The sequence below is a fragment of the Microbacterium sp. genome, from assembly GCF_041641055.1.
Lineage (GTDB): Bacteria > Actinomycetota > Actinomycetes > Actinomycetales > Microbacteriaceae > Microbacterium.
The window spans coordinates 1-47,398 of the sequence record NZ_JBEPZB010000023.1; the positions used below are offsets into that span (position 1 = coordinate 1).

At 69.0% G+C, this 47,398-nt stretch carries 51 protein-coding genes, 3 tRNA genes and 1 riboswitch; of the genes, 24 read left to right on the forward strand and 30 right to left on the reverse strand.

From position 1 onward, the window contains the following. Positions 1-266 precede the first annotated feature (266 nt). The 4 genes from ACESK8_RS13430 to ACESK8_RS13445 all read left to right on the forward strand — a co-directional run bounded on the left by ACESK8_RS13430 (position 267) and on the right by ACESK8_RS13445 (position 2,877). On the forward strand, positions 267-1,217 hold the full coding sequence (locus ACESK8_RS13430; RefSeq protein WP_372969069.1) for a DsbA family protein: 951 nt from the start codon (positions 267-269) through the stop codon (positions 1,215-1,217). Positions 1,218-1,259: 42 nt separating this feature from the next. Continuing rightward, positions 1,260-1,332 (forward strand) — tRNA-Thr (locus ACESK8_RS13435). Between the two features lie 60 nt (positions 1,333-1,392). After that, positions 1,393-1,854, forward strand: a complete 462-nt coding sequence (locus tag ACESK8_RS13440; RefSeq protein WP_372969070.1) for a hypothetical protein — start codon at positions 1,393-1,395, stop codon at positions 1,852-1,854. 69 nt (positions 1,855-1,923) lie between these two features. Beyond that, on the forward strand, positions 1,924-2,877 hold the full coding sequence (locus ACESK8_RS13445) for an aldo/keto reductase (protein ID WP_372969071.1): 954 nt from the start codon (positions 1,924-1,926) through the stop codon (positions 2,875-2,877). Positions 2,878-2,904: 27 nt separating this feature from the next. On the opposite strand, the gene ACESK8_RS13450 is transcribed toward ACESK8_RS13445, so the two are convergent. The 6 genes from ACESK8_RS13450 to ACESK8_RS13475 all read right to left on the reverse strand — a co-directional run bounded on the left by ACESK8_RS13450 (position 2,905) and on the right by ACESK8_RS13475 (position 7,782). After that, a complete protein-coding gene (locus ACESK8_RS13450) occupies positions 2,905-3,600 on the reverse strand; it encodes a response regulator (protein WP_372969072.1) in 696 nt (231 codons plus the stop codon). Beyond that, entirely contained in the window at positions 3,597-4,859 is a 1,263-nt protein-coding gene (locus ACESK8_RS13455) for a sensor histidine kinase (protein ID WP_372969073.1), read from the reverse strand. Before ACESK8_RS13455 ends, ACESK8_RS13450 begins: the two co-directional genes overlap by 4 nt. Before the next feature lie 37 nt (positions 4,860-4,896). After that, positions 4,897-5,706 carry an ABC transporter permease subunit gene (locus ACESK8_RS13460; protein ID WP_372969074.1) on the reverse strand — a complete coding sequence of 270 codons (810 nt, stop codon included), beginning with the start codon at positions 5,704-5,706 and terminating at the stop codon, positions 4,897-4,899. Then, positions 5,703-6,614 (reverse strand): ABC transporter ATP-binding protein, encoded by a 912-nt coding sequence (locus ACESK8_RS13465; RefSeq protein WP_372969075.1) that lies wholly within the window; start codon positions 6,612-6,614, stop codon positions 5,703-5,705. The genes ACESK8_RS13460 and ACESK8_RS13465 overlap by 4 nt, the downstream gene beginning before the upstream one ends. A 109-nt stretch (positions 6,615-6,723) precedes the next feature. Beyond that, entirely contained in the window at positions 6,724-7,125 is a 402-nt protein-coding gene (locus tag ACESK8_RS13470) for an MmcQ/YjbR family DNA-binding protein (protein ID WP_372969076.1), read from the reverse strand. Positions 7,126-7,128: 3 nt separating this feature from the next. Continuing rightward, the gene (locus ACESK8_RS13475; protein ID WP_372969077.1) at positions 7,129-7,782 is read right to left on the reverse strand and encodes an SOS response-associated peptidase family protein; all 654 of its coding nucleotides are present in this window, start codon (positions 7,780-7,782) and stop codon (positions 7,129-7,131) included. A gap of 104 nt (positions 7,783-7,886) precedes the next feature. Between ACESK8_RS13475 and ACESK8_RS13480 the strand changes: the two genes are divergently transcribed. Continuing rightward, on the forward strand, positions 7,887-8,792 hold the full coding sequence (locus ACESK8_RS13480; RefSeq protein WP_372969111.1) for a DMT family transporter: 906 nt from the start codon (positions 7,887-7,889) through the stop codon (positions 8,790-8,792). Position 8,793: 1 nt separating this feature from the next. On the opposite strand, the gene ACESK8_RS13485 is transcribed toward ACESK8_RS13480, so the two are convergent. Continuing rightward, positions 8,794-9,429, reverse strand: coding sequence for a nitroreductase family protein (locus ACESK8_RS13485; RefSeq protein ID WP_372969078.1), 636 nt, complete (start codon positions 9,427-9,429; stop codon positions 8,794-8,796). Continuing rightward, the gene (gene msrB / locus ACESK8_RS13490) at positions 9,426-9,830 is read right to left on the reverse strand and encodes a peptide-methionine (R)-S-oxide reductase MsrB (protein WP_060926613.1); all 405 of its coding nucleotides are present in this window, start codon (positions 9,828-9,830) and stop codon (positions 9,426-9,428) included. The genes ACESK8_RS13485 and msrB overlap by 4 nt, the downstream gene beginning before the upstream one ends. A gap of 70 nt (positions 9,831-9,900) precedes the next feature. Between msrB and ACESK8_RS13495 the strand changes: the two genes are divergently transcribed. From ACESK8_RS13495 to groL, 4 genes are all read left to right on the forward strand, one after another. Then, positions 9,901-10,893 carry a DUF2332 family protein gene (locus ACESK8_RS13495; RefSeq protein ID WP_372969079.1) on the forward strand — a complete coding sequence of 331 codons (993 nt, stop codon included), beginning with the start codon at positions 9,901-9,903 and terminating at the stop codon, positions 10,891-10,893. A 9-nt stretch (positions 10,894-10,902) separates the two neighbouring features. Then, the gene (locus ACESK8_RS13500; RefSeq protein ID WP_060926615.1) at positions 10,903-11,160 is read left to right on the forward strand and encodes a DUF3263 domain-containing protein; all 258 of its coding nucleotides are present in this window, start codon (positions 10,903-10,905) and stop codon (positions 11,158-11,160) included. Positions 11,161-11,228: 68 nt separating this feature from the next. Next, on the forward strand, positions 11,229-11,795 hold the full coding sequence (locus ACESK8_RS13505; protein ID WP_372969080.1) for a LytR C-terminal domain-containing protein: 567 nt from the start codon (positions 11,229-11,231) through the stop codon (positions 11,793-11,795). Between the two features lie 122 nt (positions 11,796-11,917). Next, positions 11,918-13,537: a chaperonin GroEL gene (gene groL, locus ACESK8_RS13510; protein ID WP_060926617.1), complete on the forward strand. Its 1,620-nt coding sequence runs from the start codon at positions 11,918-11,920 to the stop codon at positions 13,535-13,537. 88 nt (positions 13,538-13,625) lie between these two features. On the opposite strand, the gene ACESK8_RS13515 is transcribed toward groL, so the two are convergent. The 6 genes from ACESK8_RS13515 to ACESK8_RS13540 all read right to left on the reverse strand — a co-directional run bounded on the left by ACESK8_RS13515 (position 13,626) and on the right by ACESK8_RS13540 (position 20,230). Further along, complete coding sequence (locus ACESK8_RS13515) at positions 13,626-13,913, reverse strand: WXG100 family type VII secretion target (RefSeq protein WP_372969081.1); 288 nt, start codon at positions 13,911-13,913, stop codon at positions 13,626-13,628. Positions 13,914-14,040: 127 nt separating this feature from the next. Continuing rightward, positions 14,041-15,735, reverse strand: a complete 1,695-nt coding sequence (locus tag ACESK8_RS13520; protein ID WP_372969082.1) for a sensor histidine kinase — start codon at positions 15,733-15,735, stop codon at positions 14,041-14,043. 56 nt (positions 15,736-15,791) lie between these two features. Then, positions 15,792-16,478, reverse strand: coding sequence for a response regulator transcription factor (locus ACESK8_RS13525; RefSeq protein ID WP_042539813.1), 687 nt, complete (start codon positions 16,476-16,478; stop codon positions 15,792-15,794). Between the two features lie 101 nt (positions 16,479-16,579). After that, positions 16,580-18,220, reverse strand: a complete 1,641-nt coding sequence (locus ACESK8_RS13530) for a DNA repair helicase XPB (RefSeq protein ID WP_372969083.1) — start codon at positions 18,218-18,220, stop codon at positions 16,580-16,582. An 11-nt stretch (positions 18,221-18,231) separates the two neighbouring features. Further along, the gene (locus ACESK8_RS13535; RefSeq protein ID WP_372969084.1) at positions 18,232-19,944 is read right to left on the reverse strand and encodes a helicase-associated domain-containing protein; all 1,713 of its coding nucleotides are present in this window, start codon (positions 19,942-19,944) and stop codon (positions 18,232-18,234) included. A gap of 10 nt (positions 19,945-19,954) precedes the next feature. After that, positions 19,955-20,230 carry a multidrug ABC transporter ATPase gene (locus ACESK8_RS13540; RefSeq protein ID WP_372969085.1) on the reverse strand — a complete coding sequence of 92 codons (276 nt, stop codon included), beginning with the start codon at positions 20,228-20,230 and terminating at the stop codon, positions 19,955-19,957. A gap of 139 nt (positions 20,231-20,369) precedes the next feature. Here ACESK8_RS13540 and ACESK8_RS13545 point away from each other — a divergent pair, with 139 nt between their 5' ends. Both ACESK8_RS13545 and ACESK8_RS13550 read left to right on the forward strand, forming a co-directional pair. After that, positions 20,370-20,750, forward strand: a complete 381-nt coding sequence (locus ACESK8_RS13545; protein ID WP_060926622.1) for a cold-shock protein — start codon at positions 20,370-20,372, stop codon at positions 20,748-20,750. After that, positions 20,734-21,426, forward strand: a complete 693-nt coding sequence (locus ACESK8_RS13550) for a DUF3027 domain-containing protein (protein WP_372969086.1) — start codon at positions 20,734-20,736, stop codon at positions 21,424-21,426. Before ACESK8_RS13545 ends, ACESK8_RS13550 begins: the two co-directional genes overlap by 17 nt. 96 nt (positions 21,427-21,522) lie before the next feature. Here ACESK8_RS13550 and serC read toward each other — a convergent pair whose 3' ends face one another. Next, positions 21,523-22,632: a phosphoserine transaminase gene (gene serC / locus ACESK8_RS13555; RefSeq protein ID WP_372969087.1), complete on the reverse strand. Its 1,110-nt coding sequence runs from the start codon at positions 22,630-22,632 to the stop codon at positions 21,523-21,525. A gap of 99 nt (positions 22,633-22,731) precedes the next feature. On the opposite strand from serC, the gene ACESK8_RS13560 reads away from it, so the two are divergent. The 4 genes from ACESK8_RS13560 (at position 22,732) to ACESK8_RS13575 (ending at position 25,505) form a co-directional block, all read left to right on the forward strand. After that, on the forward strand, positions 22,732-23,433 hold the full coding sequence (locus tag ACESK8_RS13560) for a metal-dependent transcriptional regulator (protein WP_372969088.1): 702 nt from the start codon (positions 22,732-22,734) through the stop codon (positions 23,431-23,433). A 336-nt stretch (positions 23,434-23,769) separates the two neighbouring features. After that, positions 23,770-24,516 (forward strand): M23 family metallopeptidase, encoded by a 747-nt coding sequence (locus ACESK8_RS13565; RefSeq protein ID WP_372969089.1) that lies wholly within the window; start codon positions 23,770-23,772, stop codon positions 24,514-24,516. A gap of 376 nt (positions 24,517-24,892) precedes the next feature. Beyond that, entirely contained in the window at positions 24,893-25,390 is a 498-nt protein-coding gene (locus ACESK8_RS13570) for an HNH endonuclease (RefSeq protein WP_372969090.1), read from the forward strand. 41 nt (positions 25,391-25,431) lie between these two features. After that, positions 25,432-25,505: transfer RNA gene (locus tag ACESK8_RS13575), tRNA-Arg, on the forward strand. A 5-nt stretch (positions 25,506-25,510) separates the two neighbouring features. On the opposite strand, the gene ACESK8_RS13580 is transcribed toward ACESK8_RS13575, so the two are convergent. Genes ACESK8_RS13580 through idi form a run of 8 tightly spaced genes read right to left on the reverse strand, consistent with a single transcriptional unit; the run spans position 25,511 to position 33,411 of the window. Further along, positions 25,511-27,697, reverse strand: coding sequence for an MMPL family transporter (locus tag ACESK8_RS13580; RefSeq protein ID WP_372969091.1), 2,187 nt, complete (start codon positions 27,695-27,697; stop codon positions 25,511-25,513). A gap of 44 nt (positions 27,698-27,741) precedes the next feature. Next, a complete protein-coding gene (locus tag ACESK8_RS13585) occupies positions 27,742-28,629 on the reverse strand; it encodes a prenyltransferase (protein ID WP_372969092.1) in 888 nt (295 codons plus the stop codon). Next, complete coding sequence (locus ACESK8_RS13590) at positions 28,626-28,967, reverse strand: lycopene cyclase domain-containing protein (RefSeq protein ID WP_372969093.1); 342 nt, start codon at positions 28,965-28,967, stop codon at positions 28,626-28,628. The genes ACESK8_RS13585 and ACESK8_RS13590 overlap by 4 nt, the downstream gene beginning before the upstream one ends. Beyond that, positions 28,964-29,308 carry a lycopene cyclase domain-containing protein gene (locus tag ACESK8_RS13595; protein ID WP_372969112.1) on the reverse strand — a complete coding sequence of 115 codons (345 nt, stop codon included), beginning with the start codon at positions 29,306-29,308 and terminating at the stop codon, positions 28,964-28,966. Before ACESK8_RS13595 ends, ACESK8_RS13590 begins: the two co-directional genes overlap by 4 nt. Next, entirely contained in the window at positions 29,308-30,909 is a 1,602-nt protein-coding gene (gene crtI / locus ACESK8_RS13600) for a phytoene desaturase family protein (RefSeq protein ID WP_372969094.1), read from the reverse strand. The genes ACESK8_RS13595 and crtI overlap by 1 nt, the downstream gene beginning before the upstream one ends. After that, positions 30,906-31,811: a phytoene/squalene synthase family protein gene (locus ACESK8_RS13605; RefSeq protein ID WP_372969095.1), complete on the reverse strand. Its 906-nt coding sequence runs from the start codon at positions 31,809-31,811 to the stop codon at positions 30,906-30,908. The genes crtI and ACESK8_RS13605 overlap by 4 nt, the downstream gene beginning before the upstream one ends. After that, positions 31,808-32,887 carry a polyprenyl synthetase family protein gene (locus ACESK8_RS13610; RefSeq protein WP_372969096.1) on the reverse strand — a complete coding sequence of 360 codons (1,080 nt, stop codon included), beginning with the start codon at positions 32,885-32,887 and terminating at the stop codon, positions 31,808-31,810. Before ACESK8_RS13610 ends, ACESK8_RS13605 begins: the two co-directional genes overlap by 4 nt. Positions 32,888-32,889: 2 nt before the next feature. Further along, positions 32,890-33,411, reverse strand: coding sequence for an isopentenyl-diphosphate Delta-isomerase (gene idi / locus ACESK8_RS13615; protein ID WP_372969097.1), 522 nt, complete (start codon positions 33,409-33,411; stop codon positions 32,890-32,892). Positions 33,412-33,488: 77 nt separating this feature from the next. Between idi and ACESK8_RS13620 the strand changes: the two genes are divergently transcribed. Next, entirely contained in the window at positions 33,489-34,133 is a 645-nt protein-coding gene (locus tag ACESK8_RS13620) for a MarR family winged helix-turn-helix transcriptional regulator (RefSeq protein WP_372969098.1), read from the forward strand. Positions 34,134-34,187: 54 nt separating this feature from the next. Here ACESK8_RS13620 and ACESK8_RS13625 read toward each other — a convergent pair whose 3' ends face one another. The 3 genes from ACESK8_RS13625 to ACESK8_RS13635 all read right to left on the reverse strand — a co-directional run bounded on the left by ACESK8_RS13625 (position 34,188) and on the right by ACESK8_RS13635 (position 35,903). Beyond that, complete coding sequence (locus ACESK8_RS13625; RefSeq protein WP_372969099.1) at positions 34,188-34,532, reverse strand: Lsr2 family protein; 345 nt, start codon at positions 34,530-34,532, stop codon at positions 34,188-34,190. A 39-nt stretch (positions 34,533-34,571) separates the two neighbouring features. Continuing rightward, positions 34,572-34,898, reverse strand: a complete 327-nt coding sequence (locus ACESK8_RS13630; protein ID WP_372969100.1) for a multidrug efflux SMR transporter — start codon at positions 34,896-34,898, stop codon at positions 34,572-34,574. A gap of 10 nt (positions 34,899-34,908) precedes the next feature. Then, positions 34,909-34,976, reverse strand: a riboswitch (guanidine-III (ykkC-III) riboswitch). Between the two features lie 69 nt (positions 34,977-35,045). Further along, positions 35,046-35,903: a LuxR C-terminal-related transcriptional regulator gene (locus ACESK8_RS13635; RefSeq protein ID WP_372969101.1), complete on the reverse strand. Its 858-nt coding sequence runs from the start codon at positions 35,901-35,903 to the stop codon at positions 35,046-35,048. Between the two features lie 109 nt (positions 35,904-36,012). Here ACESK8_RS13635 and ACESK8_RS13640 point away from each other — a divergent pair, with 109 nt between their 5' ends. Both ACESK8_RS13640 and ACESK8_RS13645 read left to right on the forward strand, forming a co-directional pair. Continuing rightward, positions 36,013-36,360 (forward strand): DUF485 domain-containing protein, encoded by a 348-nt coding sequence (locus tag ACESK8_RS13640; RefSeq protein WP_372969102.1) that lies wholly within the window; start codon positions 36,013-36,015, stop codon positions 36,358-36,360. Further along, positions 36,357-37,994, forward strand: coding sequence for a cation acetate symporter (locus tag ACESK8_RS13645; protein ID WP_372969103.1), 1,638 nt, complete (start codon positions 36,357-36,359; stop codon positions 37,992-37,994). The genes ACESK8_RS13640 and ACESK8_RS13645 overlap by 4 nt, the downstream gene beginning before the upstream one ends. Positions 37,995-38,132: 138 nt before the next feature. Here ACESK8_RS13645 and ACESK8_RS13650 read toward each other — a convergent pair whose 3' ends face one another. Beyond that, complete coding sequence (locus ACESK8_RS13650; RefSeq protein WP_372969104.1) at positions 38,133-38,648, reverse strand: methylated-DNA--[protein]-cysteine S-methyltransferase; 516 nt, start codon at positions 38,646-38,648, stop codon at positions 38,133-38,135. A gap of 188 nt (positions 38,649-38,836) precedes the next feature. On the opposite strand from ACESK8_RS13650, the gene ACESK8_RS13655 reads away from it, so the two are divergent. Next, positions 38,837-42,556, forward strand: a complete 3,720-nt coding sequence (locus ACESK8_RS13655; RefSeq protein ID WP_372969105.1) for an AAA family ATPase — start codon at positions 38,837-38,839, stop codon at positions 42,554-42,556. Continuing rightward, on the forward strand, positions 42,549-42,797 hold the full coding sequence (locus ACESK8_RS13660; RefSeq protein ID WP_372969106.1) for a hypothetical protein: 249 nt from the start codon (positions 42,549-42,551) through the stop codon (positions 42,795-42,797). Before ACESK8_RS13655 ends, ACESK8_RS13660 begins: the two co-directional genes overlap by 8 nt. Positions 42,798-42,861: 64 nt before the next feature. On the opposite strand, the gene mscL is transcribed toward ACESK8_RS13660, so the two are convergent. The 3 genes from mscL to ACESK8_RS13675 are packed head-to-tail and all read right to left on the reverse strand — an operon-like array spanning position 42,862 to position 44,202. Then, a complete protein-coding gene (gene mscL / locus ACESK8_RS13665) occupies positions 42,862-43,284 on the reverse strand; it encodes a large conductance mechanosensitive channel protein MscL (protein ID WP_372969107.1) in 423 nt (140 codons plus the stop codon). Positions 43,285-43,313: 29 nt separating this feature from the next. Beyond that, on the reverse strand, positions 43,314-43,586 hold the full coding sequence (locus ACESK8_RS13670) for an FmdB family zinc ribbon protein (protein WP_372969108.1): 273 nt from the start codon (positions 43,584-43,586) through the stop codon (positions 43,314-43,316). 16 nt (positions 43,587-43,602) lie between these two features. Continuing rightward, complete coding sequence (locus ACESK8_RS13675; protein ID WP_372969109.1) at positions 43,603-44,202, reverse strand: 5-formyltetrahydrofolate cyclo-ligase; 600 nt, start codon at positions 44,200-44,202, stop codon at positions 43,603-43,605. Positions 44,203-44,242: 40 nt separating this feature from the next. Here ACESK8_RS13675 and galU point away from each other — a divergent pair, with 40 nt between their 5' ends. The 4 genes from galU to ACESK8_RS13695 all read left to right on the forward strand — a co-directional run bounded on the left by galU (position 44,243) and on the right by ACESK8_RS13695 (position 46,868). Beyond that, the gene (galU, locus tag ACESK8_RS13680; RefSeq protein ID WP_060926644.1) at positions 44,243-45,130 is read left to right on the forward strand and encodes a UTP--glucose-1-phosphate uridylyltransferase GalU; all 888 of its coding nucleotides are present in this window, start codon (positions 44,243-44,245) and stop codon (positions 45,128-45,130) included. A gap of 45 nt (positions 45,131-45,175) precedes the next feature. Next, positions 45,176-45,787 (forward strand): GNAT family N-acetyltransferase, encoded by a 612-nt coding sequence (locus ACESK8_RS13685; protein WP_372969113.1) that lies wholly within the window; start codon positions 45,176-45,178, stop codon positions 45,785-45,787. Between the two features lie 84 nt (positions 45,788-45,871). After that, positions 45,872-46,747: a hypothetical protein gene (locus ACESK8_RS13690; protein ID WP_372969110.1), complete on the forward strand. Its 876-nt coding sequence runs from the start codon at positions 45,872-45,874 to the stop codon at positions 46,745-46,747. Positions 46,748-46,795: 48 nt separating this feature from the next. Beyond that, positions 46,796-46,868 (forward strand) — tRNA-Ala (locus ACESK8_RS13695). Positions 46,869-47,398 lie beyond the last annotated feature (530 nt).

The window sequence follows — 47,398 nt, forward strand, 5'->3', positions numbered from 1 at the left end:
AGAGGCGGGTGGCCTCGTCGAAAGTCACAGATGCCATTGTGTTTCTCCTTCACCGGCAGGTACGTGCCGGACGATCCGTAGTGATAGAGCGGCGGAGCGATCCGCCGTGACCCCTCATCGGGTCGGGTTCAGTATGGCAGATGGCGGTCCATCTGGGTATTTCTCAGCCAGGCTGGTTAACATCGATCTCGGCCGCTTTTCGCGGCGTTCGCCACCCGAGTGGCGTCCGGGGCCACCCTGCCCCCCTGAGACTGTCTAGAGGAACGATGTCGAGCGACGAGACGCCGAACGTCCCCACCCCTCGCAATTCGCGTGAGGCCGTGCGGGAGAAGGCACAGAAGGTGCACGCCCAGCAGTCGAGGGCGCGCCTGATGCGACGAATCATCCTCGGCGCCGTCGCCATCGTCGCGGTCGGCGCCATCGGCACCGCCATCACCCTCGCCGTCACGGCGCAGGTCTCCAAGCCGCAGCTGACGCCCGCCGGCATGGACCACGACGGCATCCTCGTCTCCGACATCAGTGCAGCGGCCGTCTCCGATGAGGCGATCGCCACCCCGAGCCCCGGCGAGACCGAGGCCGGCGGCGAGGCGACGCCGACCCCCGAGCCCACGACGTCGAGCACCGTCGACATCCACATCTACGTCGACTACCTGTCGCCCGACGCCGGCGAGTTCGAGCGCGCGAATGCCCGCCAGCTCGTGAACTGGATCTCCGAGGGCGCGGCGACCGTGACCTACCACCCCGTCGCGCTCCTGACCGCGAGCTCGAACGGCACCAAGTACTCGCTGCGCTCCGCCGCTGCGGCCGCGTGCGTCGCCACGCACTCGCCCGAGCAGTTCTACGCCTTCAACCACGACCTGCTCGACGACCAGCCCGAGGTGAACACGGACGGCTTCTCGGACGAGCAGCTCGCCGACATCGCCGGCGCCGTCGGGTCGGACAACGTCAAGAGCGTCCGGTCGTGCATCGAGGACCAGGACTACGTGACCTGGGCGAAGGATGCCACGTCTCGCGCACTCGAGGGGCCGCTCGTCGGCTCCGACGACCTCGTTCTGACCGCTGCTCCGATGATCGTCGTCAATGGCGAGGCTTACGTCGGCGCGCTGGACGACCCGAGCGAGTTCTCGCAGTTCGTGCTGACGGTCGCCAGCGACGCGTACTACGCCACGGAGTCGCCCACGCCCACTCCTGCGCCGTCCCCCAGCACCACGCCGTAGTTTCTCGGTGCCTGCCGCCCGTCGCTAAGCTGGGTGGCGTCCGCCGACTTGGCGCAATTGGTAGCGCACCGTACTTGTAATACGGGGGTTGCAGGTTCGAGTCCTGTAGTCGGCACTCAGATCCAGCGGACCGCAGCGGAGCGCGGAGCGTCGTGATGGCGTCAGCGTCGTAACGATGGGGTACCGACTCCTCCCGGATGACGCCGATCCCCGTAGCGTCATGCCCATGCGCAAAGGCAGGAGCAGGCTCATCCCGCTGGCCGCGGTAACGGTCGGCCTGGTGGCCGTGCTCGCGGGCTGCTCGGCGACCCACCCCGCGGCCGTCCGGGTCAATGCCGACGGCTCGGTGGACTACGTGACGTGCGTGTCCGACGCCGACGACTGGTACACGGCCGTCTACGAGTCGGAGGATCAGGAAGAGGGCGTCGAGTTGATGCCCGAAGGACAGCTCGCCTCATCAGCCGAGGGCGTGGTCGTCCACTTCGCGCCACCTGAAGCCGAGTGGCACTCGATGACGATCGGTGCGTCGTACTTCTCTTCGGTACGGATCTACGCCGACAGTTTCACAACGGACGAGTGGAAGTGGAACAACGATGGCTGGTTCCAGGGCGGCGAGAGATGCTCCATCGGGGAGTGAGCGCGATCCCCGTCCGACATTCCCCGTCACGTACGAAATACTGTGCGGAGGTGCCGGGTTGTCCCTGGCATGACCCGTATCGGACACAGTGACCTCGACGTCTTCCCCCTCGCACTCGGCGGCAACGTCTTCGGCTGGACGGCCGACCGCGACGAATCCTTCGCGGTGCTCGACGCGTTCGTCGACGGAGGCGGTGACTTCATCGACACCGCCGACTCGTACAGCTCCTGGGTGCCGGGCAACTCCGGCGGCGAGAGCGAGACCATCATCGGCGAGTGGCTCGCCTCCCGTAAACCCGCGGATCTGACCGTCGCCACGAAGGTGAGCCAGCATCCCGAGTTCTCCGGGCTCGCGGCATCGAACGTCCGCAAGGCCGCCGAGGCGTCGCTCGCGCGGCTGGGCGTCGACACGATCGATCTCTACTACGCGCACTTCGACGATGAGAGCGTTCCCCTCGAGGAGACCGTGACCGCATTCGGGCAGCTCGTGAGCGACGGCCTGGTGCGCAACGTGGCCGTGTCGAACTACAGCGCCGAGCGCATCCGCGAGTGGATCGAGATCGCTCGTCGCACCGGTGTCGCCCTGCCCGTCGCCGTGCAGCCGCACTACAACCTCGTGCACCGCAACGTCGTCGAGGAGACGATCATCCCGGTCGCCCAGGAGTTCGACCTCGGTCTCGTGCCGTACTACTCGCTCGCCAGCGGCTTCCTCACCGGCAAGTACCGCAGCGCGGACACCGCGGGCCAGACCTCTCCCCGCGCCGCCGGAGCGGCGAAGTACGCCACCGAGGCGGGGCTTCGCATCATCGACGAACTGGAGCGGATCGGCGACGCGCACGGAGCGACGATCGCCGCGACCGCACTGGCCTGGCTGCGAGCGAAGCCGACCGTGGTCGCCCCGATCGCCAGCGCCCGCACGGTCGCCCAGGTGCCCGACCTGCTCGCCGGTGCACGCCTGGAACTCGCCGCCGATGAGGTCGAGGCCCTCGATCGCGTCTCCGAGTGGACTCCGGCCACGGCCTGACGCCGGTTCGCTGCCCTTCGGTTCCGCTCAGGAGCCGGCGGGCAGCTCGTCGTCGCTGACGAGCCCCAGGCGGTGCGCCAGGATCACCAGATGGATGCGGTCGCGAGCACCGAGCTTCGACAGGACGCGCCCCACATGCGTCTTCACCGTGGACTCGCTGACGAACAGCGCAGTGGCGATCTCGGCGTTCGTGAGACCCCGGGCGATCTCGAGGAAGACGTCGCGCTCGCGGTCCGTCAGCTCCGAGGTCGGATCCTCGACGGCGGACCGACCAGCTGTGGCGGTGGCACCCAGCTGAGGGGTCACGTGCTCCAGGAGCATCCGCGTCACACGTGGAGCGAGCGCCGCGTCGCCGCGATGCACGGCCCGGATGGCGGAGATCATCTCGTGGCGCTGCGCATCCTTCAGGAGGAAGCCGCTCGCGCCCGCGCGGATCGCGCCGAACGCGTACTCGTCGAGGTCGAACGTGGTCAGCACGAGGACACGGGTCTCGGGGTGCGCGCGCACGATCGCCTCGGTCGCGGCGATGCCGTCGAGTCCCGGCATCCGGATGTCCATCAGCACGACGTCGGGACGCAGAGCCGTCGCCTGGGCGATCGCGGCATGACCGTCGGCGGCCTCGCCGATGACGACCAGGTCGTCCTCGGCTTCGAGCACCATCCGGAAGCCGAACCGGATGAGCTCCTGGTCGTCCACCAGGAGGAGGGTGATCGGGTCGGTCATGGCCGTTCCTTCGATTCGTCTGCGGGATCAGGGGTGCGTGTGGGAAGCTCGGCGCGGAGCATCCACCGGCCTCCCTCGATCGGCTGGGAGGTGATCGTGCCACCGGCATGGGCGGCGCGCTCCGCGAGGCCGCGGAGCCCGAATCCCGAGCTGCCGACGGTCGGTCGGGCGCCGTCGTTGACGATCTCGACCGTCACCGACTCCTCCGAGTAGGCGAGTTGCACAGCGATCGACGTGGCCGAGGGTGCGTGACGCATGGCATTCGTGACGCCCTCCTGCACGATGCGACCGACCGCGTGCGCGACCGTCGGTGCGAGGACTTCGCCTCCGACGACCGACAGCGTCACCGGGTAGCCGGCGCGCTGCGCATGAGCGACCGTCTCCTGAGGGGGCGTCGGCTCCAGGGGCGCGAGAGGGAGAGGCGAGTCGTCGGCGCGGAGCACTCCGAGCATCGCGCGCATCTCGGTGAGAGCGTTGCGCGCCGTCTCCGCGGCGGACGAGGCGGCGGCGCGCGCCTGCTCCCGGTCCGGCGTCGCGGCAGCGCCTTCGGACAGGGCCACGATCACGGTGAGGGAGTGGGAGACGATGTCGTGCATCTCGCGGGCGATGCGCGCCCGCTCATCGGCCGCGGCGAGCTGAGCCTGCTGATCGCGTTCGATGAGCAGCTGACGCGACCGGTCGATCACCGCTGCGAGGTAGCGTTTGCGCCCACCGACGTTGACGCCGATCAGCGTGCCGATCAGGCCGAGGACGACCGACATCAGCACGGCGTTCGCAGCGATCTGCAGGGTGATCACTCCGGTGAGGGTGAGCAGACCGCCGAACGCCGCGAGCGAGGCGACGCCGATGCCGAATCCGGTCCACGCCGCTCGCGACGAGCGGTACACGGCCAGCGAGTAGCAGGTGACCAGCATCAGCGGTGAGCCGATCGGTGCCAGCGCGAACAGGAAGCCCGCCTCGAGCAGGAAGGCCGCCACGAACGGCACCAGGGGACGCGTCCGCCGCCAGAACAGCGTGGCGCAGGCTGCGAGGACCGCTGCGGGGGTCAGGATCGACAGGCCGATCGCGATCGGAGCCGGCAGGTCGCGGGTGATGGCCCCCGCAGGCACCAGCGAGAGGAGCAGGCACACCAGTGCGATCAGCACATCGGCGACCACCGGATGCCGCGCCCAGAACCGGCGCAGCACACCCGGGGGACGCGGCAGCCGCAGCCCCTCGTCCTCTCGGACCGAGGTGCTGCGGCTGCGCGTTCTGCTCACCGGCCGACTCTACGCGGCTGTGCGGTCGGGGGAGTGGTCACGCGTCGCGGGTGCGCAGGACCGCCCACGCCGCGAGCAGGCCACCGGCGACCCAGCCGGCCAGCGTCAGATAGGCGACAGGTCCCTCGAGGGCTGCGCCCTCGGGGAGGATCGCGCTCTGCGCGGCGGCGACGGGCAGGTAGTTCGCGGCATCCATCACCCAGGTCCAGGCCTCGCCGGCGACCGCGAAGAAGCTCGCGACGATGGGCAGCACGAACAGGAGGCCCACGGTCGCGGCGATCGCTCCGGCGCCCGAGCGCAGGATGAACCCGAAGGCGACGCCGATGAGTGCGAACACCGCCATGGCGAGCGACGACACCACGATCGGCAACAGCGAGGCCGAGGGGTCGGACCAGTCGATGCTCTGATCGCGCGGCGCGACGACGGCCGAGACGGCGACGGCCGCGAGAGTGAAGATGACCAGCGACGACACGAACAGGAAGAGCCCGACGACCACGGCCTTGGCGGCCAGCACCGAACCGCGCTTCGGGTTCGCGGCGAGGGTCGAGCGGATCATGCCCGTCGAGTACTCGCCGGTGACCGAGATCGCTCCGAGGATGCCCGCGAGCAGCATCGTGAACTGGATCGGCATGACCACGGCCTGGATGGGCTCGAACCCGGGCAGGTCGATCGCCTGTGCGATGAGCACGGCGATGCCGATCGTGAGGATCGCGGCGATGCCGATCGACCACCACGTGGAGCGCAGGGTGGACAGCTTGATCCACTCTCCGCGCACTGCGCGCACGAAGGTGAGGTGGCGTCCCGTGTCGACGCGCTGACGGGTGAGGGGCGGAGCCTGGACGGTCATGAGATCTCCTTCGTCCGGTATTCGACGGAGTCGCCGGTGAGGGCGAGGTAGGCGTCTTCGAGCGACCCCGTGGTCGGGGTGAGCTCATGCAGAGGGATGCCGCGTTCCGCGGCGAGGTCGCCGATGCGGGAGGCGGGGAGCCCGACGATGTCGAGCAGGTCTGGGGCGGAGCTCACGACCTCGACCGAGGGCCCGCCGACTGCCGCCACGAGGTCGGCCGGCCGCGGCGTGCGCACCCTGACCGTGTTCGTGGTCCAGGCACGGACGAGCTCATCGATCGGCGCGTCGGCGAGGACGCGCCCCCGGCCCATCACGATGACGTGGTCGGCGGTCTGCGCCATCTCGCTCATCAGGTGGCTGGAGAGGAGGACGGTGCGTCCCTCGGAGGCGGCGTGGCGCACGAACTGGCGCACCCAGCGCACGCCCTCGGGGTCGAGGCCGTTGACGGGCTCGTCGAGGATCAGGGTGTGCGGGTCGCCCAGCAGTGCCGACGCGATTCCCAGTCGCTGCCCCATGCCGAGGGAGAACTTGCCGGCGCGCTTGCGGGCGACCGGACCGATGCCCGCGAGGTCGATGACCTCGTCGACGCGGGAGGCGGGGATGCCGTGCGTCGCCGCCATGGCCCGCAGGTGATTGCGCGCCGTGCGGCCCGTGTGCACGGCCTTCGCGTCGAGGAGGACCCCGACCTCGGTGAGCGGCGCCCGGAGTCTGCGGTACTCGCGGCCGGCGACGGTGGCCGTGCCGGACGTCGGCCGGTCGAGCCCGACGATCATCCGCATCGTGGTCGACTTGCCGGCGCCGTTCGGGCCGAGGAAGCCGGTGACGCTTCCCGGCTGGACGGTGAACGACACGTCCTGGACGGCCGTCTTGTCTCCGAATCTCTTCGTGAGGCCTTCTGCTGTGATCATGGGGTCGACGCTACCGAGCATGGTCGGGGCGGCGCGTCCTCCCCGGGTACCGTTCCCCGTTCCGCGGGGGTCCTCCGCACGGAGGATGCCGCGGGACTGCCGTGCCGGCCTATTGTGCTCCGGTCTGTTCCGGTGCCGGCCGCGCGAACAGCTGCGGATCCACCGGCCGCTGGGCTCGCGGGAGTTTCTCGACCACCAGCAGGTACGACTCCGTCACGAGCTCGGTCACCAGCTCGTCCTCCAGCGAGGAACCCGGCAGCAGCGTGATCCAGTGCTTCTTGTTCATGTGGTAGCCGGGCACGATGTCGGCGAAGGTCTCGCGCAGCGCCACCGAGTCATCGGGGTGCGACTTCAGCGTCACGCGTCCGGTGCCGTCCAGCGGCACGAGGAGGAAGACGCGTCCTCGGACCTTGTAGACGTCCCACTCCGGTCCGAACGGGTTCTCCCGGGTCGCGCCGGGGAGCTCCTCGGCGCGCGATGTCGCCGTGGCGATCAGCTGTGTCGGATCCATGCGTCAGAAGAGCCGATCCGCGCCCTTGTCGTCCGCTCTCGGAGCGGCACGCACCCGCTCGTCGAGGGCTGCGGCTGCGGCCAGGGCCTCGTCGATGATCTCCCTGCCGGGCTCGGCGGTCAGCCAGTCGTCGCTCAGGGATGCGGGGATCAGAAGCGGCATCCGGTCGTGGATGCCGGCGAGGTGCTCGGGTGCCGGGCGCATCACGATCGAGTAGCAGGTGAACGACTGTCCGTCGGCGGTGCGCCCGCGCTGGGTGACCGCGGCCATGCCGAACAGCGCGCCCTCATCGACCACGAACTCGTGCCACACCCGCTCGGGCTTCTTCATCTCGTACCAGCTCGTCGCCGGCACCAGGGCCCGGCTCTTCAGCCCGCCCGGCCGGTCTTGCAGCCGCTCCGAGCGGGTGTTGATCGACGGGAACTTCGACGGCTCCCCGCCGACGAGGAATCCCCACCAGGCGGGCTCCAGCTCCGGCGTGCTCTCGGGCTGCACGACGATGGGGTTGAGATTGCGGAGGTTCTTGCCGGTCGGACGCACCGTCTCGCGGGCGTTCTGCTCCGCCCAGTCGCGCAGCCCGTCGAGCACCGCCTCATCGGCGGCAGCGAGGAGCTCGGTGTCGGTGAACCGGGGATCCAGACCATAACTCGCGCACATGCCGCCAGGGTACGCCCCACCCCCCGACATCCGCGCGGGCAGGGCGCCCCGACCCGCTCGGCTAGGGTCGATGGGTGACCCCGACGCGCAGACTCTCCCCGCCGGTGGCGCTCGGAGGAGCGGTCGCGATCGGCATCATGACGGCCGTTCAGGCGCGCATCAACGGCGTGCTCGGCGTGCGTGTCGACAACGGCATCGTCGCCGGACTCATCTCCTTCACCGTCGGACTCCTCGCGCTCGCCGCCGTGATCGTCTGCATCCCGTCGGCCCGTCGAGGGGTCGTGCGCCTGGCAGGCGGGATCCGACAGCGCACGATCCCGTTCTGGATGCTGTTGGGCGGCGCGTGCGGCGCCCTCACCGTCTCGACCCAGGGCATCACCGCCGGGGTGCTCGGCGTCTCGCTGTTCACGGTCGGGGTCGTCGCGGGGCAGACGCTGCACGGCCTCGTGCTCGACCGCATCGGCTTCGGCCCGGCCGGTGTCGTGGCCGTCACGCCAGGACGCGTGCTCGGCGGCGCCCTCGCGCTCGCCGCCGTGGGCATCTCGCTCAGCGGCGACGTGCTGGCCACTGCGCCACTGTGGATGCTGCTGCTGCCGTTCGCGGCGGGCGTCGGCATCGCGTGGCAGGCGGGCACCAACGGACGGCTGGCGCAGCGGGTGCAGTCGCCGATCGCCGCGACCTTCATGAGCTTCATCGCCGGCACGATCGCGCTGCTCGCCGCGGCGGGGCTCAGCATCGTCCTGCGCGGTATGCCTGCGCAGCCGCCCGCTGAGCCGTGGCTCTATGTCGGCGGTCTGCTCGGCGCGGCCTACATCCTGCTCGGCGCGTTCATCGTGGCCCACACCGGCGTCCTGCTGATGGGGCTCGGGTCGGTGCTCGGCCAGCTCACGGCATCCGTCGTCATCGATCTCATCTGGCCGGCGGCGGCGGGTCCTGCGCCGTGGCAGCTGCTCGGGATGGTGGTCGTCGCGGTGGCCTCGGTCGTCGTGGCCCTGCCTCGGCGCCGCTGACCTACTTCTTCTTCGGCTTGGCCTTCTTCTTCTTCGACTTCTTCGACGTGTCCGGCTTCGGTGCCTTCTCCGCCGTCGAGTCGTCCTCCGGATTCGCCTGCGGCGCCGGCATCCGCCGGACGAACGCCGCGGCGTCGACGGCCTTGCGCCGACCGGGGCCTCGGCCCGCAGGCTTCCCGCCGATGTAGAGCCATCCGAGCAGCTCCTCGTCCGTGCCGAGGCCGTGCGCCTTCGCGACGGCCTTCGAGCGGGTGTAGCGCCCGGTGCGCCACAGCACGCCCCATCCGGCCTCGTCGAGCAGCAGGCTCAGCGTGTGGGCGACGCCGGAGGCGACCGCCTCCTGCTCCCAGCGCGGCACCTTGTCGCTTTTGCGGTAGCTGGCGACCACGGCGATCAGCAGCGGCGCCCGGAGCGGCTTCGACGAGGGCGACCGGTCGCCCTCGGCCTTCGCGATCGCCGCTCCCAGCACCTCACGGTCCGCACCGCGCAGTTCGATGAGACGCCAGGGACGCAGCGACGAGTGGTCGGCGACCCGGCCCGCTGCCGCGACGAGCGTGAGCAGCTCCTCGTGCGAGGGGGCGTCGCCGGTGACCTTCGACCAGGACTGTCGTGCTCGGACGGCGTCGAGCGCGCTCACGACTCTTCGGGCGTGAAGTTCAGGGCGAGGGAGTTCATGCAGTAGCGGTCGCCGGTGGGGGTGCCGAACCCGTCGGGGAAGACATGGCCAAGGTGCGAGCCGCAGTTCGCGCAGCGCACCTCGGTGCGCACCATGCCCAGGGTGGTGTCCTCGATCAGCTCCACGGCATCGGGGCGCACCGACTCGTAGAAGCTCGGCCAGCCGCATCCGGAGTCGAACTTCGTGCCGCTCTGGAACAGCTCGGCACCGCAGGCACCGCACGTGTAGAGCCCCGCGCGCTCCTCGTCGAGCAGCTCGCCGGTCCAGGCGCGCTCGGTCGCCGCCTGGCGCAGCACCGCGTACTGCTCCTCGCCGAGCTCGGCACGCCATTCTTCTTCTGTCTTGTCCACGCTGTACGACATCGGTCCTCCTGAGGGTCTGCATCCATTCTCTCGCGTTCGCAGCGCGGCGGCGCCACGAGAGAATGGACGGATGACGGATGCCGTGCAGCTGCGCTACGCCCGCTTCGCCGAGGAGGAGGCGCCCGGTCGCAGCGACCTGTACGCCGAATGGGCGGCAGGTGTCGCCGGTGATCAGGACGTGCAGCGCATCCTCGCCCGCATCCCCGAGAACCGGAGGCAGCCCCCGCTGGTGTTCGCCGTGACGCGAATGCTGGGCATGGGCCTCGAGGGATACCGGAGTCTGCGGTCCTTCCTCATCGCGCACGCCGACGAGGTCGTCGCGGAGTGCACGGCGCGGCGCCTGCAGACGAACGAGCCGCTGCGCCTCGCCCCGCTGCTGCCGGTGCTGTCGGAGATCGAGTGCCCGATCGCCCTTCTCGAGATCGGGGCGTCGGCCGGCCTCTGCCTGTACCCCGACCGCTATTCGTACCGCGTCGTCGGGGCGGACGGAGCGGTGCGGCGTGAGCTCGATCCGGCGGACGGGCCGTCGTCCGTCGTGCTGGAGAGCCGCGTCGACGGCGAGCTCCCCGCCTGGCGGATGCCGGAGGTGGTGTGGCGGGCCGGCATCGATCTCGCACCGCTCGATGCCGCGGACGAGCGGGATCGGCGCTGGCTGCAGGGGCTGGTGTGGCCGGGGGAGGAGGGGCGCGAGCAGCGCGTCACCGCAGCCCTCGACATCGCCGCAGCCGATCCTCCGCTGCTGGTCGCGGGCGACGCCCTCGACCGTCTCGATGCGCTGGCCGCGCAGGCGCCCGTGCACGCGACCCTCGTGATCACGACGCCCGGCGTGCTCGTGCACATCCCCCGCGATGCACGCACGGCGCTGGTGGAGCGCATCCGGAGCCTTCCTGCCCGGTGGATCACCATCGATCCGCCCGCGGTGCTGGACATCTGGGAGCCGCCGATCGACCAGGGCGACTGGACGGGATTCGTCGTGGCGCTCGACGGACGTGTGCGGGCGTCGGCGGATCCTCTCGGGCGTCGGTGGGAGTGGCGCACGGGCGAGAGCCCTGAGTCGACCTAATCTGGTCCCATGCTGGGAGAGCTGACCGAGCGCGATCGCGCGATCCTCGCGCTGGAGACCGCCTGGCCGCGGCACGGCGGCGCGAAGGAGGAGGTCATCCGCGCCCAGCTCGGCATGAGCGCGGCGCGCTATTACCAGCTCCTCGGCCGTCTGATCGATTCAGAGGCGGCGCTGCAGTACGACCCGATGCTGGTGCGGCGACTGCGCCGCATCCGTGATGCGCGGTCGTTCCAGCGGGCCGCACGCACCCCGGGATTCGTCGGCTGAGACGCCACTCGCCACGCGCTGGGGCCGCAGGGAGCGGATACCGAGGTCGGTGCCGTTAGCATCGAGGGGTGTCAAAGCCCACCCGAGATCGATTCGACGACGTCCCCCGCTCGTCCGGACGCGTCGGAGCGCACCGCGCCGAAGCCCCGGGGATGAACGGATGGGTCGTCCTGCTGTGGTCGTTCGTGGCCGCGCTGATCCTGATCATCGGCGGGATCTTCGCAGCGCTCGTGGTCATGGAGCGCATCACGCTGTTCCCCGAGGCGGCGCCGAGCGCGACCCCGACCCCTGTGGAGACCGGCGTCGTGGACGTCACCTACTCGGTGATGATCCTGAACGCCTCCCCGGATGCCGGTCTGGACGAGCAGATGCGCGACGACCTGATCAACAGCGGATGGGCGGCAGGCTCGGTCTTCGCCACCGACAGCGACAGGCAGGACTTCACCACGACCACCGTGTACTACATCGCGGACGAGGACGAGCTGGCCGCCATCGGTCTCGCCCGGCTCATCGGCGGAGCCGAGGTCGAGCAGAGCGATGCCTACGCGAGCCTGAACGACACGGGCGCCAAGCAGCTCACGGTCGTCATCGGGGTCGACCGCACGACGACGGCACCCGAGACGCCGGCTCCCTAGTCCGCCGGGCCGTCCCTCCACGCGGCTTGCACTCGATGGGGTCGAGTGCCAGAATGGCGTTAGCACTCTCTCACTCTGAGTGCTAAACCCAACGTCTACGTCCAGGAGGGACGACAAAACTCATGGCAAAGATCATCGCTTTCGATGAGGAGGCCCGCCGCGGCCTCGAGCGCGGCCTCAACATCCTCGCCGACGCCGTCAAGGTGACGCTCGGCCCGCGCGGTCGCAACGTCGTGCTCGAGAAGAAGTGGGGCGCTCCCACGATCACGAACGACGGTGTGTCCATCGCCAAGGAGATCGAGCTCGACGACCCGTACGAGAAGATCGGCGCGGAGCTCGTCAAGGAGGTCGCCAAGAAGACCGACGACGTCGCCGGCGACGGAACCACCACCGCCACCGTGCTCGCTCAGGCACTCGTCCGCGAGGGTCTGCGCAACGTCGCAGCCGGCGCCGACCCGATCTCGCTCAAGCGCGGCATCGAGAAGGCCGTCGCCGCGATCACCGAGGAGCTCCTCGCCAGCGCGAAGGAGATCGACTCCAAGGAGCAGATCGCCGCGACCGCATCGATCTCCGCCGCTGACCCGGCCATCGGCGAGCTCATCGCCGAGGCGATCGACAAGGTCGGCAAGGAGGGCGTGGTCACGGTCGAGGAGTCGCAGACCTTCGGCACCGAGCTCGAGCTCACCGAGGGCATGCGCTTCGACAAGGGCTACCTGAACCCGTACTTCGTCACCGACCCCGAGCGCCAGGAGGCCGTCTTCGAAGACGCCTACATCCTGATCGCGAACCAGAAGATCTCGAACATCAAGGACCTTCTGCCGATCGTCGACAAGGTGATCCAGGACGGCAAGGAGCTCGTCATCATCGCCGAGGACGTCGAGGGCGAGGCTCTCGCGACTCTCGTGCTCAACAAGCTCAAGGGCATCTTCAAGTCGGTCGCCGTCAAGGCTCCCGGCTTCGGCGACCGTCGCAAGGCGCAGCTGCAGGACATCGCGATCCTCACCGGTGGTCAGGTCATCACCGAAGAGGTCGGTCTGAAGCTCGAGAACGCCACGCTCGACCTGCTGGGTCGTGCGCGCAAGGTCATCGTCACGAAGGACGAGACCACGATCGTCGAGGGTGCCGGTGAGGCCGACCAGATCGAGGGTCGCGTCACGCAGATCCGTCGTGAGATCGAGAACACCGACAGCGACTACGACCGTGAGAAGCTCCAGGAGCGTCTCGCCAAGCTCGCCGGTGGCGTCGCCGTCATCAAGGCGGGCGCGGCCACGGAGGTCGAGCTCAAGGAGCGCAAGCACCGCATCGAGGACGCCGTCCGCAACGCGAAGGCAGCCGTCGAAGAGGGCATCGTCCCCGGTGGTGGCGTCGCGCTGATCCAGTCCGGCACGAAGGCTCTCGACTCGCTGTCCCTCACGGGCGACGAGGCGACCGGTGCGAACATCGTTCGCGTCGCGATCGAGGCTCCGCTCAAGCAGATCGCGCTCAACGCCGGTCTCGAGCCCGGTGTCGTCGCGAACAAGGTCGCCGAGCTCCCCTCGGGCCAGGGCCTGAACGCGGCATCCGGCGAGTACGTCGACATGTTCGCAGCAGGCATCATCGACCCGGCGAAGGTGACCCGCTCGGCACTGCAGAACGCAGCGTCGATCGCGGCCCTCTTCCTCACCACCGAGGTCGTCGTCGCCGACAAGCCCGAGAAGGCCGCCGCTCCCATGGGCGACCCGTCGGGTGGCATGGACTTCTGATCCATCCGCACTGACAGAAACGCCCCGACCTTCCGGTCGGGGCGTTTCTGCGTTCAGGCACTGGGCTGTGCTGCGGTGCCGTCCCGGTTCAATGGAACAGGCTGGCCGAGAACTGGTCGGCCTCTGCGTACTGCGTGGCCGCGCTGCCCAGCGAGTGGCCGATCGATTCGAGCACCTGCTCGACGTGCAGCTGCGCTCCTCGCCACTGGTCGGCGCACGACTGGAAGGCGGTCGATGCGGTGCCGACCCACGACGACTGCAGCTGGGTGAGCTGCGACATGAGCGTCGCGGCATCGGCATGCACTCGTTCCATGGTGGCCAGGGCGGCGGCTTGCGCCGCACCTACGGCTTCGGTGTCGACGGTGAAGGCGGACATGGGAACTCCTCTCGGTTGAGTCTCCGACGATAGGAGCCGAGCTCGCGCGCAGACGGCTCCTGCGGTGCGCGATCCCGAGCGATGTTCAGAACCCGCAGCAGTGCGGCGCCGTGCAGGAGGACCCGCGTCAGAGGTCGAGCGGCTCCAGCGGCTGCGTGTCCTCGAGCAGGTGGGCAGGTGTCGCGCGGGAGGGCGCGAGCGGGAACGTCACCGTGAAGGTCGCTCCGCCGCCCGGAGTCTCGGAGACGGCCACACTGCCGTGCAGCGCCTTCACGATCGACGACACGATGGCGAGCCCCAGGCCCGAGCCGCCGGTCTCACGTGCGCGGGAGGTGTCGGCGCGCCAGAAGCGCTCGAAGATCTGCTCGCGGATCTGCGGCGGGATGCCTTCGCCGTGGTCGACGATCGAGATGCTGCCCGTGCCGCGCACGCGATCGGCGTCCACGACGAGCTCGATCGGGCTCTCCTCCGGCGAGAAGCGGCGTGCATTGCCCAGCAGGTTCGTGACGACCTGACGCACCTTGTTCTCCTCGCCCAGCACGATCGGGGGCGTGCGGACGGGGATGTCGGAGGCCTCGGTGAAGTCGATGGCAGGGACGTCAGCCGCGGAGGTGCGCGGGCGTCGGCGCAGGCGAGCGAGCGTCCCGCGGGACAGCCCGCGCGGAGCCGGGGCCTGCGGGGCCGGCACCACCGGATTCGACCGCGTCGTCACGTCGATCAGCGGCGCCTCGACCGTGCGGTCGATGACGGTGACCGTGCGTGCGGGAGCGGCTGCACGCAGATCGAGTGCGGCATCGCGGGCGATCGGGCGGAGGTCGAGCGCCTCGATCTCCGGCTCGCGCTCCTCGTCGAGACGGGCGAGAGCCAGAAGGTCCTCGACGAGCACGCCCATCCTGATCGCCTCCTTCTCGATGCGCTCCATGGCGCGGGCGGTGTCCTCTTCGCCCTTGATGGCGCCCATGCGATACAGCTCCGCGTACCCCCGCACGCTCACCAGCGGCGTGCGCAGCTCGTGACTCGCGTCGCCGATGAACCGGCGCATGTGCTGCACGGTGCGGTCGCGCTGAGCGAGTGACCCGTCGACCCGGTCGAGCATGGTGTTGATCGCGCTGTTCAGACGGCCGACCTCGGTCGTCGGCTCGAGGTCCGTGAGGCGCTGGGTGAAGTCTCCGGCGGCGATCGACATGGCGGTCGACTCGACCTGGCCGAGCCGACGGAACGTCAGGGTGACGAGCCCACGGGTGAGCAGGGCCGCGATCAGAATGGTGATCAGGGCGACCGTGATGTAGATCCCGAAGTACTGACCGATGATGCGGTCCGCGTACTCGAGCGGCATCGCGACGATCTGGATCCGCAGCGAGCCGTCGCCCTCTCCGGGGACCCTTGCCACAGCCGCACGGAAGCTCGACCCGTCGGTGCCTTCCATCGTGAAGCGCTGATCCTCGTTGTTCTGCGCCTCCAACAGCGAGTACGTCGAGGGGAACAGCGGCGCGCCGTTCGCCGAGCTGCCGGTGGTCGTCTGCAGCTCGCCTTCGGCGTCGTAGATCGCGACGAAGAAGTCGCGCGGCGAATCCGTCGGGGTGTAGGTCGTCTTGCCGTCCTCGACGGTCACATCGAAGTAGCGGTCCGCGAGATCGGCGGAGACGAGCGCGGGCAGCTGCGAGTCGATGTTGTCGATCAGGGAGTTGCGGAGGATCGGCGCGGTGCCGATCCCTGCCGCCAGCAGGCCCAGCGCGAGCACGGCGACGGTGACGCCGGTCACCTTCGCGCGCAGGCTGATCGAGCGCCACCAGCGGGTGACCGCGTCAGGCTTGTGCGCCATGCGGTCCTCCCTGGAGACGGATGCGGTGCGGCGTCAGCGACCGGCGGTGAGCCGGACTACTTGCCGACCTTGAGCATGTAGCCGAAGCCACGCTTGGTCTGGATGACCGACTCCTCCGTGTGCGGATCGATCTTGCGGCGGAGGTACGAGATGTAGCTCTCCACGATGCCGGCATCCCCGTTGAAGTCGTACTCCCACACGTGGTCGAGGATCTGCGCCTTGGACAGCACGCGGTTGGGGTTGAGCATGAGGTAGCGCAGGAGCTTGAACTCGGTCGGGCTGAGCTCGATCGACTCCTTGCCGACGTGGACGTCGTGGGTGTCCTGATCCATCGACAGCTCGCCGGCGCGGATGATCGACTCCTCGTCGGCCTGCATCGTACGGCGCAGGATGGCCTGGGCGCGGGCGACGATCTCGTCGAGGCTGAACGGCTTGGTGACATAGTCGTCGCCACCCGCGTTGAGGCCTTCGATCTTGTCGTCGGTGCCGTCCTTGGCGGTCAGGAACAGGATCGGCGCGGTGAAACCCGCGCCCCGGAGTCGCTTGGTCACGCTGAACCCGTTCATGTCGGGGAGCATGACGTCGAGGATGATGAGGTCCGGCTCCTCCTCGAGGACGGCGGAGATCGTGGCGGCGCCGTTGGCGACGGTCTTCACCTGGAACCCGGCGAAGCTGAGACCCGTGGAGAGCAGGTCGCGGATGTTGGGCTCGTCGTCGACGACCAGGATGCGCGCATCAGTCATGTCCCCATTATGGTGACTTCGGCCATGGGGATGCTGATTATCCGTCGGAGCGGCGCTTTCGCCCTCCGCGTAGCCGCCGACGCTGCGCACCGTCTCGCCGCTCAGGCGGCGATGGCGTCGGCATCCATGATCGTGTAGCTGTACCCCTGCTCGGCGAGGAATCGCTGGCGGTTCTGCGCGTAGTCCTGGTCGATCGTGTCGCGGGCGACCAGGGTGTAGAAGCTCGCCGTGCGGCCGGACTGCTTGGGACGCAGGAGCCGGCCCAGTCGCTGTGCCTCTTCCTGCCGAGATCCGAACGAGCCGGACACCTGGATCGCGACGGATGCCTCGGGGAGGTCGATCGAGAAGTTCGCGACCTTCGAGACCACGAGCAGCGAGATCTCGCCCTCGCGGAAGGCGCGGTACAGCTCTTCGCGCTCGTCGACGGGCGTGGCGCCCGTGATCTGCGGTGCGTTCAGCGACTGCGAGAGGGAGTCGAGCTGGTCGAGGTACTGCCCGATCACGAGGATCCGCTCGTCCTTGTGCTTCGCGATGAGCTCGCGCACGGCGTCGATCTTCGCCGGAGCGGATGCCGCGAGCCGGTACCGCTCGTCGTCGGTCGCCGCCGCGTACTCCAGCCGGTCGTCCGGCGGCAGGTCCACGCGCACCTCGTAGCAGGCGGCGGGGGAGATGAAGCCCTGCGCCTCGATCTGCTTCCACGGGGCGTCGAACCGCTTGGGTCCGATCAGGCTGAACACGTCGCCCTCCCGACCGTCCTCGCGCACGAGGGTGGCAGTGAGGCCGATGCGACGCCGGGCCTGCAGGTCGGCGGTGAGCTTGAAGACGGGGGCGGGCAGCAGGTGCACCTCGTCATAGACGATGAGGCCCCAGTCGAGGGCGTCCAGCAGCGCGAGGTGCGCGTACTCGCCTTTCCGCTTCGCCGTGAGGATCTGGTAGGTCGCGATCGTGACCGGCTTGACCTCCTTGGCCTGGCCGGAGTACTCGCCGATCTCCTCGGCGGTGAGACTCGTGCGCTTGAGCAGCTCGTCTCGCCACTGCCGCGCCGAGACGGTGTTCGTGACGAGGATCAGCGTCGTCGTCTTGGTCGCCGCCATCGCCCCCGCGCCGACGATCGTCTTCCCGGCACCGCAGGGCAGCACGACGACACCCGATCCGTCCTTCGAGAAAGCGTCGACCGCATCCTGCTGATACGGACGGATCTGCCACCCGTCCTCGGCGAGCTCGATCTCGTGCGGGGTTCCGGGAGTGTAGCCGGCGAGATCCTCGGCGGGCCAGCCGATCTTCAGCAGCTCCTGCTTGATCTGCCCTCGGGCCCAGGCATCGACGACGAACGTGTCGGGAGCGGGATGACCGATCAGCAGTGGCTGGATGCGCTTGTTGTTGGCGACCTGGGCGAGCACTGCGGGATCGCTCGAGCGGAGGATGAGAGTTCCTTCGTCGTCGCGCTCGATCACGAGGCGTCCGTAGCGATTCACGGTCTCACGCAGGTCGACCGACACAGACGGCGGCACAGGGAAGCGCGACCAGCGGTCGAGGGTCTCGAGCATGTCCTCGGCGGTGTGCCCGGCAGCGCGGGCGTTCCACAGCCCCAGCCGGGTGATCCGGTAGGTGTGGATGTGCTCGGGGGCGCGTTCGAGCTCGGCGAAGATCGCCAGCTCGTGGCGGGCGCTCTCGGCATCCGAATGGGCGACTTCGAGCAGCACGGTGCGATCGCTCTGGACGATCAGGGGGCCATCAGACATAGCTGTCCAGTTTACTGCGGGATCACGGATGCGGCGCGGATGCTCGACACCGGAAGGGTGCGCTCGACGTCCGCCGCACGATCGCGGCCGCGCAGCCGTCCGCCGCCGAGTCCCGTCGCCTCGAGGATCAGCTCTCTGGTGGATCCGTCCGGCATGCCCACGGTGACGCGCAGCACCGCCTTGGCCCGCACCGCCGCGTCGAGCTCGCGGTCGAGCCAGGCGGCGTCGGCGTCGGGTCCCTGGTGCGAGCGCAGCGCGGCGATGAGCGGGCCGTGGTCGACGGCGGAAGGCGCGGAGGTCGTCGTGATCGGGTTCCGTTCGCCGGTGATCGCGGTGCCGTCGTGGTCGACGAGGGTCGCCGGGTACCGCGCGTCCGTCAGCGCCCAGTACACGGTGTCGCGCCCGACGCGCGTCGAGAGGGAATCGACGTGCTTCGTCAGCGCGAGGGAGCGGAGGCTCTGGTCGACGGACATCGCCTCGATCAGATTCTGATCGGTGCTCTCGATGCGGGTGCGACCTGTCTCGGCATCCGTCGACACTCTGACGAGCCCGTGGCGCTGCGCGGTCTGGGTCACCAGGTAGCGCAGCGGCTGCGGGATGCCGGTGAGCGAGAGAGCCTCGAGGAATTCGAGGATCGATTCCTCGGTTTCGCCGACGACCAGGCCGTGCGCGATCGACTCGGGGGTGAACCGGTAGGACGATGCCTGGGCAGCCGATTCCCGCGCGGCGATCGTGCGCAGCCGGACGTCCAGGGCGGGGGAGAGCGGTCCCGGCGCGATGGCGCTCAGGTCGTTCTGGAGGAAGATGCGGTCGACCTCGGTCGGCAGCAGAGCGGTGAGCGCGGTCGCATCCACTGCAGCACCGCGTCGCAATGGCGCCGCCCATGCGGGCTCCCTGCCGTCATCCGCGATGAGGCCGAGAAGGCGTGCGCGTTCGAGGAGGGCGGCGCTGCGCTCGGGCCACCCGGCGTCCCAGGGGTGCATCTGGGGCCAGGCGGTCGTGGCGACCCATCCGCCGTCGTCCGTGCGGATGCCGCGGGGGAGTGCGTCGCGGAAGCCGTCGACGAGCACACGCCATCGGTCGCCGACGGACGAGCGCAGCCAGTCCTCGGTGTGGTCGGTGGCGCGCAGCCGACGGTCCGTCGGAGCCACGAGGCGGGCGTCGAGGGCGACGGTCACGAGGGCGTCGATCGACTCTGCGAGGATGCCGGCCTCGGCCAGCATCCGCTTCTCGCCCGCGCTGACGGTGCCGCCGGTGAGGAGCGCGAACGGCCTCTCGCGGGCGAGCAGGAGCAGGTCGGCGACGGCGGCGACGGTCGTGAGCGCCCGCTCGGCGGCATGCGCGGCATCCGCCTCGTCGGCGGGTTCCGGTTCGGCCTCGCGCAGCGGTTCCGGGGCGTCGCGCTCGGCCACGGCAGTCTGCACCGGAGGGAACGGTGTGCCATCCGGCCGGAGCAGCGCGAGTCGGGTCAGCGCCTCGCGCTCGGGCGATTCCTTCGCGGGGGCGGTGCCGGACGCCGCGGCGTGCAGGGCCGTTGCCTCGGAATGGGTGAGCATCGGCAGGATGCGCGCGATCGACGCCGGGTCGAGCAGAGCCTCGGCGGCATCGAAGAAGTCCTGCCACCCGGCATCCGGTCGTACTCGACGGGCCGCGAAGAGCGCGGCGAGGTCGGCATCGCTCGCCTCCGACAGCCATTCGGCCAGCGGGCGGGCGTGCGTGCTCATGACGTGTGCCTCAGGGTCGCGATGCCGCGCGACCCTTTCTGACGAAGCTCATCACGAGCAGGACGATGATCATCAGGAAGGCGACCGGGAGGCCCCAGTACGGTATCGCGGCGACCAGCGGCCACGCGCCTCCGCCGAAGTCCTTCTGGTCCATGCCGACGGCGGTGCCGATGATGATGGCGAAGAAGCAGAGGATGGATGCAGCGGCGATCCCCAGTGCCGAGAACGCGAGGATGCGATCCACCCGGCGAACGGGAATCTCGGGCTCAGGGCTCTTGGTGCTCATCCCTCTCAGCCTAGTCGCTGCGCGCAGGCTCGGTTCCGCACCGTGACCTTCGGATTCCGTGTCCGGCGACCGGTAGGCTGGAGGTGGCCGCACACGTGCGTCCGATCCCGTTCCACACCGACTCAGCGAGGTTTCTCCCATGCCCACCGGCAAGGTCAGGTTCTACGACGAAGACAAGGGTTTCGGCTTCATCGCCTCCGATGACGGCCAGGACGTCTTCCTGCACGCTTCCGCCATGCCCGCGGGCACGGCGGTGAAGGCCGGTGCGCGCGTGGAGTTCGGCGTGGCCGACGGCAAGCGCGGGCTGCAGGCGCTGTCGGTGCGGGTGCTCGAAGCCCCGCCCAGCCTCGCGAAGGCCAAGCGCAAGCCCGCTGACGACATGGCGATCATCGTCGAAGACCTCGTCAAGCTCCTCGACGGCATGGGCGGCGACCTGCGTCGCGGCCGGTATCCGTCGTCCGCCCACGGCCGCAAGATCGCGGCCGTCCTGCGCAAGGTAGCCGATGACCTCGAAGCCTGATGCCGACCAGCGCCTGATCGAGGCGCACGATCTCGCGCTCGCCGCGCTGCACGAGATCACTCCGGCGAGCACCGTGGGGCCCGCTGCGGGCTACCTCCCCGAGGACGACGGCTCCGTCTCGCTGCGCTTCGAGAACCGGCTTCCCGGGTACCCGGGCTGGTACTGGACCGTCACCGTGGATCGGGTCGACGACGAGGACCCGACGGTGCTCGAGGTCGAGCTGCTGCCGGGCGACGGCGCGCTGCTCGCGCCGGAGTGGGTGCCGTGGGCCGAGCGTCTCGCCGAATACCGCGCGCATCAGGTCGAGCTCGCCGAGCAGGCGGCGGCCGCTGCGGCGGACGCGGCGGAGGTGTCCGAGGACGACGACGACCTCGAGGACGACGCCGACGACGACGAGATCGATGACGACGAGCTCGAGGATGACGACCTCGACGACGACGACGACGATGACGACGATGACGATGACGACGGTGACGATCTCGACGATGACGAGCTCGCTTCGGAGCCGCGCGAACTGCACGCCGGCGACCTCGACGGCGTCGACATCGATGAGCTCGATGACTCGGTCGCCCACGATGACGACGACGTGGACGAGGACGACGCGTCCGAAGACCTGGACGACGACGACTCGGACGACGACGACTCGGACGCCGACGACTCGGACGACGAGGAGTAGGTCCACTCGGGGCTGTGGGCTGCTCGCCGCAGCCCGCGGTGGCTGGCGCCTCTGCGCGCGCGCCGCGTCAGCCCCCGCGAGCGGGAGCGCTCGGCGTCAGACGCCCTGTGCGAGCACGTAGTCGAGCGACCGCGTGAGCTGACGCACGTCGTCCGGGTCGATCGAGACGAACGTCGCGACGCGCAGCTGGTTGCGGCCGAGCTTGCGATACGGCTCGGTGTCGACGATGCCGTTCGCCCGGAGTGTCTTCGCGATGGCTGCGGCGTCGATGCTGTCGTCGAAGTCGATCGTGACGACCACAGGCGAGCGATGCGAGGCGTCGCCGACGAACGGCGTCGCGACGGCGGACGCGGTGGCCCAGTCGTAGAGGATCCCCGAGGACTCGGCGGTGCGCGCTCCGGCCCACGCGAGTCCGCCGTTCGAGAGGATCCATCGGAGCTGGCTGTCGAGCAGGTGCAGGGTCGTGAGGGCCGGAGTGTTCAGCGTCTGGTTGAGGCGCGAGTTGTCGACCGCGTTCTTGAGGCTCAGGAACTCGGGGATGTACCGGTCGGATGCCGCGATGCGCTCGATGCGATCGACGGCTGCCGGGGAGACGGCGGCGAACCAGAGGCCGCCGTCGGAGCCGAGGTTCTTCTGCGGGGCGAAGTAGTAGACGTCAGCCTGCGCGGCGTCGAAGTCGATGCCTCCGGCTGCGCTCGTGGCGTCGATGACGGTCAGCGCGCCATCGACCGCCACCCGCTCGATGGGAGCGGCCACGCCCGTGGACGTCTCGTTGTGCGGCCAGGCATAGACGTCGACGCCCTCGACGATCTCGGATGCTCCGCGCGAACCGGGCTCGGCCTTGCGGACATCCGGGGCCTCGAGCCACGGCGCCGCTGCCGCAGCGGCGAACTTGCCGCCGAACTCGCCGAACACCAGGTTCTGGCTGCGGCGCTCGATGAGGCCGAATGCGGCGGCATCCCAGAACGCGGTGGAGCCGCCGTTGCCGACGATGATCTCGTAGCCCTCGGGCAGGCGGAAGAGCGCAGCGAGCTGCTCGCGGACGCTGCCGACGAGGTTCTTGACCGGCGCCTGACGGTGCGAGGTGCCCAGCAGGGTCGGTGCGTCCGCGAGCAGCGCGTCGAGCTGCTCGGTGCGCACCTTCGAGGGGCCGCACCCGAAGCGGCCGTCAGCGGGCAGGAGGTTGCGGGGGATCTCGATCGCCATGGGTCGATTCTAGGGCGTGCGGCCGGACGGCCCCTGCCCTGTGACGCCCCGATGTCCCCGCGGGAATGTAGGCTTGCCTAAGAAGACCCGGAGGCCCACATGACGGACTTGATCGACACCACGGAGATGTACCTCCGCACCATCCTCGAGCTCGAGGAGGAGAACATCGTGCCGCTGCGTGCGCGCATCTCCGAGCGCCTCGGTCACTCGGGTCCGACGGTCTCGCAGACGGTCGGTCGCATGGAGCGCGACGGGCTCGTGGTGGTGTCTGAGGACCGCACTCTCGAGCTGACGGATGCCGGCCGCAGCAAGGCCGTCAACGTGATGCGCAAGCACCGCCTCGCCGAGCGTCTGCTGTCCGACGTGATCGGCCTCGACTGGGCGTTCGTGCACGAAGAGGCCTGCCGCTGGGAGCACGTCATGAGCGAGCAGGTCGAGCGCCGCCTCGTCGAGCTGCTCGGCCACCCGACGGAGTCCCCGTACGGCAACCCCATCCCCGGTCTCGACCAGCTCGGCGACGCCCCGGCGCGCACGTTCGACGAAGGCGTCATCGGACTGGTGCAGAAGCTGAACGCCGCCGGTGCCCCGATCGACGGCACCGTGCGTCGTCTGGCCGAGCCTGCGCAGGTCGACCCGGAGCTGCTCGAGCAGCTCCGCGATGCCGGTGTCCTGCCCGGCGCGAAGGGCGACTACCGCTTCAACGAGGGCTACGTCCTGATCCAGATGGAGGGCAAGGAAGACGGACTCGAGCTTCCGGTCGAGCTCGCCTCGCACATCTTCCTCGTCGGCGAACCCGTCTGATCGCCGCCGCCAGAGGCCGTCGAGCCGCGGAATTCCGCCTCTCCGAGGATTGCCAGGTTCGCAGGGTGACAGGACCGTTATCTTCCGGTAACCTCGGACGAGTCGTCGAAGAAGCCCGCTGACGACACCCGAGAGGATCCGCCTTCCAGGCTCGTCGACCTCCCGGTCAGACCGCACAACGTACCCGAGCTACATACGTGCCACGAGAGCAGAGTGCCGACGAGCCAGCGCTACCCGAGCGTGCAGGCGCAGGAGGACTAAGTTTTGGCCACAGACATCGAGAAGCCCGCGAAGACAACTGAAGATCGAGCAGTCGCCCGCACCTCCCGTGCGCGGGTGGATGCACGCAAGGTCGTCAAGCCTCTGCGTTCGATCGCCATCTTCGGGGCCGTCGGTGCCCTGGTCGCCGCCGTCGCGCTGCCCGCCTACGCAGCCACGAAGCCGGCCGAGTCGGCCACGACGGTTCAGCAGATGGCCGCCGTCGACGCCCAGTCGCTCGTCGTCGCCTCGGATGCCGCGGCCGCTCCGCTCAGCCGCGGCACGTTCACCGCAACCACGCCGGACGAGATCGAGAAGAAGAAGGCCGAAGAGGCCGCCGCAGCCCGTGCCAAGGCCGCTGCCTCCTCGACCACCGCGACCGCATCCAGCAACTTCGACATGGGCAGCTACGCCCTCGTGTCTCCCGGTTCTGGCGAGGTCCGCTATCCGCTGCCGCAGGGTTCCTACAACGTCAGCCGCACCGTCGGCGGAGCCCACCAGGGAGCAGACATGCTCGCCCCTGCCGGCACGCCGATCTATGCCGCCGCCGCCGGAGTCGTCCGCGCCTCCGCCGAGAACATCGGCGGCTACGGCGTCTGCGTCATGCTCGACAGCGTTGTGGGCGGTCAGCGCGTGCAGACCACCTACGGTCACATGACCTACGGCTCCCGCCAGGTCGAGGCCGGCGAGACCGTCGCAGCCGGTCAGCTGATCGGCTTCGTCGGCAGCACCGGTCGCTCGACCGCGAACCACCTGCACTTCGAGGTCTGGGTCAACGGCGGCCTGATGGAGCCCATCGCCTGGCTCGGTGCCAACGCGGGCTGATCGCTCGGTGCCAACCGCGGGCTGATCGCTCGATGTTCGACGCGGGCTGATCGCTCGCCCCTCGTCGTTCCCCGCGGACACGCCTTCGTGCGTTCACCCGCAGTTTGACCCCGCTGTGCTGCTGATGGGTTAGCCTGAACCCGTCGTCGTACAGACGGGAGAAGCAGATGGAGCGAATATCGAGCATCCGAACCATGGATGCCCTCGGTCGTCATGTCCTTCTGCATCGTCCGCAGGGAGTGCACGGTTCCGCCGTGCGCATGAGGCGCTGTCTGTAGACAGCGCCTTTTTCGTCCCCGCGAGCGCTTCTGCTCTGCGCGGCGTCGTGTGAGTCGAGAGTGCCGGGAAGCCGTCCTGGCGGATCGAGAGGATGACGATGCGCACACTTGTACTGAACGCAGGATACGAACCGCTCGCGATCGTGTCGTTCAAGAGAGCCCTGGTCCTGGTCATGAATGACAAGGCGACCGTGATCGAGCGCATCGAGGATGACCCCGTCTGGGGGAGCCATGGGGTCTACGACCGTCCGGCCGTCATCGTCCTCTCCCGCTATGTGCGCATTCCTGCGAGTCGTCGCGTGCCGGTGACCCGGCGAGGGGTGCTGCGTCGGGACAACCACCGTTGCGGCTACTGCGGCAAGGCGGCATCGACCATCGATCATGTGATGCCCCGCTCGCGCGGCGGTGCCGACTCCTGGGAGAACCTGGTCGCGTGCTGCCTGCGCTGCAACAACACCAAGAGCGATCGCACCCCGCAGGAGATGCGGTGGGAGCTGCGCTTCTCGCCCCGCCCGCCGCACGGCACCGCCTGGACGGTGCGAGGGACCGAGCGCAGCGATCCACGCTGGGAGCCCTACCTCGCCCTCGCCGCCTGAGCAGAAGGAGGGGGCGCAGGGTCCTCTAGAATGGAACCCGCGCCCCCGTAGCTCAGCAGGATAGAGCAGCCCTCTCCTAAAGGGCAGGTCGCTGGTTCGAATCCAGTCGAGGGCACCCCCTCAGTCGCGACCGCTGCGCCACAGCTTCGACGGCCACCAGATCACGCGGCCCAGATCGTAGGCGAGCGCCGGCACGAGCAGCGACCGCACGACGAAGGTGTCGAGCAGGACTCCGAAGGCGACGATGAACGCCAGCTGCGCCAGGAACAGGATCGGGATGACCGAGAGCGCGGCGAACGTCGCCGCGAGGACGAGACCGGCAGAGGTGATCACGCCGCCGGTGATGGAGAGTCCGCGCAGCACACCCTCCCTGGTGCCGTGCTCGAGCGATTCCTCGCGCACCCTGGTCATCAGGAAGATGTTGTAGTCGATGCCGAGCGCCACGAGGAAGACGAACCCGTAGAGCGGGACGGCCGGATCAGCGCCGGGGAAGTCGAACACGCCGTTGAAGACCAGCGCCGAGACGCCCATCGCGGTGCCGAACGACAGCACGGTGGTGAGGATCAGCAGCACCGGTGCGAGGATCGAGCGCAGCAGCATCATCAGGATCAGCATGATGACGACGAGGACCACGGGGATGATCAGGTTGCGATCGTGGATCGACGCGTCGTTCGTGTCGATCGCGGTCGCCGTGACACCGCCGACCACGGCATCGACCTCGTCGAGCTGGGTGCGCAGGTCACGGACGGTCGCCGCTGCGGCGTCGGAGTCGGCGGCATCCGTCAGGGTCCCCTGAAGCAGTACCTCGCCGTCGACCACGGTGGGCTCCGGTGCCGGGGTTCCGGGGGGCCCGACTGCGGTGATCCCGTCCTCGGTGACGGGCGCCGATCCGCTCGGTGAATCCGAGGCGGTGACCGAGACGCCGTCGATCCCGTCGTCGGCGAGCAGCACGTCGACTGCATCCTGCATCCGGTCCTCCGCGACGACGACGTAGACCGGGCTTCCCGAGCCGCCGGGGAAGTGCTCGCCCAGCGCCACCTGTCCGTCGCGTGCCTCGGAGGCGCCGAGCACGAGATCGGACTGGGGAACGCCGACGGCGTTGAGCTGCAGGACTCCGGCCGCGCCGGCGAGCAGCACGAGTGTGGTGACGATCCAAATGATGCGCGGACGCTTGGTGATGAGGCCGGCCAGACGGGCCCACAGACCCGTCGTGCGCATGCCGTGCTCCTCGGCGACGACAGCGGGCTCGAACTTCGGACGTCGCGGCCAGAACACCGCGCGACCGAAGAGCAGCAGCAGGGCCGGCAGCAGGGTGAGGGCCGCGAGCATGGCGAAGACGATGCCGATCGCGGCCACCGGGCCCAGCGTGCTGTTCGACTTGAGGTCGCTGAGCAGCAGACACAGCAGTCCGGCGATCACGGTGCCGCCGGAGGCGACGATCGGCTCGAACGAGCCCTTCCACGCGGCGAGCACGGCCGTGCCCTTGTCCTGGACGACACGGAGCTCTTCGCGGAACCGTGCCACGAACAGCAGCGCGTAGTCGGTGGCCGCTCCGATCACGAGGATGAACAGGATGCCCTGGGTCTGCCCGCTGAGCAGCAGCACCTCGAACTTCGCCAGCCACCACACCACGAGCAGGGCGACGCAGAGCGCGAAGAGGCTCGTGGACAGGACGACGAGCGGCAGGAGGAAGGAGCGGTACACGAGTACGAGGATCACGAGGACGGCGAGCAGTGCCACCCCCAGGAGCAGCCCGTCGATGCCGGCGAAACCGGCGACGAGGTCGGCGCTGAATCCGGCGGGACCGGTGATGTACACCGTCACGCCGTCGGGGGCGGCGTCGCGCAGCTGAGTGCCGAGAGCCTCGATGGCGTCGGCGAGTTCGGCATCTCCCTCGATCGGGATGAACGCCTGCACGGCCTGACCGTCCTCCGAGGTGAGGGCCGGGGAGACGTCGGGGCTCACGCCCTCCACGTCAGGGGAGTCGGCGACGGCATCCGTGATCGCCTGGAGATCCGATTCGGACAGCTCGTCGTCGGCCACGAAGACGGCGATCGCCGGGATCGCATCGCTGTCATTGAACTCCCCGAGGAGCTTCTGCACCTGGGTCGCGTCGGCCGACTCCGGCAGGTAGCTGGTCTGATCGTTCGAGGACACCTCGTCGACCTTGCCGAAGAGCGGACCGCCGAGTCCCGCGCCGACCAGCCAGACGAGGATCAGCGCCACCGGGATGAGGACTCGGACCCAGGAGTGTCGACGCGTCCGCTCGCGGGTCGGCGGGATGGGCGCGTGCTCAGGGCTGGACATCGGGTTCCTCTCGGGAATGACGGGGGGTCGGGTGACGCGGATGCTCAGGAGATCCAGGCGACGATGAGGATCATCGTCGCGAGGAATCCGGCGAAGTAGTTGAGCGCGATGAAGCGCCGCCAGGCGCGATTGGTGCCGGGGGACGTCTCGTCGGTGACGTTCCACCAGGGGGCGGCGTTCACGATGTAGGGGATGGCCAGTACCGCGCCGAGAGGCGCCGGCCAGCTGGTGAACAGCATGGCGATGCCCGCGAGGGTCCAGAGGCCGATCGACAGCCGGACGGTGGCGCGCGCTCCGATGACGGTGGCGATCGACCCGATGCCACCCTCCCGGTCCGGCGCGATGTCCTGCACGGCGCCGAAGGCGTGGGCGGCCATGCCCCAGAGGAAGAACGCGACCAGCACGACGACCGCAGTGACGGACACCTCCGTCTGCGTGAGTGCGAGGCCGACGATCGCCGGCGTCACGAAATGCAGACTCGACGTGGTCGAATCGAGGAAGGGGCGCTCCTTGAAGCGCAGGCCGGGGGCCGAGTACGCGATCACGGCGAAGACGCTGACAGCGAGCCAGATCCAGGATGCGGGATTCCCGACGATCACGAGGTAGACCAGGAACGGGACGTTCGTGATCGCCGCAGCCCACAGGGTCGCGCGGTGGATGCGCGGGGACAGCAGCGCCCCCTCGATCCCGCCCTTGCGAGGGTTCGCGAGGTCGGAGGCGTAGTCGAAGACGTCGTTGATGCCGTACATCGCGAGGTTGTACGGGATGAGGAAGTACAGGGTTCCGATGATGAGCGTCGGATCGATCTCGCGGGTGGCCAGCAGGTACGCGGCGGCGAACGGGAAAGCGGTGTTGATCCAGCTGATCGGCCGTGACGACAGCACGATCTGAGCGAGGTCCTGTCCGAGCGTGCCGCGGGGGGAGGAGGTCACGAGGCACCTCCGTCGTCGGGGGCGGCGCTCTCGCGGCCACGGCGGCGGCCACGCAGAGCGACCCACAGCGCCGGCAGCAGGATGGCGCCGGCGAGCGGGTAGGCGAAGTCCTCCAGGGGCGCGAGGCCGATGTGCACGCCGAGCAGGTGGTCGGGGGAGTAGTGGAAGAGGCCCGTCGCGATCATGATCGTGTCGAAGACGGCGGTCAGGAGGAACAGCACGACGATCGTCACGCTCATGGCGGCGAGGCGAGGGCGGTGGCGGGTGGCGATCGAGAGCACGATCGCGACGACCGCGGCGGCCCCGACGAACCAGGCGGAGAGCTCGATGTACGTCACGGGCGCACCTCTGCGGAGGATCGCCCGCGGAGGCGGGACAGCACGCGCACCGCACCCGTGTAGACGATCATGGTGCAGACGACCAGGAACAGCAGGAACACCGGTTCCTCGATCGGAAGCTCGGGGGCGAGCACGATCCCGGTGGCGACGGCAGCCTCGCCACGGAAGAAGATCCCGCCGGCGATCCCGGCGATGTCCCAGACCAGGAAGAAGGCCAGACCGACGAGAGTGACGACGGTCGCCGTCACCGCGTCGCGCCAGAAGAACAGACGGAACCGCCGGTCGAGGAGCAGCATGCAGCCGAGAGTCGCGAGCAGGAGCGCCAGGTATACGAAACCCATCACGCCGCCCCGCTCGTCGTCGGCGTCTTCGCGGGGACGTCGAGCGGTCCGCTCGAGTGGTCGCCTCGGATCCGCTTCAGCACGATCTCGGCGCTGATCAGGCACATCGGCACACCGACGCCGGGCGCGGTGGTGGCACCGGCGTAGTACAGGCCGGACACCCGACGCGACTGGTTCTGCGCCCGGAACATGGCGCTCTGCGACAGGATGTGGGCGGGGCCCAGCATCCCGCCCCGCCACGAGTTGTAGTCGTCGAGGAAGTCGGCCGGCCCCTTGGTCTCGCGCACGACGATCCGCTCCCGCAGATCGTGGATGCCTGCCCAGCTCGCGATCTGATCGATCGCGGCATCCGCGGCGCGCTCGATCGTCGGGGATCCCGCGCCCTCGGAGCCGCCGGAGCCGAGCGAGGTGTCAGCCGGGATCGGCACGAGCACGAACAGGTTCTCGTGTCCCTCCGGCGCCACGGTCGCGTCGGTCGCGCTCGGTCGGCAGACGTAGATCGACGCGGGTGAGGGGATGCGGGGCGAGGCTCCGAAGATGTCATCGAAGTTCGCATCCCAGTCCTCGGTGAAGAACAGCGAGTGATGGGGCAGCTCGGGAAGGGAGCCGCGCACGCCGAGCATGACCAGCACCGCACCCGGTCCGCTCGTACGCCGCTGCCACCAGGACTCGGGGTACGTGCGCAGATCGGCCGGCAGCAGACTCGTCTCGGTGTGGTGCAGATCGGCACCGGAGACGACGATGTCCGCCTCCTCCGAATGCGCGACGCCCTGCGGATCGCGCCACTGGATGCCGGTGGCTGTCGCGGTGCCCGAGGCCGTGCTCGTGCGGATCGCGGTGACGTCGGCGCCCGTGACGATCGTGACTCCCGCCTCCTGAGCGATCGCGGCGATGCGCTCGACGACCCGCCAGAACCCGCCCTGCGGGTAGCTGACTCCCTCGTCCAGGTCGAGCGCGCTCATCAGGTGGTACATCGCCGGAGCGGTGCGCGGATCGGTGCCGAGGAAGACCGCTGGATACCCGAGGAGCTGACGGATGACGGGATCGCGGAAGCGTCGGGCGGCGAACGACTGCAGGCGCGTGCCGAGCAGCGTGAAGAGTCGGGGGAGTGCCCGCAGGACCTCCGGGGTCATCAGCGTGCGCAGGCGCGTGAACGGGTTGTACAGGAAGTACCGCTCGGCCATGACTCGCGCGTCGTGCGCCGAGTCGAGGTAGGTGTCCAGAGCCGCCGCAGCGCCGGGCTCGCGTGATTCGAACAGCTGCGCGACCGCAGCGCGTCCGGTGGGCACCGTCACGGAGGGAGAGGCGTCGCCGTCAGCGCCAGGAGCCTGGAAGACGCGGTAACCGGGATCCAGGAGCGTGAGGTCGAGTTGCTCCTCGGTCGAGGTCCCCATCATCGCGAAGAAGTGGTCGAACACCTCGGGCATCAGGTACCACGAGGGGCCGGAGTCGAAGCGGAAGCCGTCGCGCTCGATCGTGCCGGCGCGCCCGCCCACCCTGTCGTTCTTCTCGTACACCGTCACGTCATGTCCGTCGCGCGCGAGGAGGCCGGCGACGGCGAGTCCGGCGACGCCGGCGCCGATCACCACGACGCGACTCATCGGTCCCGCTCCAGGGACGTCACCAGCACCGAGCGTGCCGCCAGGAGGGCCTTCACCGGATCCGGCACGCGGACGCGCCGCTGGTAGAGGGCCGCGGCCGGAGTCTTCGCGATCCGTCTCGTGAGCGCGCCGAACAGCGCGTGCGCACTGCGGACGGCAGCTCGAGCATCCTTGGGCAGCAGGGGGATCGATCGGGCCGCATCGTCGAGCTGTGTCGTGATGGTGCGCACCCAGGCGTCACGGTCGGCATCCGTGAGTCGGTCGGCACCGCCGAGGTAGCCGCGCTGCAGGCGGTCGGTGTCGTCGGCGAGATCGCGCAGGAAGTTCACGTTCTGGAAGGCAGCTCCCAGCTGCCTGGCTCCGTGGGTCAGGATCTCCTGTTCTCGGGCGGTGCGCTGCTCGTCCCTGAGGAAGACCCGCAGGCACATGAGCCCCACGACTTCAGCCGACCCGTAGACGTACCGCTCGTGCGCATCGGCGTCGTACGCGGTGAAGTCCGTCGAGTCCGCGATGTCGGCGCCCATCGAGTCGAAGAACGGCTGCGTGAGGTCCTCTCCGATGCCGCATTCCCTGGCGGTGCGGGCGAACGCGTGCAGCACCAGGTCCGTGCTGTATCCCGCCTGCATCGCCCGGTGCGTCGCCGACACGTACGATGCGAGCGACGCCTCCTGGGCCGAGGGGTCGAGGCCGGCCTGCGCGGCGACGCCGTCGACGATCTCGTCGGCGATGCGCACCATCGCGTAGATGTTGCGGATGTGCTGGCGATGCCGCTCGCCGAGCAGGCGCGTCGCGAGCCCGAACGAGGTGGAGTAGGTGCGGATGACCTCCGTGGAGGCGGTGTCGGCGGCTCTGCTGAATCGACCGAGGCTCTCCTCCGGCGTGTCAGAGGGGGTCGGGGTCATGCCTGACGTCCTTCCAGACGGGACGCGGAGACGAGGATCGAGCGTGCGGCATCGGAGCTGATCTCGCCCGCGAGCTCCGCCTCCGTCAGCAGCGCGTAGACGGCGTCGAGCTGGTCGCCGATCAGGCCCACGACGAACCGCTCGGCCCCGCATTCGCGGAGCTGATCCCGGATGCCGGCGGCGTCGGCGAGGCTGAGATCGGGCGCACCGAAACGGGCCTCGATCCGCGTCCAGGCGCTCGTCGATCGGGCGAACGCGATGATCGCCGTCTCCTTGCCCTCTCGCAGATCGGAGTACGCGTCCTTGCCGTGGGTGCGGTGGTCGCCGAAGACGCAGAGCAGATCGTCCTGCAGCTGATAGGCGAGACCGAGGTGTCGGCCGACGGTCTGGAGGGTCTCCTCGGCCGATCGCGAGGAGCCTGCGAGCAGTGCGGCCGCGCGCAGCGGGAGCGAGAACGAGTAGGTGGCGGTCTTGTAGACGCTCATGCTGAGCACGGTCTCGACATCGGAGGCGATGATCCCGTGGCTGAGGGCCACGTCCGTGTGCTCCCCCGCGACCGTCTCGACGATCGTCTGCTCGACCAGCTCGAGCAGACGCAGTCGGGTCTCCTGCGGCACGTCGGCTCTGGCGAAGCCCAGGATCGCGGCGGACAGGATGAGGTCGCCCATGAGGATGGCGCTCGATCGGCCCCAGTGCAGGGAGTCCTGCTGCGAGACGCCGGGGGTCCCGGCCGCCAGCGCGCCGATCAGGTTGGGTCGCTGGCGGCGGGTGAGGTCTCCGTCGATCACGTCGTCGTGGAGGAGGAAGGCGTAGTGCAGGAGCTCGATCTGGGTGGCGATGTCGACGGCGGCGGTGAGCGTGGCGTCGCCGGCATCCGGATCGAGTGCGCGATGGATGTCGAGGAGCAGCCGCGGACGCACCAGTTTGCCGCCCAGGGCAAGGTCGGCGCCGGCGCGCCAGAGCGCGGCGAACTCGGGGCCGTACGCCTCGGCATTCGTGCAGTGGAGTGCGAACCGCTCGCGGAGCACCTCTTCGACGCGAGTGCTCAGGTCCTGACGGAGCGCGGTCTGCGTCACGATCAGACCGCCCCGAGCTCCCGCAGATGCGGAAGCTGCTCGACGAGCCAGGGGCTGAAGACGAAAGGGGCCCCGGTGACGGAGTCGGCGAACTCGGTCGGATCGACCCAGGCCCATTCGGCGACCTCGTCGGGATCGGGGGAGAGGGGCCCTGCCGCTCTGGCGACGTGGACGGGGCAGATCTCGTTCTCGACGATGCCGCTCGCGTCGACGGCGCGGTATCGATAGTCGGGGAGCACGAGAGTCACATCGGCGATCTGCAGTCCGAGTTCGAATCGCGCCCTGCGGTGCACGGCCTCGATCATGTCCTCGCCCGGGCGAGGGTGACCGCAGAAGCTGTTGGTCCAGACGCCCGGCCAGGTGCGCTTCGACAGCGCACGGCGGGTGACGAGGAGCCGACCGTCCTGGTCGAGCACGTGGCAGGAGAACGCCAGGTGAAGAGGGGTGTCGGTCGTGTGCACGGCGTCTTTCGCCTGCACGCCGATGGCGACTCCGTCCGGAGAAAGGAGGGTGACCTCGTCCATCGGGGGAACCTCCTTGATTTCGCTAGCTTAGCTAATAATCAACATAACATGAATCCAATGGTGTGTAGCATGATGGCATGGACAACGGATCTGACGCCAGCCCCCGGGCTCATGGCGCGTCGGATGTGCTCTCACGGCGAGGCGAGCTGTCGCCCGACGGTCTCGCTCACTCGGCGATCTACGACGTCGAGTCGAGCGACCCTCGCAGTACCCTGATCGACCGCTCGGGCGTCGCGCCCGAGGATCTCCGCCAGATCGCGAGGGTGATGAGCGCGCTCGGTGACCTGCGCGACGCGGAGCAGAAGCTCTCACTCGCCTCACGTCGATACATGCGATTGAACGAGAGCGACATGAAGGCGCTGCACTATCTGATCGTGTGCGCCAACAAGGGGGCGACGGCGACTCCCGGAGGGATCGCCACGCACCTCGGCATCTCCACCGCCTCGACCACCAAGCTCCTGGACCGCCTCGAGAAGGGCGGACACATCCGGCGGGCGCCGCATCCGACCGACCGACGCGCGCTCGCAATCAGCATCACGACGGAGACCCGGCAGGCGGCGATGGACACGGTCGGCAGGCAGCAGGCCAAGCGCTTCTATTCGGCTGCGCGGCTCACTCCCGAAGAGCGCGACATCGTCATCCGCTTCCTGTCGGACATGACCGAGGAGATCACGCTGCGCGACGAGCCGTGGGCGCAGGCCGGAGTCACCGCACCCGAATGATCCCGCAGCGCGCGAAGCTCAGCGTGTGTGAGCCCGTGCGGCGTGCGTGAAGAATCAGTGTGCGGCGTTGTACGCCTCGACGACGGGAGCCGGGATGCGGCCCCGCTCGGAGAGCGAGTAGCCGTTGTCGTTCGCCCACGCCCGGATCGCGGCGACCTCGGGGTTGCGGCCAGGACGCTTGCGCGGAGACGCGGAGCGTGCTGCTCCCGAGGAGCCGGCGCGACGACCTGCGGAGATATAGGGCTCGAGTGCCGCGCGCAGTTCTTCGGCGTGCTCCGTGTTGAGGTCGATCTCGTAGGATGCGCCATTCAGCGAGAAATGCACGGTCTCGCCTTCACCCACTTCGAGGATGCTGCCGTCGATGTCGTCTACCAGCTGGTGCACAATTCGTCTCGCCATATGACTGACATTACCCCGACAAAGGCGAATAGTGACAATTTATTCGTGACCGGGGTCGATGAGTTTCAGTCCCACGATGCATCCGACCAGTCCGAGCAGCAGCAGAATTCGCGGCCAGGAGATATCGCTGTCGCCGGTGACCATCGCCCAGACGACCGTCAATGTCGCTCCGATACCCACCCAGACCGCGTAGGCGGTCCCGGTGGAGATCTCGCGCATGGCGAAGGCCAGGCCGATCATCGACAGCACGAGTCCGCCGACGAAGACGACGCTCGGCCAGAGCTTGGTGAGTCCGTCCGACTTGCCGAGGGCGGTGGCCCACACGGCTTCGAGGACTCCGGATGCGATCAGCACGATCCACGACATGATGGTCCTTTCGGACCAGTCTTTGCGCTCACCGGGTACTGGTCTGCCTCGTCCGGGGTCGGGGTTCGCCGACCGGTACCCATGCTAGCGATCCGCGCTGAGCAGGGCCTGTGCAATAGGGCCCTGTGCAGCAGGGGGCCTGGTCGGTCAGGGAAGGATGCCGGCGCGTCGCGCCTTCGCCACTGCGGCGTGGCGGGTGGAGGCGTCCAGCTTCGACATGGCGGTGCCGAGATACGCCTTCACCGTTCCCTCACGCAGCCCCAGCTGCCCGGCGATCTCGGCATTCGTCGCGCCCAGAGCCGCACAGGCCAGCACGTCGGTCTCACGGCGCGAGAGATGGACCGTCGGGATGGGTGCGGTCGTCGGGCCGGCGGTGTGCTCGGCGAGAGTCACGAGGCGGCGTTCGACCTGGGCGATGCGGGATCTCAGCTCGACGTCGTCCACTGACGCCGCGATGCTGCGGAGTTCGGCGAAGCTCTCGCGCAGGTCCTCACGGTGCCGGGGAGCGACGGACTCCGTCCCGGGCGAAGCCGCCCGCAGGCGCCGATCGACCTCGTCGCGGATGCGCAGTTCGTCGGCGACCGACTGCGCCACCTGCATCGCGGGAGCGGTCGTGACTCCGCCGACCGGCGTCTGCTCCCACGTGCCGGCGTAGAGCACTCCCCTCGGGCGTCCGCCCACCACGATCGGCAGGGCGAGCAGCGTGCGGATGCCTTCGCCCAGGATGTACACGTCGTAGTCGTGGGTGATCTGCTGCGACGAGCCGTAGTCGTTCGTCATCCGCGGGCGGAGTTCCATGATCGCGCGTCCGCCGAGACCGCGCTCCGGCTTCACTCGCAGGCCGTCGAGGCTGTGCGTGCGATTGCCGACGATGCTCGTGACGTTGACGACGCCCTCGTCGATCAGTCCTCCGAAGGCGATGGGGAAGCGCGTGCGCTGAGCGAGCTCGCGCACCGCACGGGTGACGAGCTCGGTCTCGGATTCCATCTCGGTCGGTGCGCTCACGACTACCTACTTTCGGGGGTGACGGCACTGTTCCCCGTTTCGTAGCGTCGACCCTATCATTCGCCCGGCAGGTGCGGGCGAGCCGTAGACCATGAGGCAAGGAGGCCCCATGACCGACCATTCAACGGCGGACTCGACGGGAGCGATCGACTACATCGCCGTCGAGGAATCGCCACGATTCCGAGAATTGAAGAAGACACAGCGCTCCTTCATCTTCCCGCTCGCCGCATTCTTCCTGATCTGGTATTTCGTCTATGTGCTGTTGGCCGCATTTGCGACCGAGTTCATGTCGCAGCGTGTCTGGGGCGACATCACTGTCGGGCTGCTGATGGGACTCGGACAATTCGTGACCACATTCGCGATCACGATGGGATACGTCGCTTTCGCCAATCGGAAGCTCGACCCCATCGCCACCGAGATCCGCGAAGAGCTCGAGAAGGGGCAGGCAGACGCATGAACATCCTGCACGCGGCGACGGAGCAGCCGGCCGTCGAGAGCAATCCCGTCCTGAACATCTCGATCTTCGCGGCGTTCGTCGCTGTGACGCTCTTCATCGTGATCCGAGCCAGCCGGAACAACAAGACGGCGGCCGACTACTACGCCGCCGGACGCTCGTTCACGGGCCCTCAGAACGGGTTCGCGATCGCCGGCGACTATCTCTCCGCCGCATCGTTCCTCGGCATCTGCGGGGCGATCGCCATCAACGGATATGACGGATTCCTCTACTCGATCGGGTTCCTGGTCGCCTGGCTCGTCGCCCTTCTCCTCGTTGCCGAGCTGATGCGCAACACCGGCAAGTTCACGATGGCCGATGTGCTGTCGTTCCGACTGAAGCAGCGTCCGGTGCGGATGGCGGCGGCGATCACGACCCTGGCCGTTTGCTTCTTCTATCTGCTCGCGCAGATGGCCGGTGCGGGCGGTCTGGTCTCGCTGCTGCTCGGCATCGAGGGCAGGATCGGTCAGTCGATCGTGATCGCCGTGGTGGGCGTGCTCATGATCGTCTACGTGCTGATCGGTGGGATGAAGGGCACGACCTGGGTGCAGATCGTGAAGGCCTTCCTGCTCATCGGCGGTGCCATCGCGATGACCATCTGGGTGCTCGCGATCAACGGATTCAGCCTCAACACGCTTCTCGAGGCAGCGGTGGCGAACTCCGACAAGGGCGAGGCGATCCTCGGACCCGGTCTGCAGTACGGGGCCAATCCGTGGGACTTCCTGTCGCTCGGCATGGCGCTCGTGCTCGGGACGGCAGGTCTGCCGCACGTGCTGATGCGCTTCTACACGGTGCCGACCGCCAAAGAGGCCCGGCGTTCGGTCGTGTGGGCCATCTGGCTCATCGGCGGTTTCTATCTGCTGACGCTCGTGCTGGGATACGGCGCGGGTGCGCTCGTCGGCGCCGACGTCATCGCGGCGGCACCCGGTGGTCCGAACTCGGCGGCTCCGCTGCTCGCCCTCTACCTGGGCGGACCGGTGCTGCTCGGCTTCATCTCGGCCGTCGCGTTCGCGACGATCCTCGCGGTCGTCGCAGGACTCACGATCACGGCCGCCGCGTCGTTCGCGCACGACATCTACGCGAACGTGATCCAGAAGGGGCGCAGGGATGCGGCGGGCAACGCGGTCGAGCCCGACCCCAACGGCGAGGTCAGGGTCGCACGACGCACGGTCGTCGTCATCGGGATCCTGGCGATCGTCGGCGGCATCGGCGCCCAGGGGCAGAACATCGCCTTCCTGGTCGCACTCGCCTTCGCCGTCGCGGCGTCGGCGAATCTCCCGACGATCCTGTACTCGCTGTTCTGGCGTCGATTCAACACACGCGGAGCGGTGTGGAGCATGTACGGCGGGCTGGCGGCCGCGATCATCCTGATCGTGCTGTCGCCGGTGTTCTCGGGGTCGCCGACCTCGATGATCCCCGGGATCGACATCGTCCTCTGGCCGATGAACAACCCGGGCATCGTCTCGATACCGCTCGGATTCTTCCTCGGCTGGCTCGGCACCATCACGAGTCGGACGAAGGAATCCCCGCAGCTCGCGGCCGAGATGGAGGTGCGTTCGCTCACCGGATTCGGTGCAGAGAAGGCAGTGGATCACTGATCCGCATCGCGCCCGCTCCCCGCAGGGGAACGTGACGCCGCGTGGACCCCGACGGCCTACTCGTCGGGGTCCACGTCGTCGTGGTGCAGCCGCACCACATCACGATCGCGTCCGCCGCCCGGACGGGCGCGGCCGCGGTCAGCGGCCCGACTCGAGGTCGAGCAGGAACCGCTTGCGTTCCGGGTGCGCCCCGTAGTGCCCGGCTGAGCCGTCCGAGCGCACGACGCGATGCACGGGCACGATGATCGAGAACGGCGTCAGCCGACAGGCCGTGCCGACCGCCCTGGCCGCGCCGGGGTGCCCTGCGAGTGCGGCGACCTCGCCGTAGCTGAGCGTCTCCCCCCAGGCGATCGTGGTGATGGTCTGCAGCGCGGTGCGGGAGAAGCCCTCGCTCAGGCGCCAATCCAGGGCGAGGTGCTCGTGGAAGCGGACGGGCTCTCCGTCGAAGTACTCGTCGAGCAGGGCGACGAGGTCGTCCGCGGCTCCCGGGTCGGGCTCGGGGACGGCGTGCAGCTGGCGGGAGACGTTCTCGAGAAGCCAGGGGACCGATGGGTCGTCCGATTCCGAGAGGTCGAAGCGGACGATGCCCTCGTCCGAGAAGACGGCGAGGGCGTCTCCGAAGGGAGTCGGAGCGAAGTCGTAGCGGAACGTCATGCCTCCATACTGACCGGCCTCGAGCAGCCGCGAGGACGGCGATCGCGGCAACGGGGGAGAGGGCGTCGCTCCGTCCCCCGCGTGCAGGAGCAGTGGGATGCGTCGGGATCGTCGCGTCGACGGGCGGAAATACGGTGAAACCCGCCCGGGATACCGTCGCCGGCGCGAGGCGCGCTTAGTGTGTGAGGGTGTGGCGACGTGAAGGAAAGGCTGCGGACGAGGCAGCGACCGATGCCTCGGTGACCCTGGGCGACCTGCACGATCCGGCCTCCGGTGTCGGGATGGGCCATGCGGCCGAAGCCGAGCGGACCCGGCTGCGCGCGGAAGCAGCCGATCTCGGCGGATCCTCGCCTCTGGTGACCTTCCGGGACACCGTCGAGTCCGGAATCGACATCTCCAAGGCGCACCCGGGCAGCCTGCCCCAGTTCATCACCGGCAAGTCGACGCTGCTGTCGAACCTCTTCCGCGACGAGGTGGGCCTGCGAACCGCGCGCCTCGCGGCCGAGCGCATCACCGCCAAGAACACCGAGCTGCGCACGGTCCGCGGCATCGAGGCCGTGCACCTCGCGGTCGGCGTGGCGGGCTGGCGTATCGGCGGTGCGGACTTCGCCGCCCCCGTGCTGCTGCGGCCGCTCGCCATCCGCCGTCATCATTCCGACTTCGAGCTCAAGCTGCAGGGGGCCTTCGAGGTCAACCCCGAGCTGGTGCGCATCGCGCGCGAGCACTTCGGCATCACGATCGACGCGACGGCGCTCGCCGCACTCGCGTACGACGGAGGCGTCTTCAAGCCGCAGCCCGTGATCGACAGCCTGCGGGCGACGACCCGCTCCATCGACACGTTCACTGTGCTGCCGCGTCTGGTGGTCTCGACCTTCGCCGACGTCGGCGGTGCGATGGCTCGCGACACACGCAACCTCGACCACGTCGTCCTGAACGCCCTCGCCGGCCACGTCGGCGATCGTGAAGAGGTCTCCCGCCGACGCCCCGAGCCGCATCACACCGGACCAGACGACCGAGCACCGGCATCCGACAACCTCCTCCTCGATGCGGATGCCGAGCAGGAGGCCGTCCTCGCGAGGATCGCCGCAGGGCATTCGCTCACGGTCGCGACGCTGCCCGGTACGGGCGGAACGCAGACCGTGATCAACGCGCTGGGCGAGCTGGTGCGCAACGGACGACGAGTGCTCGTGGTCTCCGCGCGTCGCTCGACCCTCGACGGCGTGCGTCACCGTCTGGCGGGCATCGGCCTCGACAGCCTGGCCGTGTCGCCGGCGAGTGCCCGACGCGACCTCGTACGCGCGATCGGTCGCAACGAGAAGGCCACCGCACCCAAGGTGAGCGACGTCGACGACGCGCTGGTGCGGCTGCGCACCGTGCTGCGCGACTACCGTCAGGCGCTGACCGCGCCCGTCGCCGGGACCACGGCATCCGTGCTGGATGCGACCCGTCACCTCACCAGGCTCGCGTCGCTGCCGAATCCTCCGTCGACCACCGCGCGCCTGAGCCCCGAGACCCTCCGGCGGCTCGCCGATGATCGCTCGTCGGCGGCTTCGGCGCTCGCGCAGGCCGCACGGCTCGGGGAGTTCCGCTTCGGCCCCGACGACTCGCCCTGGTACGGCGTCACGTTCTCGAGCACGGAGGCGGCGAAGGCCGCGCACCAGCTGGCGGGCCGACTGCATTCGGACTCGGTGCCCGCGCTCCTCGAGCGGGGATACGCGCTGATCGCGCAGACCCACATGCGGCCCTTCTCGACGATCGACGAGCTCGGGGAGTACCTGCGTCTCCTGCAGGGCATCCGCGACTCCCTCGACCGCTTCAGCCCGACCGTGTTCGAACGCCCGCTGGGCGAGCTGATCCAGGCGCACGGCTCGCGTCGGGACGCGCCGGGCCTCTCCGGTGCGAACAGGCGGCGTCTGCGCCGCCTCGCCAAGGAATACGTCCGCCCCGGCGTGCACGTCACCGAGATGCACGAGGCGCTGCTGCGCATCCAGACCCAGCGCACCCAGTGGCAGCGGTACGTGGATGCCGGCGTCGCGCCCGAGGTGCCGCTCGGCCTCGCCGACGTCTACTCGTCGTGGCAGCGCGTGTCGGCGGAACTGGCGGAGCTCGATGCCGCGCTGGGCCGCCGCGAGCCGCTGTCGACCCTTCCCGTCGCGCGCCTCGTGCGCACTCTCGCGGGTCTCGCGGCGAAGTCCGATGTCTTCGACAACCTCGTCGAGCGCGCGCAGCTGCGCGACCGCCTCGCCGACCTCGGCCTCGAGCCGCTGCTCGCCGAGCTCTCGGTGCGCCACGTCGCGGAGAACCGAGTGGGCGACGAGCTGGAGTTCGCGTGGTGGCAGACGCTGCTCGAGCGTGCGCTGCAGGACGACCGCGCGCTGCTCGGCGCGAACACGGCCGTCGTCGACCGCCTCGAGCGGGACTTCCGCCTCGTCGACGAAGCGCACGCGGCCATGGCGGGCCCGCTGCTGGCCTGGCAGCTGGCGAACCAGTGGAAGATCGCGATCGTCGATGAACCGCAGGAGTCCCAGCACCTCCGCCGAGCTCTGAAGCAGCCGACGACGTCCACCGCCGAGATCGTGAGTTCGGCGCCCACCCTCGTCGGCGTGCTCGCGCCGGTGTGGATCTCCTCCCCGTACCTGGTGCCCGACATCCCCGAGTCCGTCGAGTTCGACACGGTGCTGCTCGTGGACGCCGCGGCGATCAATCTCGCCGAGGCCGCGCCCGCGATCCGTCGCGCGCGCCAGGTGGTCGCCTTCGGCGATCCGGTCACCCAGCGTCCGACGCCGTTCCACGTCGCCGTCGATCCCGGTGAGACGTGGGAGCACGAGGTGCCCTTCGACGACACCTCGGTGTTCGAGCGGCTGTCCGAGCTCCTGCCGGTGATGACGCTGACCCGCAGCTACCGCGCGGGTGGCGAGGATCTCGCCGAGCTCATCAACGACGCCTTCTACGGCGGCGAGATCGTGTCCCTGCCGTGGGCCGGTTCGTACCTCGGCCGCGGAAGCCTCACCGTCGACTACGTCGAGGGCGGCACCGGTGCACCGGATCCGATCTCCGGCGCCGTCGAGAGCCCGGAGGCGGAGGTCGCGCGCGTCGTCACGCTCGTGGTCGAGCACGCCATCCACCGGCCGGACGAATCGCTGATGGTGGTGACCGCCAGCAGGCGGCACGCCGAGCGGGTGCGTGCCGCCGTCACCTCTGCGTTCGCCGGGCGGTCCGACGTCGCGGACTTCGTCGGGCGGGACACCGCCGAGCCCTTCGCCGTGCTCACGCTCGAGGAGTCCGTCGCCGAGAGCCGCGACCGCGTCATCTTCTCGCTCGGCTACGGCCTCACCAAGCACGGACGCGTGCTCAGCGACTTCGGCGATCTCTCCACACCCGATGGCGAACGCCTGCTCACGGTCGGGATGACGCGTGCGCGCCGCTCCATGGTGATCGTCTCGTCGATCCGCCCGTCCGCCTTCGACGACGGGCGCCTCGAGCACGGTGCCGCCACCCTCATGTCGATCCTCGGGGGTCTCGCCGCACGAGGACGCGACGCGCGTCTCGAGGACCTCGCCGACCCGCTGACGCTCGCGCTCGCGCGGGAGCTGCGGCGACTGGGTGCGGCGGTCGATGTGGACTACCGCGGCCTGCTGCCGCTCGTGGCGCAGCACGGCGGCAAGGCGGTCGTGATCGAGTCCGACCCCGAGTCGCGGGGCGAGTCGCTGCGGGAGACCCTGCGTCTTCGGCCGCACGTGCTGCGCCGGCTCGGCTGGCATTACGTCCGCGTGCACGCCTTCGACCTGTACAGCGACCCGGTGACCGCGGCGTCGCGGATCGCGGGGGTGCTGGGCATCTCGGCCTCCGCGGTGCGGGCCGACAACGACACGCAGCCGATCGATCTCGACGATCCGCAGCATGACTGAAGAATCCGCCGAGTCCGAGCAGAGGACTCCGCGGCAGCAGGTCGTGCGGGTCCCCGGTCGTCGACGTGCGCGCCTGACGCCGGTCCCCGGCACTGACACCGATCCGGAGAGCGCCGCGAAGGACGCGTCGCGCGTGCCCGCGTCACCCGATCCGCGCACTCCGGCCCGGTCTGCCGAGAAGAGCGGGCCGAAGGGCCCGAACGACGACCGGCTGATGCAGGACGTTCCCCCGCACTACTGAGCGGGACGAGAAGAGGGGCGCGATCCGGATTCGGACCGCGCCCCTCTGCTGAGGATCGGGAGGATCAGCTGCGTGCGTTCCTGGCCAGCAGGTCGCGGATCTCGACGAGCAGCTCCGCCTCGGTCGCGGCGGCCGGCTCCTCCTGCGGCTCCTCGGCAGGGGTGCCCTTGCGAGCCTCGACGCGGGCCTTGAACGTGTTCATCGGCAGCACGAAGACGAAGTAGACGACGAGGGCGACGGAGAGGAAGCTGATGATCGCCGAGATCAGATCTCCCAGCGGGAAGACGACCTTGTCGCCGTAGATGTTGGTCACGGACGGACCGAACTGGCCCGTCGCGTCCGCCTGGAAGAAGAGGGCGACGAGCGGGTTGATGATGCTGTTCACCACGGCGGTGACGATCGCCGTGAACGCGGTGCCGATGACGACCGCGACGGCCAGATCGATGATGTTGCCGCGGAGGATGAAGTCTTTGAAGCCTTTGAGCATGGGGGAGCCTCCGGAGGTGGGGTGATGCGTCAGGAAGAGGTGGACGTCGTCGCGGGCGCGGGCTTCGCGCTCGTCGTCGACTCCGTCTTCGATGATGCCGGGGTCGGAGACGAACCGGCGGACGACGACCGCGAGTCGGTCCGATAGAAGCCGGAGCCGTTGAAGGTCACGCCGATGGAACCGTACTGCTTGCGCAGCTCGCCTCCGCACTCGGGGCAGACCGAGAGAGCGTCGTCGGAGAAGCTCTGCACGGCGTCGAAGGCGTGGCCGCAGGAACGGCAGGCATAGGCATAGGTGGGCATTGCGGTCCTCGTGATGTCAGCGCCGCGTGGGCGACAGGAGAAGGGTCTGCGTGGGGGTCACGACGCCGGTGACCGGCTGGTCGTGCACTTCCCTCGGCAGGAAGTCGAGTACCTCGGAATCATAGATGACCGCGTAGACGGGCGGGCATTTCTGCATCGAGCCGATGGTCTTGTCGAAGTAGCCGCGACCCCAGCCCATGCGCATCCCGGTGCGATCCACGGCCGCGGCGGGGATCAGCATCAGGTCGACGTCGTTCACCGCGATCGGGCCGAGCACCTCGCCGGTGGGCTCAGGGAGGCCGAACATCCCCTCGGCGATGTCGTCGTCGTCATCGGTGGCGACGACCCAGTCGAGCAGGCCGTCGGAGCGCGTGACAGGGAGCAGGACGCGGATGCCGCGGCGGACGGCGGAGCGCACGAAGTCCCGCGTGCCCGGTTCGGTCGTGGTGGAGAGGAAGCAGGAGATGGATCGGGCTCCGAGTTCATCGACGAGTCCGTCCAGACGCCTCGTCAGAGCCGCCGCCGCGTCCTCGCGCTGCGCGTCGCTCAGCAGCTGACGGCGCTCCCGCAGCTCGGCGCGGAGAGCCCGCTTCTCGTGCTCCACGTCGTTCGCCATGCCTCCGAGTCTACGGCGGCATCCCCACTAGGCTGTGAGGATGGGTGCTCAGAAGATCAAGGCTGTCATTCCCGCCGCAGGACTGGGAACACGATTCCTCCCCGCGACCAAGGCGATGCCGAAGGAGATGCTGCCGGTCGTCGACAAGCCGGCGATCCAGTATGTCGTCGAGGAGGCCGCCACGGCCGGCATCGAGGACATCCTCGTCATCATCGGCCGCAACAAGAACGCGATCTCCAACCACTTCGACTCGGTTCCCGAGCTCGAGGTCAAGCTGATGGAGAAGGGCGACACCGGGCGTCTGCAGCGCGTGATCCACTCCAGCGACCTGGCCGACATCCACTTCGTGCGCCAGGGCGAGCCGAAGGGCCTCGGTCACGCGGTGCTGCGCGCCCGCACGCACGTCGGAGACAGCTCGTTCGCCGTGCTGCTCGGAGACGACCTGATCGACGAGCGCGATCCGCTGCTCACCGAGATGATCGCCGAGCACGAGCGCAGCGGGTCCGCGGTGATCGCCCTCATGGAGGTCGACCCCGCGAACATCCACATGTACGGAGCCGCCGCCGTCGAGGAGATCGACGGATCGGATGCCGTGCGGGTGACCGGACTGGTCGAGAAGCCAGCCCAGGAGGATGCTCCCTCGAACCTCGCGATCATCGGGCGCTACGTCCTTCCCGCCTCGATCTTCGAGGTCCTCGAGCGCACCGAGCCCGGAAAGGGCGGCGAGATCCAGCTGACGGACGCTCTCCAGGAGCTGGCTGCGCGGCCCGAGGGCCCCGGAGTCGTCGGCGTGATCTTCCGTGGCCGTCGCTATGACACGGGTGACCGCGTCGACTACATCAAGGCGATCGTCCAGCTGGCGTCAGACCGCGACGATCTCGGACCCGAGCTCCGTCCGTGGCTGAAGGAGTTCGCGGAACGCCTCTAGGCGTCATCGCGGCGTCGGAACGCTGGCATGGATCAGGCGACGGGGATGCGGCACGGTCCTATCGAGCTGCGCCTCGTGCGCTCACGGGATGCGCGGGCGCTGCAGCATGAGCTGCTGAGCAACCGCTCCTGGCTGCAGCCGTGGGAGGCGACCGTGCCCTACGGGTCGGTCTCGTTCGACATGCGCCTGAGCATCCGACGTCTGCTCCAGCAGTACCGGGACGGTGCCGGCTACCCCTTCGTCATGGAGTACGAGGGCGAGATCGCGGGACAGCTCAATGTCTGGGGCGTCTCCCGCGGCTCGCTCTGCTCGGCGACCATCGGCTACTGGGTGAGCGAGCGCTTCGCCGGCAAGGGGATCACTCCCACCGCCGTCGCACTGGCCACGGACGCCTGTTTCACGGAGTATGCGCTGCACCGCATGGAGATCTGCATCCGACCGGAGAACGCCGCGAGCCTGCGCGTGGTCCAGAAGCTGGGGTTCCGATATGAGGGGCTGCGCCGGCGTTACATCCACATCGACGGGGACTGGCGCGATCACTACGCCTTCGCGCTGACGAAGGAGGACGTGCCCCAGGGGGTCCTCGCGCGCTGGCTGAACGGGCAGGTCCCGCCGGATGCCGCCACGATCCCGCCGGGCGACCGGCTCGCGATCTGAAGCCGTACCTCACGCGCAGATCTCGTCGCGACACACGCCCGTACTGAGCGTCGCGGCAGGTGATGTTCCCGTACCGTTGTCGACATGGACGGGCCGGTGCTGAGCGGGGGAGTGATAGTCCTCGTCGCCGTGCTCCTGTGGATGCTGTATCTGCTGCCGTCGTGGCGCGGACGCTTCCAGTACGACGCCGCCGAGCGCAACGCGGTCCGCCTCAATCAGGCGCTGCGCGTCCTCGCCGAGACGAGCGAGACTCCCGGCGAAGTCCGTCTCGAACTGACCGCCCGCACCGCGCTCGCGCAGCAGAAGCTCGCCAAGCGCGTCCAGTCGGAGAGGGAGGCGGCCGAACTGGCACTCCTTCGCGAGCAGCTCGCAGCGACCAGAGCCGACCCTGCGGTCCGCCAGGCGCGGGCGCGTCGCCGGGTGCGGATCGCTGCGACCTCCGCGTTGCTGCTCGGGCTCGCCCTGGCGGGGCTCGGTGTGTGGCAGCTGATCGCGACCCAGACCCAGCTGCTGCTCTGGGCGGGGGGGAGTGTCATGCTCGCTTCCGCGCTGGTGCTGCAGCGCATGTCGTCGGTCGCTGCCCGTGCAGCTCGACGGTCGGTGCGCACGGTCGAGCAGCCCGTCGCCCGCGAACAGCCGCCGCTGCACGATCAGGGGCGCGCGACCTGGACGCCTCGTCCTCTTCCCGAACCCCTGGTGTCGGTCACCGGTTCCCGTGCCCAGGCGGCGCGCGCCGAGATGGATGCCCAGGAGCAGCGACGTTCGGCGGCTCGCCTCGCGGAGCTGCGCGAACGTGCCGAGCGCATGGCTCCGCCCGCACCGGTGCAGATGCCGGCGGCCCCCGTCGCTCCGGCGCAGAAGCCGGCCGCGGCATCGCCGTTCGCGCGGATGGGATACGTCGACGACGCGGAGATCGAGGCGCACGTCCGCGATCTGCTGGCCAAGCGCGCCGCAGGGTGACCGCTCGACACGATGCCCTCTACGAGCGTGATAGCGTAGAAGACGTCAGGGCCTATGGCGCAGTTGGTAGCGCGCCTCGTTCGCATCGAGGAGGTCAGGGGTTCGAATCCCCTTAGGTCCACCGACAGAGGAAGACCCCCCGAGCCCAGCTCGGGGGGTCTTCTTCTGTCTATAGGGCTGAGTGATTCGGGCAGTGCGGAGGCGACACGCCCGGCGGTCGGCCATGATTTGCCCGATCCCCGGATCCCGCGTAACTTATTACTTGTTCGCCCCACAGGGAAGCGGAGAGGCCGAGAGCCTTACCCCCCTCAAGCGGAGAACCACCTCCACTCGATCACCTCCTCGGAGAAGATCGCAGACACACTTCTGTCTGACCTGGAGCTTCCACTTCGGAGATGCGGTCGATTTGACAGCGACTCCGGAACGGATAAGCTAGTGAAGTTGCCTCGGCGCCTTGAGCCCCGAGCTGCAGATCTGGTTCTGAGCCTCACGGCGTGTCGATTTGACAGCCTGAATGGCACAGATAAGATTGAGAAGTTGCCCTTCGGGCCTGGTTGTGATGACTGGGTCGGGGGAGCGTCCGATCCTTGAGAACTCAACAGCGTGCACTTGTCAAATGCCAAATAACCTCGATTCAGCTTCGGCTGGATG

Coding starts and splice junctions, on each gene's coding strand:
- ACESK8_RS13430 (WP_372969069.1), top strand. CDS start 267: ATGTCGAGCGACGAGACGCCGAACGTCCCCACCCCTCGCAATTCGCGT.
- ACESK8_RS13440 (WP_372969070.1), top strand. CDS start 1,393: ATGGGGTACCGACTCCTCCCGGATGACGCCGATCCCCGTAGCGTCATG.
- ACESK8_RS13445 (WP_372969071.1), top strand. CDS start 1,924: ATGACCCGTATCGGACACAGTGACCTCGACGTCTTCCCCCTCGCACTC.
- ACESK8_RS13450 (WP_372969072.1), bottom strand. CDS start 3,600: ATGACCGACCCGATCACCCTCCTCCTGGTGGACGACCAGGAGCTCATC.
- ACESK8_RS13460 (WP_372969074.1), bottom strand. CDS start 5,706: ATGACCGTCCAGGCTCCGCCCCTCACCCGTCAGCGCGTCGACACGGGA.
- ACESK8_RS13465 (WP_372969075.1), bottom strand. CDS start 6,614: ATGATCACAGCAGAAGGCCTCACGAAGAGATTCGGAGACAAGACGGCC.
- ACESK8_RS13470 (WP_372969076.1), bottom strand. CDS start 7,125: ATGGATCCGACACAGCTGATCGCCACGGCGACATCGCGCGCCGAGGAG.
- ACESK8_RS13475 (WP_372969077.1), bottom strand. CDS start 7,782: ATGTGCGCGAGTTATGGTCTGGATCCCCGGTTCACCGACACCGAGCTC.
- msrB (WP_060926613.1), bottom strand. CDS start 9,830: ATGTCGTACAGCGTGGACAAGACAGAAGAAGAATGGCGTGCCGAGCTC.
- ACESK8_RS13495 (WP_372969079.1), top strand. CDS start 9,901: ATGACGGATGCCGTGCAGCTGCGCTACGCCCGCTTCGCCGAGGAGGAG.
- ACESK8_RS13500 (WP_060926615.1), top strand. CDS start 10,903: ATGCTGGGAGAGCTGACCGAGCGCGATCGCGCGATCCTCGCGCTGGAG.
- groL (WP_060926617.1), top strand. CDS start 11,918: ATGGCAAAGATCATCGCTTTCGATGAGGAGGCCCGCCGCGGCCTCGAG.
- ACESK8_RS13515 (WP_372969081.1), bottom strand. CDS start 13,913: ATGTCCGCCTTCACCGTCGACACCGAAGCCGTAGGTGCGGCGCAAGCC.
- ACESK8_RS13520 (WP_372969082.1), bottom strand. CDS start 15,735: ATGGCGCACAAGCCTGACGCGGTCACCCGCTGGTGGCGCTCGATCAGC.
- ACESK8_RS13525 (WP_042539813.1), bottom strand. CDS start 16,478: ATGACTGATGCGCGCATCCTGGTCGTCGACGACGAGCCCAACATCCGC.
- ACESK8_RS13530 (WP_372969083.1), bottom strand. CDS start 18,220: ATGTCTGATGGCCCCCTGATCGTCCAGAGCGATCGCACCGTGCTGCTC.
- ACESK8_RS13535 (WP_372969084.1), bottom strand. CDS start 19,944: ATGAGCACGCACGCCCGCCCGCTGGCCGAATGGCTGTCGGAGGCGAGC.
- ACESK8_RS13540 (WP_372969085.1), bottom strand. CDS start 20,230: ATGAGCACCAAGAGCCCTGAGCCCGAGATTCCCGTTCGCCGGGTGGAT.
- ACESK8_RS13545 (WP_060926622.1), top strand. CDS start 20,370: ATGCCCACCGGCAAGGTCAGGTTCTACGACGAAGACAAGGGTTTCGGC.
- ACESK8_RS13550 (WP_372969086.1), top strand. CDS start 20,734: ATGACCTCGAAGCCTGATGCCGACCAGCGCCTGATCGAGGCGCACGAT.
- serC (WP_372969087.1), bottom strand. CDS start 22,632: ATGGCGATCGAGATCCCCCGCAACCTCCTGCCCGCTGACGGCCGCTTC.
- ACESK8_RS13560 (WP_372969088.1), top strand. CDS start 22,732: ATGACGGACTTGATCGACACCACGGAGATGTACCTCCGCACCATCCTC.
- ACESK8_RS13570 (WP_372969090.1), top strand. CDS start 24,893: ATGCGCACACTTGTACTGAACGCAGGATACGAACCGCTCGCGATCGTG.
- ACESK8_RS13580 (WP_372969091.1), bottom strand. CDS start 27,697: ATGTCCAGCCCTGAGCACGCGCCCATCCCGCCGACCCGCGAGCGGACG.
- ACESK8_RS13595 (WP_372969112.1), bottom strand. CDS start 29,308: ATGGGTTTCGTATACCTGGCGCTCCTGCTCGCGACTCTCGGCTGCATG.
- crtI (WP_372969094.1), bottom strand. CDS start 30,909: ATGAGTCGCGTCGTGGTGATCGGCGCCGGCGTCGCCGGACTCGCCGTC.
- ACESK8_RS13605 (WP_372969095.1), bottom strand. CDS start 31,811: ATGACCCCGACCCCCTCTGACACGCCGGAGGAGAGCCTCGGTCGATTC.
- idi (WP_372969097.1), bottom strand. CDS start 33,411: ATGGACGAGGTCACCCTCCTTTCTCCGGACGGAGTCGCCATCGGCGTG.
- ACESK8_RS13620 (WP_372969098.1), top strand. CDS start 33,489: ATGGACAACGGATCTGACGCCAGCCCCCGGGCTCATGGCGCGTCGGAT.
- ACESK8_RS13625 (WP_372969099.1), bottom strand. CDS start 34,532: ATGGCGAGACGAATTGTGCACCAGCTGGTAGACGACATCGACGGCAGC.
- ACESK8_RS13630 (WP_372969100.1), bottom strand. CDS start 34,898: ATGTCGTGGATCGTGCTGATCGCATCCGGAGTCCTCGAAGCCGTGTGG.
- ACESK8_RS13640 (WP_372969102.1), top strand. CDS start 36,013: ATGACCGACCATTCAACGGCGGACTCGACGGGAGCGATCGACTACATC.
- ACESK8_RS13645 (WP_372969103.1), top strand. CDS start 36,357: ATGAACATCCTGCACGCGGCGACGGAGCAGCCGGCCGTCGAGAGCAAT.
- ACESK8_RS13650 (WP_372969104.1), bottom strand. CDS start 38,648: ATGACGTTCCGCTACGACTTCGCTCCGACTCCCTTCGGAGACGCCCTC.
- ACESK8_RS13660 (WP_372969106.1), top strand. CDS start 42,549: ATGACTGAAGAATCCGCCGAGTCCGAGCAGAGGACTCCGCGGCAGCAG.
- mscL (WP_372969107.1), bottom strand. CDS start 43,284: ATGCTCAAAGGCTTCAAAGACTTCATCCTCCGCGGCAACATCATCGAT.
- ACESK8_RS13670 (WP_372969108.1), bottom strand. CDS start 43,586: ATGCCCACCTATGCCTATGCCTGCCGTTCCTGCGGCCACGCCTTCGAC.
- ACESK8_RS13675 (WP_372969109.1), bottom strand. CDS start 44,202: ATGGCGAACGACGTGGAGCACGAGAAGCGGGCTCTCCGCGCCGAGCTG.
- galU (WP_060926644.1), top strand. CDS start 44,243: ATGGGTGCTCAGAAGATCAAGGCTGTCATTCCCGCCGCAGGACTGGGA.
- ACESK8_RS13685 (WP_372969113.1), top strand. CDS start 45,176: ATGCGGCACGGTCCTATCGAGCTGCGCCTCGTGCGCTCACGGGATGCG.
- ACESK8_RS13690 (WP_372969110.1), top strand. CDS start 45,872: ATGGACGGGCCGGTGCTGAGCGGGGGAGTGATAGTCCTCGTCGCCGTG.